This window comes from Buttiauxella massiliensis, assembly GCF_902500225.1.
Classification (GTDB): Bacteria; Pseudomonadota; Gammaproteobacteria; order Enterobacterales; family Enterobacteriaceae; genus Buttiauxella; species Buttiauxella massiliensis.
Genome location: NZ_LR722656.1, coordinates 115,343 through 173,013 on the forward strand (window position 1 = coordinate 115,343; position 57,671 = coordinate 173,013).

A 57,671-nucleotide genomic window follows, 5' to 3' on the forward strand; every position below is an offset into this window, starting at 1 on the left:
TACTCCGCAACAACGCGCTGCAACGTGTTGGTTCCACCCACATCAGCATGGCAAAACAGGCCATCAGGTTGCGATGGGACTCGCAGGGTTGGTATTAATCGATGATAAAGAAAGTCGCGCGCTACGCTTACCAAAACAGTGGGGTATCGATGATGTCCCGCTGATTATCCAGGACAAACGCTTTGCTGCCGATGGGCAAATTGATTATCAGCTAGACGTGATGAGTGCTGCAGTAGGTTGGTTTGGTGACACTCTGCTGTGCAATGGCGCGGTTTATCCTCAACATGCCAACCCGCGTGGTTGGCTGCGTTTACGTTTACTCAATGGCTGTAACGCGCGTTCGCTCAATATTGCAGCTAGCGATAACCGCCCGCTATACGTGATTGGCAGTGATGGTGGCTTACTCGCGGAGCCAGTGAAAGTCACTGAAATCCCAATGCTGATGGGCGAGCGTTTCGAAGTGCTGGTGGATACGAGCGACGGTAAAGCGTTTGATATCGTCACGCTGCCAGTCAAACAAATGGGTATGACGGTTGAGCCTTTCGACAAACCCCAGCCCGTTGTGCACATTCAGCCACTGATTATTGCGGCGTCCGGCGAAATGCCAGACAAATTGGTTACCGTCCCGGCTCTGCCAAATATTGAAGGGATCACCGAGCGCTGGCTGCAACTGATGATGGACCCGATGCTAGATATGATGGGGATGCAGGCGCTGATGGATAAATATGGTCAGCAGGCAATGGCGGGTATGAACATGGCCGGGCATGGCAACATGGGTAATATGGGCCAGATGGATCATGGGAAGATGAACCATGGCGGAATGAACCACGGCAAGCAGGGCTTCGATTTCCATAATGCCAACAAGATTAACGGCAAAGCATTTGATATGAACACGCCAGCCTTTGCGGCTGAAAAAGGCAAATACGAGAAATGGACGATTTCCGGTGAGGGCGACATGATGCTTCACCCATTCCATATTCACGGTACGCAGTTCCGTATTTTGAGCGAAAACGGTAAGCCGGTTGAAAAACATCGGCAAGGCTGGAAAGACACTGTTCGCGTGGAAGGTGGGCGCAGTGAAGTGTTGGTGAAGTTCGATCATGCGGCTTCTAAAGAGCAGGCGTATATGGCGCACTGCCATCTTCTGGAGCATGAAGATACCGGCATGATGCTTGGCTTTACGGTGGCGTAAAAAAGGCGGATGAACAGAAGTCTGTTCATCCGCCAGTTTCGTAGGTCGGATAAGCGCAGCGCTATCCGACTGTTTTTTACTTAGTGTCGTCCGGTAACGCGTACGCGACGATATAGTCACCCATCTTAGTTCCGAAGGAGCCGTGGCCTCCCGCAGAAATCACGACGTACTGTTTACCATTCGCTTCATAGGTCATCGGTGTTGCCTGGCCACCGGCTGGCAAACGCGCTTCCCACAATTTCTCACCATTGCTCATGTTATAAGCACGCAGGTAGTTATCTGCGGTTGCGCCAATAAATAGAACATTACCTGCGGTAGAAATTGGGCCACCCAGCATTGGCATCCCCATTTTAAACGGCAGAGGAAGCGGTGAGCTGTCGCGCACGGTACCAATACGTTTTTTCCATACCACTTCGTTAGTTTTCAAATCGACCGCAGAGATGTAGCCCCATGCAGGCTGCTTACACGGTAGGCCAAACGGAGAGAGGAACGGATTAAGCGTTACGCCATACGGCACGCCGTACTGTGGCTGAATGCCAGTTTCTGTGCCAGACCCTTTAGCGTCTTTCGGCGGCTCCATCGGGTTGCCTGGGCCACGTGGCATCAGTTTAGATACAAACGGCAGTGCCATTGGGTTGGCAATTGCTACCTGACGGTTAGGATCAACGGAAATCCCACCCCACTCGAACATCCCCAGGTTACCTGGGAACACCAGCGTGCCTTGCTCAGACGGTGGTGTGAAAATGCCTTCATAACGCAGTTTATGGAAGATGATGCGACAAACCATCTGGTCATACAGCGTCGCGCCCCACATATCCGCGCCGCTCAGGTCTTTCTTCGGACGGAAACTCAAATCCGAGAACGGCTGAGTTGGCGTCACGTAGTCGCCTTTTGCGGCACCTTGCGGCACAGGTTTTTCCGGAGCCGGAACTACCAGTTTGCCGTCACGACGGTCGAGCACAAAGATGTTGCCGGTTTTCGCAGGCGCGTAGATAACCGGAACGGTTTCGCCTTTAACCGTAATATCCGCAAGCGTCGGCTGCGATGGCATATCCATATCCCACAGGTCGTGATGAACTGTTTGATATGACCAGGCCAGTTTCCCGGTGGTCGCGTTCAGTGCCACGATGCTGCTGGCATAACGCTCCTGCTCCGGCGTGCGGTTACCGCCCCAAATATCGGGTGTGGTAACACCCATCGGCAGGTACACCAAATCTAACTTCGCGTCATAGGCCGCTGGTGCCCAGGAGTTTGGCGAGTTAATGGTGTAATGATGCTCATCACCAGGAATGGTGTTGGGATCTTTAGCACCAGGATCGAATGCCCACAGCAATTTACCGCTGTTCACATCAAAGCCACGGATCACACCAGACGGCTCGCGAGTGGAGTAGTTATCAGTGACCGCACCGGCAATCACGATAACTTTATCGGTGATAATCGGAGGTGAAGTCGGTTCGTACATGCCAGGCGTGGTGACCGGCATGTTGGTTTGCAGATTCAGGATGCCTTTGTTAGCAAAGCTTTCGCAAAGCTTGCCGTTATCGGCATTAATGGCAAACAGACGCCCGTCATTCACAGGAAGAATGATACGACGCGGACAGTCTGAAACGACATCAGGAGTTGCGTTATCCGCTGTGGCTTCATGGTAAGAAACACCACGGCAAGTCACATGCTGGAACGAAGGATTCGTATCCAGACGAGGGTCAAATTTCCACTTCTGTTTACCGGTAGTCGCATCCAGCGCAAACAGCTGTTGGTGTGCGGTACACAAGTAAAGCGTGTCACGGATTTTAATCGGAGTGACTTCGTTGGTGATTTCACCCGGATCGCTTGGGCGTTTCACATCGCCAGTCTGGAAACGCCACGCTTCTTTAAGCTGGCCGACGTTTTTATCGTTGATCTGCTTTAAAGGAGAGTAGCGTTGGCCTTCCTGATTACGGCCATATGCTGGCCAGTCGGCATCAGGAATGGTTGATGAAGTGGCCGTTGGCGTTGTTGCATCCGCACTCAGCGTGCCATTGATTTCTTGCGGATCGTTAAATACCGCCCAGACCAGGGCCACAACGGTAATTGCCAGCACCGCACCAAGGGCCGGAGCCGCACCTGCAGTGGGTAAAATCAGATGACGATAAACAAATGGCAGTAGCAGCCATACGCCGAAGAAGAACAGAACGTCTAAACGTGGTGTTAATGCCCAGAAATCAAAACCAACTTCCCAGACAGACCACGCTGCGGTGCAAAGCAGTAGTGCAGCATAGAGCCACAGGGCCAGAGCTTTGCGTTGCCAAAGTAACCATGCGGTGATTAACATCACCACCCCTGCAATTGGGTAGTACCAGGACCCACCAATTGCCACTAACCATATCCCGCCAATTAATAAATACAGCCCAGTCAGTACCGCAAACAGGACTGTTAAGGTTGCGATTACCCGCGAACCTGAGTTATTTGTTTTCACAATTATCACGCTCTTAAAAGTTTGATAGCAATTCATTATAGTTATTAACAAGTGTGAGATTCATCACATAAATGGCTTTTTTACCAATTGGGCACGGGAATGGGTTTTGCTGTTATACTGCTGGCCTGAATATTTTGTGTTGGTTAAAATCTAACCAGCATCGAATGATTTATTTTTAAATCATATGGTTATAACTATGAAACATACTGTTGAAGTGATGATCCCCGAAGCGGAGATCAAAGCCCGTATCGCTGAATTGGGTCGTGAGATCACTGAACATTATCGTGATAGCGGTAGTGATATGGTGCTGGTTGGCTTGCTGCGTGGCTCATTTATGTTCATGGCGGACCTGTGCCGTGAAGTGCAAGTGCCCCACGAAGTCGATTTTATGACCGCATCCAGTTATGGCAGCGGCATGTCGACCACCCGCGATGTGAAAATCCTGAAAGATCTCGATGAGGATATCCGCGGCAAAGACGTGCTGATCGTCGAAGATATTATCGACTCTGGTAATACACTGAGCAAAGTCCGTGAGATTCTTAGCCTGCGTGAACCAAAATCACTAGCCATTTGTACGCTGCTGGATAAACCAGAGCGCCGCGAAGTGGAAGTGAATGTTGAGTGGGTTGGTTTCGCTATTCCTGATGAGTTCGTAGTGGGTTACGGCATTGATTACGCTCAGCGTTATCGCCATTTGCCATACGTTGGTAAAGTGGTTCTGCTGGACGAGTAAGTCTTTTGCTACATCCATTAAAAAAGGGCCTTTAAGGCCCTTTTTGCTATCAGCATTACTGCGAAGGTGTTCTATTCTTGTGGCTGCGATGGGAATTCTGGAGGTTCGAAATCCCGCTGCGGTAACCTTGCTCCAGTGATTCGCGACTGGTGGCGGTGACTTCCAGGTCACGCAAGCGTCCATCGTGAATACCGTAAGCCCAACCGTGGACAGTGACTTTCTGCCCGCGTTTCCATGCGGATTGCATAATGGTTGAATGGCCAAGGTTATAAACCTGCTCCATCACATTGAGCTCGCAAAGTGTATCCAGACGCTGTTCCGGTGGGAGTTCTCCCAGTAGCGAACTATGCTTGAACCAGATATCGCGGATATGCAGCAGCCAGTTGTTAATTAGCCCTAAATCCGGGTTTTCAACCGCCGCTTGTACACCACCGCACCCGTAGTGACCGCAAATGATTATGTGTTCAACTTCCAGAACATCTACCGCGTACTGCACTACAGAAAGGCAATTTAAATCCGTATGAATGACCAGGTTTGCCACATTACGGTGAACAAATAACTCTCCAGGCTCAAGGCCAGTCAGACGTTCAGCTGGTACGCGACTATCAGAACAGCCAATCCACAAGAAGCGAGGTTTTTGGGCCTGAGACAAACGTTCGAAAAAGCCCGGGTCTTCGTCCTCCATCAGTTTTGACCAGACCTGGTTATTGCTGATGAGGGTATCAATGTCTTTCATGGAGGTTAACAACCTGTAACGGATGAAGTGCGTTGAGGTAATATAGGGCAACTGATTGTGCAACTGAAATAATTTTTAAACAGCTTAACTTTTTTGTACCGAACAAGGTAACCGCAAATAATGACCATTGCATTAGAACTGGAACAGTTAACGAAAACCTATCCCGGCGGTGTTCAGGCACTGCGTGGCATAGATCTTCGTGTTGAGGCAGGGGACTTTTACGCTCTGCTGGGGCCGAATGGCGCAGGGAAATCCACTACCATCGGTATTATCAGCTCGCTGGTAAATAAAACCTCTGGTCGGGTACGCGTGTTTGGTTATGACCTGCAAAAAGACATTGTTAATGCTAAACGCCAGCTTGGTTTGGTGCCGCAGGAGTTTAACTTCAACCCATTTGAGACCGTACAGCAAATCGTTGTGCACCAGGCGGGATACTATGGCGTTGAAAAAAACGAAGCCATCGCGCGTAGCGAAAAGTACCTGAAACAGCTCGATCTGTGGGAAAAACGCAACGAACGTGCACGTATGTTATCAGGTGGTATGAAACGCCGCCTGATGATTGCTCGTGCCTTAATGCATGAGCCAAAGTTGCTGATTCTTGATGAACCAACAGCGGGTGTCGACATAGAACTGCGTCGCTCGATGTGGGGATTCCTGAAGGATCTGAACGATAAAGGCACCACTATTATTCTGACCACTCACTACCTTGAAGAAGCAGAAATGCTGTGCCGCAATATCGGCATTATTCAAAACGGTGAGCTAGTCGAAAACACCTCGATGAAATCACTACTTTCAAAACTGAAGTCAGAGACTTTTATTCTCGATTTAGCACCGAAAAGCCCATTACCAAAGCTTGATGGCTACCAATATCGGCTGGTGGATACTTCCACTCTGGAAGTAGAAGTGCTGCGTGAGCAAGGAATAAATAGTGTCTTCAGTCAGTTAAGCTCGCAAGGGGTTCAGGTATTAAGTATGCGTAACAAAGCTAACCGTCTTGAGGAGTTGTTCGTCACGCTGGTAAATGGCTCGAAAGGAGAGCAGGCATGATGCATCTCTATTGGGTGGCGCTAAAAAGTATCTGGACCAAAGAAATCCACCGTTTCACGCGTATCTGGATCCAGACCCTGGTGCCGCCGGTCATCACCATGACCCTGTATTTTATTATTTTCGGTAATTTGATTGGCTCACAGATTGGCTCAATGCATGGTTTTACCTACATGCAGTTTATCGTGCCGGGCCTTATCATGATGGCGGTGATTACTAACTCTTACGCTAACGTGGCATCCTCGTTCTTCAGCGCGAAGTTCCAGCGCAACATTGAAGAGCTGCTGGTGGCACCGGTGCCGACACACATTATCATTGCCGGTTATGTTGGCGGCGGCGTGGCGCGCGGTCTGTGTGTTGGGATTCTGGTGACGGCCGTATCGCTGTTCTTCGTGCCTTTCCAGGTTCACTCATGGCTTTTTGTCGCCCTAACGCTGCTGTTGACTGCAATCCTGTTCTCGCTTGCTGGTTTGCTCAATGCCGTGTTTGCCAAGACCTTTGACGACATCAGCCTGATCCCAACCTTCGTGCTGACTCCGCTGACCTATTTAGGCGGTGTGTTCTACTCCCTGACGCTGTTGCCACCGTTCTGGCAGGCCTTATCCCACCTGAACCCAGTGGTGTATATGATCAGTGGTTTCCGTTACGGTTTCCTCGGTATCAACGACGTACCATTGCTGTTTACTGTCACAGTATTGGTGGGCTTTATCGCTGCCTTCTATATCCTGTGCTGGTATCTGATTCAACGTGGCCGCGGTCTGCGCAGCTAATTCTGCTAACCTCCTCGAAAGGGGAGGTTACTGAGAGTTTTCTTACTCCGTTTTGATTAGCATCACGTGGCAGATTTCTCGCTCTGGCACACTTGCGCTCTGCGAAAAGGAGAACGCCATGTTAGGTTGGGTTATTGCCGGTCATGACTATTACGCTCAGGATATGCTGGATGCAATCGAGCGACGTTTTGGGCCGCAACCGCAATGTTATGCGGTGAATTATTGGAATGGGCTTAGCACCAATATGCTGAGCCGTATGATGTGTGATGCATTGTACAATTGCGATTCTGGGGATGGAGTGGTCTTTCTGACCGATAAAACCGGGGCTGCACCTTATCGTACGGCTGCACTCATGAGCCACCAACATTCACATTGTGAAGTGATCTCTGGCGTCACGCTGCCTGTGCTATTTGCGATGCGTATGCATCGAGAAACGCTGACCAGCGAAGAGTTCCGTGACCGCATTGTTGAGCAGGGCGGCGATGACATCACCAGTCTCTGGCATCAACAGCAAAAAAATCCACCATTTGTGTTACTCCACCAATATTGATTTGAAAGGTTGGTATTGGGTGGGCTTTTGTTAGAATGACACCCTCTTTCCGTCGTTGAGACACTCAGTGCTATCAAATTCGTTATGCTAACTCGCCTTATTTTTGCTGTGCTGATGCTGATTTGTGGCAGTAGCGCTAATGCCAGTCTGCTCAGCAGCAATCACACTCCCGCGCAATATATGCAAACCACTGAAGATGCTGATATCTGGGCGCAGGTGGGGGATAAAGTCATCTCTGTTGGCACTGTTCAGGAAGGGCAGATTCTGGCGGTCGTGCCAATGGCGGCAGACTATTACGAATTTAACTTTGGTTTTGGCACCGGCTTTATTGATAAAGCGCATCTTGAACCGGTTGTTGGTAAGCAACGAATTGAAGACCGACTTGGTGACCTGAATAAACCGCTGAGCAACCAGAATCTGGTCACTTTCCGTGATGTTACCGTGTATAACGAACCGGATCTCCGCAGCGCCACGTTTGGTACATTGGCCGATAATTTACGCTACCCAATTATTGCTAGTCTGAAAGACCGTTTAAACCAAACCTGGTATCAAATTCGTATTGGCAATCGTCTTGGGTATGTCAGCAGTCTCGATGCGCAGCAGGACAATGGTATTCCGGTACTCACCTACCACCATATTTTGCGTGATGAAGAGAACACTCGCTTTCGCCATACATCAACAACTACCTCGGTGGTAGCATTCAGCAACCAAATGACCTGGTTGCGTGATTCGGGTTACACCACGCTGACGATGTACCAACTTGAAGGATACGTGCGTAACCGCATGAACCTGCCTGCGCGCGCGGTGGTGATCACTTTTGATGACGGGCTGAAATCGGTGTATCGCTACGCTTATCCGATTCTCAAAGAATACGGCTTTAAAGCCACGTCATTTATTATTTCTTCACGCATCAAGGCGCATCCGCAAACCTGGAACCCGAAAACGCTGCAATTTATGAGTATCTCGGAATTACAAGCCAGCCAGGATGTGTTTGATATCCAGTCGCATACCCATTTCTTGCATCGCGTTGACGCTAATCGTCAGCCGACACTTTTACGCCGCACCTATCGTAATATCCTGCTTGATTTTGAACACTCGCGACGCGCGCTTGCGCAGTTTAACCCGCATGTTTTATACCTTTCGTATCCGTTCGGCGGTTACAACGATAAGGCGGTAACAGCTGCTAACGATGCGGGGTTCCATATGGCAGTAACGACAGTGCGTGGGAAAGTGAAGCCGGGGGATAATCCGTTTTTGCTAAAACGGCTTTATATATTGAGAACTGACTCGTTAGAGACCATGTCGCGGCTTATCAGCAACCAGACTAAGCCTTAAGATAAAAAAAGACCTGCTTAACAAAGCAGGTCTTTTTCATTCGTTCGGAGGTTGTTATGCAACCTGTACCGGTACGGCTTTCGCGAGACGTTTCATTTCGTTATCGCCATCGAAATAGGCGACTTTCGGCTGCCAGGTGCGTGCTTGCTCATCTGGCATAGTCACGTAAGTGGCAATAATCATAATGTCGCCCACATCAGCACAATGCGCAGCGGCACCATTCACCGAAATGATTTTTGAACCGCGCTCACCCGCGATAGCGTAAGTTGAAAAACGCTTACCGTTGGTGACGTTATAAATATCAATGGCTTCATATTCCAGAATGCCTGCCGCCTCAAGGAAGTCCTGATCGATGGCGCAGGAGCCTTCATAATGCAAATCCGCCTGCGTCACTTTGACACGGTGAAGTTTGCCTTGCAGCATGGTGCGTATCATAAAATTAAACCTTTATTACGGGGTCCGAATAGAGCTGATTTTATCAGCTCTATGAATATAAGCGGGCAGTATTGCCCGATTTATGAATGCTGTCTACTGCGCCAGATCAACCTGAATATTATCAATCAAACGCGCCTGACCAAGCCATGCGGCCATTAATACCACCGCACGTTTACTCTCAACGTTCAGCTCTAACAAGGTATCGGCATCGCGGATTTGTAGGTCGTCAGAACGAAAACCTTTTTCATTCAGTTCGGTGGCGGCGATAGCCAACATTTCTTCGGTATCACGCTCACCAGACCGCAGTTTATCTGCCAGAGACTGCATCACTTTATGCAAACCTGGGGCAATTTTGCGCTGTTCTGCAGTTAGGTAACCGTTGCGTGAACTCAGTGCCAGGCCATCTTTTGCGCGAACCGTTGGCACGCCGATAATTTCGATGTCATAGCCCATATCCGCCACCATCTTGCGGATCACGGCTACTTGCTGGAAATCCTTCTCACCGAAGCAGGCGATATCAGGTTGCACCATGTTAAAGAGCTTGCTGACAATGGTAGAGACGCCACGGAAATGCCCTGGGCGACTTGCGCCTTCGAGCATGGTAGAAAGCCCTGGGACTTCAACAAAGGTCTGTGAGTCCAGACCTTGTGGATAAATATCGGCTGGGGCAGGGGCAAATACCAAATCCACTTTGCGACGATTTAGTTTCTCGCAATCTTCCTGCAAGGTGCGGGGATAGCGCGTTAAATCATCCGGACGGTCAAACTGCATCGGGTTCACAAAAATGGTGGTAACCACCACATCGGCGCGGCTTTTCGCATCGTCGACCAGTTTCATATGGCCGTCGTGCAGGTTGCCCATGGTCGGCACCAATGCGATGCGTTTACCTTCCTGGCGCCAGCGGCGGATTTGCTGACGTAACAGCGGTATCGTTTCGATAATCAACACAACCCTTCTCCTGTCAGTGGAAACTATGTTCTTCACCTGGGTAGGTGCCTGATTCAACCTCAGCTATATACTGGCGTACTGCGGCGCGCATGTCGCCGTTTCCTGTAAGGAAGTTTTTGGCAAATTTTGGAATATGACCACCGGTGATACCAAATGCATCGTGCATAACCAGAATCTGTCCATCAGTGACATTACCCGCGCCAATACCGATGACCGGAATGCTCAGCGCTTCAGTGATGCGTTTTGCCAGAGCGACCGGAACACATTCCAACACCAACAATTGTGCACCTGCCGCTTCGAGTGCCACGGCATCATCGAATAGTGTCTGTGCAGCTGCCTCATCACGTCCCTGGACTTTATAGCCACCGAAGATGTTCACGGATTGCGGCGTCAGGCCCAAATGCCCGCATACCGGAACGGCACGTTCGGTCAGCATCTTGACTGTTTCAACCAACCAGCGCCCGCCTTCGATTTTGACCATATTAGCACCAGCGCGCATAACGATGGCTGAATTGGCAAACGCCTGTTCAGGTGTGGCATATGCCATAAAAGGCAGGTCAGCAAGCAGCAGGCAGTTTGGCGCACCACGACGTACCGCGCGAGTGTGGTAGGCAATATCTTCCACGGTAACGGGTAAAGTGGAGTCGTGCCCCTGAACAGTCATCCCTAATGAATCGCCAACTAGCATCACACCAATGCCTTCATCGGCAAACAGTTTTGCAAAGCTGAAATCATAAGAGGTGATGGTTGCGAATTTGCGTTGAGCCTGTTTCCACTGGCGCAACTGAGACATGGTGATTGGTTTCATGGCAATCCCAGAGAAATAAGAATGAGAGGTGAAATCGCTACATTAGCAAACAGAACACGTCCGTGGTTACCAAAACGTAATCCCATCCTGGGAGAGAGTATCTAAAATATCAGCGGCGCGCTTGCCGTCTGGGAAGGTGCAGTCAGGTGCAATTTCCAGCAGCGGAACCAACATAAACGCGCGATTTTTCATATCATAATGCGGCACGATAAGCGTTGGTGTTACGACAGTCAGATTACCGAACAGCATAATGTCGAGATCAAGCGTACGTGGCCCCCAGCGTTCAGCTTTGCGCACGCGACCATGCTCCAACTCAATACGTTGAGTATGGGCCAGTAATGCCTCAGGAGACAGTTCGGTTTCCAGGGCAACAGCAGCATTGAGATAATCAGGTTGGTCTTGCGGGCCGAGCGGCGGAGTGCGGTAGTACGAAGATGTTGCAACCACCCGGCTTTGCGGAATGGTTGCAATGGCGTCTAACGCATGAGTCACTTGCTCAAGCGGAGACGCCTGGTTGCTGCCGAGTGCGATGTACGCAAGCGTCATGCACTTCCACCGCTGCGTGGTGCACGCTTGCGTGGACGACGATGGCGGCGGCGTACTGCTGGCTCATCACCTAAAACATCGAGCATATCTTTCTGTGCCGGCGGAGCTGCAACCTGGAACTCACCCCACCATTTGGTCAGGCGCAGTAATTCCTGGTTATTTTCCACTTCAGCACGCAGTGCCAGCAAATCGTAAGCTGCACGGAATTTAGGATGCTCCATCAGCTTCCATGCGCGTTTTCCCTGGCGGCGTGACAGGCGAAGCTGCAGGCCCCAGATATCACGAACCAGCGTGGTGATACGTTTTGGAATCGCCAGCGCACGGCAAGCTTCATCCAGCACTTCGTTCATCGCCAGTGCAAAAGCGTCCATATAGGCAAGGCCACTTTCCTGAGTCAGCTTTTGGGCCATCTCAAGTTGCGGATACCAGAATATGGCAGAGAACAAGAAGGCCGGATTAACACGCATATCATTCTGAATGCGGTTATCGGTATTCTTCAGCACCTGAACGATCATGCGTTCCATCGGGCTGTCACCCTGCTCGGTAAAGTAGCGGGTGATGGTCGGGAATAACGGCTGGAACAGCTGATATTCGCGCAGTAATTCGTAAGTTGGATACCCGTGGCCAGCTTGCAGAAGTTTCAGTGATTCTTCAAACAAACGAGCAGGCGGCACATCGTTAATCAAGGTCGCTAAGCGCGGAATAGGTTCGCCAGTTTCCGGGCTAATCGTCATATTCAGCTTGGCTGCAAAGCGCACTGCACGAAGCATACGTACAGGGTCTTCACGGTAGCGTGTTTCAGGATCGCCAATCAGACGGATAACGCCATTGCGTAAATCACGCAGGCCACCGACATAATCGCGAACGGAGAAATCAGCCACGCTGTAATAGAGGCTGTTGATTGTGAAATCGCGGCGTTGTGCATCTTCTTCGATAGAACCGAAGATGTTGTCACGAAGCAACATACCGTTTTGACCGGTCTGCGAAGTCTGTTTGTCAGACTTTTGCTCTTCGTGGTGACCACGGAAGGTAGCAACTTCGATGATTTCCGGCCCAAACATCACGTGCGCCAGACGGAAGCGACGACCCACCAGACGACAGTTGCGGAACAGTTTACGCACTTGATCTGGCGTAGCACTGGTCGTGACATCAAAGTCTTTCGGCTGTTTACCGAGCAAAAGGTCACGGACACCGCCGCCCACGAGGTAAGCCTCGTAGCCTGCTTTGTTCAGACGATAGAGCACCTTGAGGGCATTTTCACTGATATCTTTGCGGGACAGAGCGTGCTGGTCACGCGGAATTACCGTGATTTGCGGGAGATCTTCAATCTCCTCGACCACGACGTCATCGCGGTTAAGCACCTTGCGGCAAAAATTAGCGACTCGGGTAAAAATAGTACACCTCGGCAGTGTCAATCATAGGGACAAAAAAAACAGCGGCTAATCATAGCTCAGTGCGTGGCATTTGAGAATGGCGTATTCACGCCGAGCCTGGTTCAATAGCCTCAAGCGACCAGGTTTGCACCGCCTGACTGAGTAACTCGTTGAGCGTCAAATCTTGCCAATGGACAATTTCTGGTTGATTCAAAAATTCCAGCGCGGCATGAATAACCGGACGTGGATCGCCTTGCGGTAGGGCTGGCGCGTGATTTTGCTTAGAAAGTTTTGCCCCATTCTCATTAAGTACTAAGGGCAAATGCACGTAATCAGGCACCGTCCAACCAAATTGTTGATACAGCGAAATTTGTCTTACCGTTGGCTCAATTAAATCTGCGCCACGTACAATTTCGCTCACACCTTGATAATTATCATCCACTACCACAGCAAGATTATAGGCAAATAACCCATCCCGGCGGTGAATGATGAAATCTTCACGAGCCAGTTGTTCGTCGGCTATTAACGTCCCGTGAAGTTTATCTTCAAAACTTAATACCGGGTGATGTTGTATTAAACGCAACGCGGCATTATTAGGACCATGGTTTAACGTGCGGCAATGGCCATCGTAAAAACCGCCAATTTGCTGAATCCTGCTGCGCGTGCAAGTGCAGTAATAACTCAGCCCTTGCTGATGTAACCATGAGAGTGCTTCGCGGTAGGCTTCGTGTCGTTGGGATTGCCATAAAACTTCACCATCCCACTCCAAACCGTAATGTTCCAGTTGCCGCAATATAGTAGCAGCAGCGCCCGGTACTTCACGTGGCGGATCGATATCTTCAATACGTACCAGCCATTGGCCTTGCTTTGAGCGTGCTTGCAGGTAGCTGCCGAGTGCGGCAATTAACGAGCCGAAATGGAGTTCACCTGAAGGCGAGGGGGCAAAGCGCCCAATGTAGTGCGGTGTGTTCATGATTTGCTGCGGTAGGCCAGAAATAAATAAGGCGGGAGAGTATCCCGCCATTATGAGTAATCTGAAATTGCGAGCCGTTAACCGGCCATTTGTTTTTCGCGAATTTCTGCCAACGTTTTACAGTCAATGCACAAATCAGCTGTCGGGCGAGCTTCGAGACGGCGGATGCCGATTTCAACACCACAGGACTCGCAGAAACCGAAGTCTTCGTCTTCTACTTTCTTGAGTGTCTTCTCGATTTTCTTGATCAGTTTACGTTCCCTGTCACGGTTACGCAGTTCGAGGCTGAACTCTTCTTCCTGGGCTGCACGGTCTACCGGGTCCGGGAAGTTTGCTGCTTCGTCTTGCATATGCGTTACCGTGCGATCAACTTCATCCATAAGTTGGCTACGCCAGGCTTCAAGAATAAGCTTGAAGTGCGACAGCTGGGCTTCGTTCATATACTCTTCGCCCGCTTTCTCCTGATATGGCTCCACCCCAGCGATGGCGAGGATACTCAGGGACGATGTTTTACGCTTTTGCCCTTCTTGCATGTTGTTTCTCCTTAACACGCACTATCGGTCCCCTGTTCGGGGGAAAATCAGGCCGCTATAAATAGCAGATGCTTTTCAGGATGGCAATTATATAAATTCCTCTCTTGACAAGCCTGTGAAGAAAAGCGTATTTACGCGAACCGCCAGCACACAAAACAGACAAACGTTAACTGCTCTTTATTAAAAAATTATAAACAGACAGGCAACGGCGAAATTAGAGTAAGCCCAAGGGCTGAAAGTTCAGCCTTATAAGCGATAACTTCAACTCCACACTGTTGCACCTCGCATAATAATTGTGCGTATTTGGCATCGATGTGGCGTGCCGGGGAAACCTGGGTAATAGCAGAATGCAATACTGCAAATAGCAGCACCGCGCGTTCGCCCTGCATAACCACGTTCATCAACTCTCGCAAATGCTTCTGCCCTCGCAGGCTTACGGCATCCGGAAAATAGCCATTTCCTTGTTCTGATAACGTGACTGATTTTACTTCAATATAGCAGTTAACCTTGCAATCTGCCTGTAACATAAAATCAATGCGGCTGCGCTCTGCGCCGTATTTCACTTCACTTTTAATGGTTGTGTAACCAATTAATTCTGAAATGCTTTCCGAACCTAACGCTTCCTTCACGACCGCATTAGCGCGCAGCGTATTAACGCAAATAAACTCGCCGTTTTGCGTCTGGGTTATTTCCCAGGTATGGGGATATTTTCGGGTCGGGCTATCTGATGTGGAATACCACACTGTATCGCCAGGTGTTGCACATCCGGTCATCGCGCCGGTGTTTGGGCAATGTAGCGTCAATTCTTCACCGGAAGGCGTAACGACATCGGCAAGAAAGCGTTTATAGCGTTTGATGAGTGTGGCCGGTTGTAGTGAGGGACTAAACTCCATTTACTCTTCCTTATTGCTTAATGACCAGCGCTGTAGCTCCAGGTAACGCGTTCGCCCTTGCTTGAAAACTGACTCATACAATACGAAGTCTTCAACTTTGTATTGCCAGTGAAAATTGGGTGGAGGAATAGAAACCGCGCGCGGTGTATTGCGATAAAGCGTGATATGTGGGTGAAACGGCTGCGGGCTTTGGTAGCATCCGCTTCGAGCTGCTTGTGCACGCAACATATTTGCCAGTTGAATCAACCCCAAGGGCGCATGTCGGGGGCCAATCCACACCACGTTTGACCGCAACCACTGCCCTGCATCATCAATTTTCAGGGTAAAACCGCTCTGGCGGATTCTCCCGGCGAGCAGGCTGAGTGCTTTTTGCTTTTCAACACTGATGTCGCCTAAAAAGGCGAGAGTCAGATGCAAATTTGCAGCAGCGACCGGACGCCCGGAATCTTCAGGAAACTGTGTGGTACGCCACTGGATAATCTGTTGTTGTACCTCGGCTGGCAATTCGAGGGCAAAAAACAGACGGCGAGTTTCGGCCATAGTGGTCTCTCGTTATGAATTGGCTTGATGCTACAATAGCGAACTTCGCATCATACCCGTTTGGAGCCGTTTGTGCCGTCATTACCGGTTGCCGCAGTGCTACCCGATATTCTTAACGCCTTGCAAAATGCGTCCCAGATTTTACTGAGCGCTCCAACGGGTGCCGGTAAATCGACCTGGTTGCCGTTGCAGATTTTACGGCAGGCAAACTTAGGCGGTCGCATTCTACTGCTGGAACCACGTCGCCTGGCTGCGCGTAATGTTGCACAGCGTCTGGCTGAGTTATTGGGTGAAAAACCTGGTGAAACAGTCGGCTACCGGATGCGTGCCGAAACCTGTGTTGGGCCGAACACTCAGCTTGAAGTGGTAACCGAAGGTATTTTGACGCGCATGATTCAGCACGATCCTGAGCTTTCAGGTGTTGCGCTGGTGATCCTCGATGAATTCCATGAACGTAGCCTGCAAACCGATCTGGCGCTGGCGTTGTTACTCGACGTCCAGCAAGGGTTACGTGACGATCTTAAACTGCTGATTATGTCGGCAACGCTTGATAATGCGCGCCTTCAGCAATGTTTACCGGAAGCTCCGGTAATCAGTTCTGAAGGGCGCACATTTCCTGTTGAACGCCGCTATAGCCCGCTCTCTACTCATCAGCGTTTTGATGAAGCAGTTGCCATTGCCGTGGCGAATTTACTGCGCGATGAGTCGGGTTCTCTGTTGCTGTTTTTACCCGGAGTGGGTGAAATTCAGCGTGTTCAGCAACAGCTGCAAGAGCGCGTCACAAGTGATATTCAGCTTTGTCCGTTATACGGTGCACTGCCTTTAAGCGAACAGCGCAAAGCAATTCTCCCGGCGGCAAACGGCACTCGCAAAGTGGTGCTGGCGACTAACATTGCCGAAACAAGCCTGACGATTGAAGGCATTCGCCTGGTGGTGGATTGCGCCCAGGAGCGCGTCGCGCGTTTTGACGTTCGTACTGGGCTCACAAGGCTTATCACCCAACGAATTAGCCAGGCGTCGATGATTCAACGCGCCGGGCGAGCGGGGCGTCTGGAGCCGGGTATCTGTCTACACTTAACCAGTGCCGAGCAGGCAGAACGCGCGAGCTTGCAAAGTGAACCAGAAATCCTGCAAAGCGACCTCTCTGGCCTGCTACTCGATTTACTGCAATGGGGTTGCCAGGATCCGGGCCAACTGACCTGGCTTGATGCACCGCCTGTCGCCAATTTAGTGGCCGCACAAACCTTGTTGCGCCAGCTCAATGCTCTGGATGGACAAAATAAACTCACCCCTGTAGGCCAGAAAATGGCGAACCTGGGTAACGAACCGCGTCTGGCCGCGATGCTGGTTAACGCTAAAGATGCCGACCAACAGGCAACCGCTGCACGGCTTGTCGCGATTCTTGAGGAGCCACCACGTGGTCAGGACAGCGATTTGCGTAACGCTTTTAGCCGACGCCAGGAGAATTGGCAGCAGCGTAGTTCTCAGCTTCTTAAGCGTCTTAACAGCCATGGTGGAGATGCTGGTTTTTCTCTTGCCGCACCGTTACTGGCACAAGCTTTCCCAGACAGAATTGCCCGTCGTCGTGGACTGGATGGTCGCTACCAATTAGCCAATGGAATGGGGGCGATGCTAAACCAGGATGACCCATTAACGCGTTACGAATGGCTATTGGCACCGCTTTTATTACAGGGAAGCCATACGCCTGATGCACGTATCTTGCAGGCCATTCCATTGGATATTGATGTGCTAGCGGCGCAGTGCCCTGAGTTACTCACACAAAGCGATTCTGTGGAGTGGGATGAAACTCAAGGTACTTTAAAGGCTTTTCGCCGCACCCAGATTGGCAAACTTGTAGTGAAAGTTCAGCCACTGGCGAAACCTTCCGAAGACGAACTGCATCAAGCGATGCTTAATGGTATTCGTGAGAAAGGCCTGTCAGTGCTTAACTGGTCGGCACATGCGCAACAGTTAAGAACACGACTGGTCTGTGCTGCAAAATGGCTGCCAGAACTTAAATGGCCAGACGTCTCAGACGAGGCGCTGCTGCGTGATTTAGACAGCTGGTTATTACCCGAACTGCATGGTGTACACTCGCTTCGCGCGTTAAAAAATATTGATGTCACACGGGCGTTACAGAACCTGATCGACTGGAACGCACGCGTACGTCTGGATAGTGCGCTGCCAACTCATTACACTGTGCCGACTGGAAGCCAGATAGCCATTCGCTATGATGATGAAAATCCGCCAGTTCTTGCTGTGCGTATGCAAGAAATGTTTGGTGAAGCTCAAACTCCGGTGATTGCCGAAGGCCGTGTGCCACTGGTTCTGGAGTTGCTCTCCCCGGCGCAGCGCCCATTGCAGATTACGCGTGATTTAACCGCATTCTGGAACGGTGCGTATCGGGAAGTGCAAAAAGAGATGAAAGGACGTTATCCAAAACACGTCTGGCCGGACTCGCCAGCAGACGCGCTGCCTACGCGGCGTACCAAAAAGTACCAATAACTTTGAGAGATTTCCTCTTTCGACTTGAGTTGAGATGAGGAGAATCAGGCCGTGCGCCTTATTTTTGGTGGAGAAAGCAATGGCGGGGAATGACCGCGAACCGATTGGACGTAAAGGAAAACCTTCACGTCCTGTGAAAGAGAAAGTAAGCCGTCGTCGTGTCCGTGAAGACGAATATGACGCGGATTACGATGATGATTATGAAGACGAGGAACCTATGCCGCCACGTAGAGGAAAAGGCAGTGGCAATGGCAATGGCCGCCCGCCACGTAAAAAACGCCGTTGGTTCTGGTTCCTGGTAAAACTGTTTGTTGTCTTTGCTGTGCTGTTCGTGATTTACGGTGTTTACCTGGATCAGAAGATCCGTACCCGTATTGATGGGAAAGTCTGGCAGCTCCCGGCGGCAGTCTATGGCCGTATGGTGAACCTTGAACCAGACATGCCGTACAGCAAAAAAGAGATGGTTAACCTGCTGGAAGCGACCCAATACCGTCAGGTGACGAAGATGACGCGTCCTGGTGAGTTTACGGTACAGGGCAACAGCATTGAGATGATCCGCCGTCCGTTTGATTTCCCTGACAGTAAAGAAGGGCAGATCCGCGCACGTCTGAATTTTGATGGTGACCATCTGGAATCCATCCAGAACATGGATAACAACCGCAGCTTCGGTTTCTTCCGTCTGGACCCACGCTTGATCACCATGTTGTCTTCACCGAACGGTGAACAGCGCCTGTTTGTGCCACGCACCGGTTTCCCGGAGCTGTTGGTCGACACGTTGATCGCAACAGAAGACCGCCATTTCTATGAGCACGATGGGATTAGCTTTTTCTCAATTGGCCGTGCGGTGCTGGCGAACCTGACAGCTGGCCGTACCGTGCAGGGCGCAAGTACGCTGACGCAGCAGTTGGTCAAAAACTTGTTCTTATCGAGCGAGCGTTCTTACTGGCGTAAAGCGAACGAAGCGTACATGGCGCTGATCATGGATGCGCGTTACGGCAAAGATCGCATCCTTGAGCTGTACCTGAACGAGGTGTACCTCGGCCAGAGCGGTGACAATGAAATTCGCGGTTTCCCACTGGCGAGCCTGTATTACTTTGGCCGCCCGGTAGAAGAACTGAGCCTCGATCAGCAAGCATTGCTGGTGGGCATGGTAAAAGGCGCGTCGATTTATAACCCATGGCGTAACCCGAAACTGGCGCTGGAACGTCGTAACCTTGTATTGCGCTTGCTGCAAGAGCAGAAGGTGATTGACCAGGAACTTTACGACATGCTGAGCGCGCGCCCTCTGGGTGTGCAACCGCGTGGTGGTGTGATTTCACCGCAGCCTGCTTTTATGCAGATGGTTCGTAATGAGCTCCAGACCAAACTTGGCGACAAAGTTAAAGACCTGTCAGGTGTGAAGATCTTCACCACTTTCGACTCCGTTTCTCAGGATGCGGCAGAAAAAGCGGTGAGTGAAGGGGTTCCGGTTCTGCGTAACTCGCGCAAACTGAAAGATCTGGAAGCGGCAATGGTCATTGTTGACCGTTCAACCGGTGAAGTTCGTGCGATGGTCGGCGGAGCGGAAACGCAGTTTGCGGGCTTTAACCGCGCGATGCAGGCACGCCGTTCTATCGGTTCTCTGGCAAAACCAGCGACCTATCTGACGGCATTAAGCCAGCCGGACGCTTACCGTCTGAATACCTGGATTGCCGATGCGCCAATCGCGCTGAAGCAACCGAACGGGCAAGTGTGGTCGCCGCAAAACGATGACCGTCGTTACAGTGAGAGCGGCAAGGTCATGCTAGTGGATGCGCTGACGCGTTCCATGAACGTGCCAACTGTTAACTTAGGGATGGCGCTGGGCCTGCCTGCGGTCACCGACACTTGGGTCAAGCTTGGCGTGCCGCAGAACCAGTTACATCCGGTTCCTGCGATGTTGCTGGGGGCGCTGAACCTGACGCCAATTGAAGTGGCTCAGGCATTCCAGACCATCGCCAGCGGCGGCAACCGGGCAACGCTTTCAGCCTTGCGTTCGGTGATTGCTGAAGACGGCACCGTGCTGTACCAAAGCTTCCCACAGGCGGAGCAGGCTGTTCCACCACAGGCCGCATACATGACGCTGTTTACTATGCAGCAGGTTATGGCTCGCGGTACTGGCCGTGCGTTAGGTGGCAAATATCCGAACCTGCACTTAGCAGGAAAAACGGGTACCACCAACGATAACGTGGATACCTGGTTTGCGGGCATTGATGGCAAAGAAGTCGCCATTACATGGGTAGGGCGTGACAACAACCAGCCGACCAAGTTGTATGGTGCGAGCGGGGCGATGTCGCTTTATCAACGTTATCTGGCTAACCAGACGCCAATTCCGCTGGTACTTAATCCACCGGAAGACATCGTTGATATGGGCGTTGATAGCGCAGGCTACTTCCAGTGCGGCGGTGGCGGGGATCGTGTGTTGCCAGTGTGGACCACTAATCCGGACGGGTTGTGCCAGCAAAGCCAGCAGGCTGAGCAGAACAACAATCCGTTTAGTCAGTCACAGTCGCCACAGACTCAGCAGCCGCAACAACAACAGCAGCAGCAACAACAACCGCAGCAGCAAGAGAGTAGTGACGGTGTTGCAGGTTGGATAAAAGACATGTTCGGCAGTAAATAAATCTCACGGTTTTCCCATAAAGCCTCCGTATACCACGGGGGCTTTTCTTTTTTATCAATCCCATGCAATTACTCTGGTTAATTATTATTCCCTCGCGCTTACCAGGGGCGTTTCCTGCTTGCTATGCACTTTCCGTTTCGTCTATTATTCTGCAGCTAATAATAATTATCGTTTACGTTATCATTCGTCACTACTTCATCAGAGAAAAACCAATGGCGCGTTTAAGAACTGGACAACCAGTCAACACCTCAATCCGAAAACTTGCATTCTTTGTTGCGGCCGCCGTCAGTGGCGTGAGTGCATCAAGCTTTGCAGCAGACAACACAACTACTAAAGAAGACACCATCACTGTTTCTGCCTCAGCCCCGCAAGAGAGTGCCTGGGGACCTGCGGCCACCATCGCGGCGCGTCAGTCTGCGACCGGGACCAAAACCGATACGCCTATTGAAAAGGTACCTCAGTCTATTTCTGTGGTGACCGCTGAAGAGATGGCGTTACATCAACCAAGATCGGTGAAAGAAGCATTGAGCTATACCCCAGGTGTTGCTGTGGGAACTCGTGGCGCTTCAAATACTTATGACTATTTGGTGATTCGCGGATTTGCGGCCGATGGTCAGAGTCAGAATAACTACCTCGACGGTATGAAGATGCAGGGCAACTTCTATAACGACGCGGTGGTAGATCCTTATATGCTGGAGCGCGCTGAAATCATGCGTGGTCCGGTTTCCGTTCTGTACGGAAAAAGCAGCCCGGGTGGTTTGCTGAACATGGTAAGTAAGCGTCCGACCACGGAACCGCTGAAAGAGATCCAGTTCAAAATGGGCACCGATAACCTGTTCCAGACCGGCTTTGACTTCAGCGATGCAATAGATGACGACGGCGTGTACTCGTACCGCTTAACGGGTCTGGCTCGTTCGAACAATGCTCAGCAGGAGCGTGCGGAAGAGCAGCGTTATACAATCGCGCCGTCTTTCTCATGGCGTCCGGATGACAAAACTAACTTTACCTTCCTCTCTTACTTCCAGAATGAACCGGAAACCGGTTACTACGGCTGGCTGCCAAAAGAGGGAACGGTCGATCCGCTGCCAAACGGCGATCGTCTGCCTACTGACTTCAATGAAGGTGCGAAGAACAATACCTATTCTCGTAATGAGAAAATGGTTGGCTACAGCTTCGACCATGAATTCAACGATACCTTTACCGTGCGTCAGAACCTGCGCTTTGCTGAAAACAAAACTTCGCAAAACAGTGTCTACGGTTACGGCGTCTGTTCCGATCCAGCTAACAGCTTGAGCAAGCAATGTGCGGCGTTAGCGCCGGCGGACAAAGGCCATTATCTGGCGCGTAAATACGTGGTTGATGATGAGAAGCTGCAAAACTTCACTGTTGATACCCAGTTGCAGAGCAAATTTGCCACCGGCGAAGTGGACCACACTCTGCTGACCGGCGTTGACTTTATGCGTATGCGTAACGACATCAACTCTTGGTTTGGTTACGACGACTCCGTACCGCTGCTGGATCTCTACAATCCGGTGTATACCGATTTCGATTTCAATTCGAAAGATCCGGCGAACTCCGGTCCGTATCAGATCCTGAACCGCCAGAAGCAAACGGGCCTCTATGTTCAGGACCAGGCGCAATGGGATAAAGTGCTGGTGACTTTGGGCGGTCGTTATGACTGGGCCGACCAGGAATCCTACAACCGCGTGGCTGGTACTACTTCCAAACGTGATGACACTCAGTTTACCTGGCGTGGTGGTGTTAACTATCTGTTTGATAACGGTATAACACCGTATTTCAGCTACAGTGAATCGTTTGAACCTTCTTCACAGGCCGACGCGCAGGGTAATCTGTTCTCACCTTCTACAGGTAAGCAGTATGAAGCGGGCCTGAAATATGTGCCGAGCGATCGTCCGATTGTATTGACCGGCGCGGTGTACCAATTGACCAAAACCAACAACCTGATGGCTGACCCTGCGGGCTCATTCTTCTCGGTTGAAGGTGGTGAAATTCGTGCGCGTGGCGTTGAAGTTGAAGCGAAAGCGGCACTGTCTGCGAGCGTAAACGTGGTTGGTTCTTACACCTACACCGAGGCTGAGTACACCACGGATACCAACTACAAAGGCAACACGCCAGCACAGGTGCCAAAACATATGGCTTCACTGTGGGCTGACTACACCTTCTTTGATGGCGCACTGTCTGGTCTGACGTTAGGCACTGGTGGACGCTTCACCGGCTCCAGCTATGGCGACCCGGCGAACTCCTTCAAAGTGGGAAGTTATACCGTTGTCGATGCCCTGGTGCGCTACGATTTGGCGCGTGTAGGTATGGCGGGTTCCAACGTGGCTGTTCACGTGAATAACCTATTCGATCGTGAATATGTAGCCAGTTGCTTCAACACCTACGGCTGCTTCTGGGGCGCTGAGCGTCAGGTTGTTGCGACTGCAACATTCCGCTTCTAAGTGTATTCGGGCACGGTTCGCCGTGCCCATCAACAAAGATGGCTGCCATGCAGGACAAACTCGTTCATCCCGATACCACGTTTAGCCTCACTGACGTTACCTTCCGCGTACCCGGTCGCACGCTTCTCCATTCTCTGTCGATGACCTTTCCTGTCGGAAAAGTCACCGGCCTGATTGGACACAACGGCTCGGGCAAATCGACACTGCTGAAAATGCTTGGCCGCCATCAGAAGTCCTCTGATGGGGAAATCAGTCTTAACAATCAACCATTGGATAGCTGGAGCAGTAAGGAATTTGCGCGCAAAGTCGCATATTTACCGCAGCAACTCCCGGCGGCTGAAGGGATGACTGTACGTGAGCTGGTGGCGATTGGTCGCTATCCGTGGCACGGTGCGCTTGGTCGTTTTGGCGTGGCGGACAGAGAACTGGTTGAAGAAGCTATCTCTTTAGTTGGATTGAAACCTTTTGCTCATCGTCTGGTAGACAGCCTTTCCGGTGGTGAACGCCAGCGTGCGTGGATTGCCATGCTGGTGGCGCAAGATAGTCGCTGCCTGTTATTGGATGAACCGACTTCGGCGCTGGATATTGCTCATCAGGTTGATGTGCTGGCACTGATACATCGTCTTAGTCAGGAACGCGGTCTGACGGTAATTGCCGTTTTGCACGATATCAATATGGCGGCTCGCTACTGCGATCATCTTGTTGCATTGCGTGGTGGTGAAATGATTGCGCAGGGTTCTCCTGCAGAACTGATGCAAAGTGAAACGCTGGAACAGATTTACGGCATCCCGATGGGCATTCTGCCGCATCCGGCGGGTGCTGCTCCGGTGAGCTTTGTCTACTGATGAGTGAGCTGATTAACCCATTACTGAGTCGTCGGCAGTTACTCGCAGCACTGGCGCTCTCACCGTTATTGCTCAAAATGGGCAATGTACATGCGGCCTCAATAGATCCTCAGCGCATTGTTGCTCTGGAATGGTTACCGGTGGAACTGATGTTGGCGTTGGGGATAACGCCTTACGCGATGGCGGATACCACCAATTACAAAGCCTGGGTCGGCGAGCCGAAACTGCCCGATGGCATAATTGAAGTGGGTTTACGCACCGAACCAAATCTTGAACTTCTGACACAGTTAAAACCGTCTCTGATTCTCTATTCTGCCGGCTACGGCCCATCACCGGAAAAGTTAGCGCGTATCGCACCGGGACTGGGTTTTAGTTTCAACGATGGTTCCGGGAAACCGCTGACCGTTGCTCGCCAGTCATTGGCAGAACTGGGCGAAAAATTAGGTATGCAGCAGGAAGCACGCGATCACCTGCTGAAATTTGATCAATTTATCGAGCAGATGAAACCCCGCTTTGCTTCCCGCGGGGATAAGCCCGTCTTGCTGATGACATTGTTAGATTCCCGCCACGCGCTGGTTATTGGCAAAAACAGTCTGTTCCAACAGGTGATGGAGTTGCTAGGCGTGAAAAACGCGTGGGCAGGTGAAACCAACTTCTGGGGCAGCGCAGTCGTTGGCCTTGAGCGCTTAGCCGAAGTCAAAGACGCCGATGTTATCTGCTTTGATCATAATAACGATGCTGAAATGGCCCGTGTAACCGCAACGCCATTGTGGAACTCGATGCCTTTTGTTCGTCAAAACCGCTTCCAACGCGTCCCGCCAGTATGGCTTTACGGCGCGACACTTTCCGCTATGAATTTCACCACTACGCTTGCTAAAGCCATAGGGAGCCAGACGTGAAACATCGTTATGTTTTGCTCCCCGCGCTGCTTTTATCTCTGCTGTTTGTTATTGCCTGTGCGCTGACGCTACACAACCTGAACGCACAATTGCCTTCTGCGCAGTGGAGTGCGGCCTGGTGGCAGCCCAATATTGATGACATCAATCAGATGTTATTCCACTACAGTTTACTGCCGCGCCTTGCCATCTCTTTGTTAGTTGGGGCAGGGCTTGGATTAGTGGGCGTGTTATTCCAGCAAGTGTTACGAAACCCGCTTGCAGAGCCGACTACGCTTGGTGTGGCAAGTGGCGCGCAACTTGGTATCACGGTTGCCACACTGTGGGCATTGCCCGGCGGGTTTGCCACACAACAGTTTGCCGCTCTTGTAGGGGCAGGCGTTGTGGGGCTACTGGTGTTTGGCGTCGCCTGGGGCAAGCGGTTATCTCCGGTCACGCTGATCCTCGCAGGGTTAGTGCTGAGCCTTTACTGCGGAGCAGTAAACCAGCTGCTGGCTATTTTCCATCACGACCAGTTGCAGAACATGTTCCTGTGGAGCACTGGCTCGTTAAACCAACAAGACTGGGACATCGTCAACGGCCTCTGGCCTCGTCTGGTGGGTGGTTTGCTGTTAACACTGCTGCTGTTGCGCCCACTAACATTGATGGGCCTCGACGATGGTGTGGCGCGTAACCTTGGGCTGGCACTTTCCATGGTGCGCCTCGCAACGCTGGTACTGGCGATTGCCATCAGTGCGCTGTTGGTTAATGCAGTTGGGATTATCGGCTTTATCGGCCTGTTCGCGCCTCTGTTGGCGAAAATGCTCGGTGCTCGTCGCCTGGTTGCGCGTTTGTTCCTTGCGCCAATCATCGGTGCATTGATTTTATGGTTGTCAGATCAATCCGTTATCTGGCTTACCAGCGTGTGGCGTGAGATCTCTACCGGTACGGTGACCGCTCTTATTGGAGCACCATTATTGCTGTGGCTGCTGCCACGCTTGCGTACTGTTGGCACGCCAGCGATGAACCAGGGCGATAACGTTCCGAGTGAGCGCCAGCATCTGACATGGTGGGTGTTAGTCGGTAGCGGTGTGTTAGCCTTGGTTCTTGTCACTGCGCTAACGCTTGGACGCGATGCGTATGGCTGGAACTGGGTAAGCGGTTCGTTATTCCATGAGTTATTACAGTGGCGCTGGCCGCGTGTATTAGCAGCACTGACTGCAGGTATGATGCTGGCGGTTGCTGGCAGCGTTATCCAACGACTGACCGGTAATGCGATGGCAAGCCCAGAAGTGTTAGGTATCAGCTCTGGTGCGGCATTCGGCGTGGTGGTGATGTTGTTTATCGTACCTGGAAATGCATTCGGTTGGTTGTTCCCGGCAGGTAGCCTGGGTGCAGCTGTAACGCTGTTGGTGATTATGATCACAGCCAGTCGTGGCGGTTTTTCCCCGCAACGCATGTTACTCGCCGGGATGGCACTGAGTACCGCATTTACCATGTTGTTGATGTTGCTGATGGCGAGTGGCGATCCACGTATGGCGGGGATTCTGACGTGGATTTCTGGTTCAACCTATAACGTTACCGGCGATCAAGCCGTCAGAACGCTTATTCTAATGGTGATTCTTTTTGCCCTGACGCCGCTGTGTCGCCGTTGGTTGATGATACTTCCGCTAGGCGGAGCGACCGCACGGGCAATCGGCATGGCGCTGACGCCATCACGCTTTGCGCTGCTTTTGCTCGCTGCAACCTTAACCGCGGCGGCAACGATGACCGTCGGCCCACTCAGTTTTGTTGGCTTAATGGCACCGCATATCGCGCGTATGCTCGGTTTCCGGCGTGCGATGCCGCAGCTGATAATATCGGCGTTATTAGGTGGGATGCTGATGGTTGCGGCGGACTGGTGCGGAAGAATGATCCTGTTCCCGGATCAGGTGCCTGCGGGCTTACTGGCGACCTTTATCGGCGCGCCTTATTTCATCTATTTGCTGCGTAAGCAGACGCGGTGATTAACACGCCCTCTTCACAGAAGAGGGCGTAAATATTACAGCTTCGCAAACACCCGACGCGCAGCGTCGATAGTCTTCTGAATATCTTCTTTCGAATGCGCAACTGACATAAAGCCTGCTTCAAACGCAGATGGTGCCAGGTAAACACCTTCTTCCAGCATCAGGTGGAAGAACTTCTTAAAGCGCTCGACGTCACACGCCATCACGTCCTGGTAGCAGGTTACAGATTCCGCATCAGTGAAGAACAAACCAAACATGCCACCCACATTGTTCACGACCAATGGAATGTTTTCTTCTTTAGCTGCATGCAGCAAACCGTTTGCCAGCATTTCGGTCAGTTCAGTCAATGTCTGGTGAACGCCCGGTTGCGCGACTTCAGTCAGGCAAGCGTAGCCTGCGGCCATCGCAATTGGGTTACCAGAAAGCGTACCCGCCTGATAAACCGGGCCAGTTGGTGCCAGCGCATCCATGATTTCACGGCGGCCGCCGAATGCACCTACCGGCATACCACCACCGATGATTTTGCCCAGACAAGTTAAGTCAGGCTCCACACCGTAGTAAGACTGTGCGCCCGCCAGTGCAACACGGAACCCGGTCATGACTTCGTCGATAATAAACAGTGCACCAAACTCGTCGCACAGCGCACGCAGGCCTGGCAGGAAGTCATCGTTTGGTGGGATGCAATTCATGTTACCTGCAACGGGTTCAACGATAATGCAGGCAATATCTTGCGGATATTGCTCGAACGCGGCGCGAACGGAAGCCAGATCGTTATAGGTGCAGGTGAGGGTGTGTTTGGCGAAATCAGCTGGCACACCTGGCGAATTTGGCTGGCCGAGAGTTAGCGCACCAGAACCAGCTTTCACTAACAGGCAGTCGGCGTGACCGTGGTAGCAACCTTCGAACTTGATGATTTTATCGCGACCCGTGAAACCACGCGCCAGGCGAATCGCGCTCATGGTGGCTTCAGTGCCGGAGTTTACCATGCGCACCATATCCATGGTCGGAACCAGTTCGGTCACCAGCTCCGCCATTTTCACTTCCATCTCAGTTGGCGCACCAAAGCTTAAACCGCGCTCAACCGCTTCAATCACGGCATTGCGAATTGCCGGGTGATTGTGGCCGAGAACCATTGGCCCCCATGAGCCAACATAATCGATATAGGCTTTGCCGTCAGCGTCATACAGGTAAGCCCCGTCAGCGCGTTCGATAAACAGCGGCACACCGCCGACGCCAGTAAAAGCACGCACCGGCGAGTTCACTCCACCAGGAATGACTTTACGTGCGGCAGCGTACAGGTTTTCAGACTTACTCATGAATCGGCTCCAAATTCATTGATTCGTGGAAATAGTGGCAACACGCTATTCTAAGGGAAACTCTCGAAGTTATGAAAGTTTTGCCCAATCGCGTCGAGAGAGTAGAATGCCCCCTCGATTTGTATTACCAATAAATGATTAGCCTAATGAATCACTCCCACCCCTCTTTTGAAGCACAGCAGGTTGTGCGCTTACGCAGGGGCGACATGGTGCGTCGCCTAATTCGACAGGATAAAACTCCCGTCGCTATTCTTTTCATGGCCGCGATAGTAGGGACGTTAGCCGGTTTGGTGGGTGTCGCTTTTGAAAAAGCGGTCACCTGGGTTCAACAAAATCGCCTGGCAATGCTGGCTCATGTAGCTGATTACAGCCTTATTGTCTGGCCGCTGGCATTCATCAGTTCAATGCTTCTGGCAATGATTGGCTACTATCTGGTGCGCCGTTATGCGCCGGAAGCAGGGGGCTCTGGTATTCCCGAAATTGAAGGGGCACTGGAAGAGTTGCGTCCGGTGCGCTGGTGGCGTGTCATCCCGGTTAAATTTATCGGTGGCATGGGAACACTTGGTGCTGGCATGGTGCTCGGACGCGAAGGGCCAACGGTGCAATTGGGTGGTAATATCGGCCGCATGGTGCTGGATATTTTCCGCCTGCGTGGTGCTGAAGCTCGCCATTCACTGTTAGCGACCGGTGCGGCTGCGGGTTTATCCGCTGCATTTAACGCCCCATTGGCGGGGATTCTGTTCATCATTGAAGAGATGCGCCCGCAATTTCGCTACAACCTTATTTCGATAAAGGCCGTGTTTATCGGCGTGATTATGTCGAGCGTGGTGTTCCGTATTTTTAACGGTGAAAATGCGGTTATCGAAGTCGGGAAACTGGCTAACGCGCCGGTTAACACGCTGTGGTTGTATCTGGTGTTGGGGATGGTATTTGGCATCGTCGGCGTGTTCTTTAACGCGATGGTGTTCCGCACTCAGGATATGTTCCAGCGCCTTCACGGTGGCAATCTGAAAAAATGGGTGATTATTGGTGGCTTGCTGGGCGGTATTTGCGGGATCCTTGGTCTTATTCAACCCGCAGCGGCTGGTGGCGGTTTTAATCTGATCCCCATTGCTGCCGCAGGAAATTACACCCTTGGCATGCTGCTGTTTATCTTTATTGCTCGAGTGATTACCACGTTGCTATGTTTTGCATCCGGTGCGCCTGGCGGGATTTTTGCGCCAATGCTCGCTCTGGGCACATTGCTTGGCACTGCATTTGGTATAGCGAGTGCGGCCTGGTTCCCGGCCTATCATCTTGAAGTTGGGACATTTGCCATCGCCGGAATGGGAGCGTTGTTTGCCGCATCGGTACGTGCGCCATTGACCGGGATTGTGTTGGTTCTGGAAATGACTGACAATTATCAGCTCATTCTGCCAATGATTATTACCTGCCTTGGCGCGACACTATTGGCACAATTTCTCGGCGGAAAGCCGCTATACTCCTCGATTCTTGAGCGCACGTTGGCAAAACAAGAAGCCGAACAGCGGGCGAAAGAGCAGCAAACCCCTGCCGGGGAGAATACTTGAACGATTTACTCGGGTATTAGATAATGACCCCCAAAGGCTGGGTTAAACTTTACCCGACTTCTTATTTCGTTGGGAGCAAATGATGAGTGATGACGTAGCAGTTCTGCCGTTGCAGTTTACCGAAGCAGCAGCCAATAAAGTAAAAAACCTGATCGCGGATGAAGAGAACCCGAATTTGAAACTGCGCGTTTACATCACCGGTGGTGGTTGCAGTGGTTTCCAGTATGGTTTTACCTTTGACGATCAGATTAACGACGGCGATATGACTATCGAGAAGCAAGGCGTTGCGCTGGTAGTTGACCCAATGAGCCTGCAATATCTGGTAGGCGGTGCGGTGGATTACACTGAAGGTCTGGAAGGTTCACGCTTTGTGGTGACCAACCCGAATGCGAAAAGCACCTGCGGGTGTGGTTCCTCCTTCAGCGTTTAAACCTTCATACTTCAAGCTGCAGATGCGTCGACTGCACCCGTTCGCCCCAGTCACATAGTTATCTATGTTCCTGGGGACTTACGACTTTGTCGACTTTCTGCAACTCGAATTATTCGGTTTAAATGGTTAGTTATAAAAATTCTTGTAGGCCGGATAAGCGAAAGCGTCATCCGGCTTTTTTATTCTCTATTGTCTATCATCGAGTGCAAACGTCGGCAATTTGAGATGCCAACGAATGGCCGCCAGACGGATTGCGAGGGTGACGACCATGCCAATCATACTCGCCTGTTCCAGTGGAACGTGGAAGGTGTAATACGCAGTGGCATGCACAATCCCGCCTGCAATACACGCCGTGGCGTAAATTTCGGTACGCAGGATCATCGGGATTTCACGCGCTAAAACATCACGAATAATCCCACCGCCAACACCGGTCAACACGCCCATGCAGATGGCAATCAGTGGGCTGGTGCCAGCCAGAAACGCTTTATTCACCCCAATACCCACAAACACCGCAAGCCCGACGGCATCAAGCACTGGCAAAATCCATTTTGGTAGCCGACGCGGTTGTCGAATCAACACAATAGTTAGCATACAGGTGACCATTGCGACCACTAAGTCGGTTGGGTCTTTAACCCAAAATACCGGGCCATTATCCAGTGCCATATCGCGAATAGTTCCGCCGCCAACTGCGGTCACTACGCCAAGAACCAGAACACCAAACGGGTCCATACGTAGCTTACCTGCCAGCAGTACGCCGGATATTGCAAAGACGGCTGTGCCAATGATGTCCAGCCAATAGACGAGCATGTGGGTGTTATCCTCATAAAAAAGGTTATTTTTCTGCCAGCTCCTCACAGAGCTGTTTTGCGGCGAGGATAATACGTGGGCCTGAGCGACTAAACCAGTCATCATTCACTGCAATAACCGGAATTTTTAGCTGGGTATTCCAGAATTGTTCAACCGGAGGGATTTGCGTTTCATCGCCGGTGATAATAATAGCCTGCGGGTGGCGGCTTAGCACCTGCTCACGGCTCACTTGCGGCCAGGGAACCCGGCTATCAGCGAAGATATTTTGCCCTGTGCATACTTCCAGAATTTCGTTCTGAATCGAACCACTTCCTGACGTAAATAGCGGCTGCTGGCCGAACTGGAGAAACACTTTTTTCTTCGGGTGCTGAGAATAGTGCGCTTTCAAATCGGCAAACTCTTTTACCAGTTTATCTGCTGCGTTGTGGGCCGTTTGGGGTGTCGGGCTGTATTGGCTCAATTGACGCAATGCCGCAACCACACCTTCGACCGTTGCCGGATCAAGCCAGACAACTTTAATACCCAATGCTTTTAGTTGATTGACCTGGCGCTCAGCATTTCCACCGCGCCAGGCAAGAACCACATCAGGTTTTAGCGCCACGATGCGCTCAAGGTTCATTCCCTGCCAGTTTGAGACTTGCTCAAGCTTTTTGGCGGCCTCCGGATAGTCTGACCAGGCGCTGACCGCTACTGGCGTGATACCAGCCGCAAATGCCAGTTCAGTATTGCTCGGCGATAATGAGATAACCCGCGGCGCGGCATTAAGCCACGCCGGGAGACAACACAGAAGCGCGGTGATGCCGCGCCAAAAGTTCTTATTAACCACGAGCCAGTTTCTGCACCAGGTTTTCAACCATCAGCGTGGACTGCTTCGCCGCAACAGCTAAGAACTCTTCGAAGCTCAGATGGGATTGCTGATCGGCAACATCAGAGATCGCGCGCACCACGACAAACGGGGTACCGAAGTTATGGCAAACGTGCGCAACAGCGGTCGCTTCCATTTCCACAGCAACCGCCTGTGGGAAGTTATGGCGGATTTTTGCCAGTGCCACAGAACCGTTAATAAACGCATCACCACTAACAACCAAACCGCGCACGGCGTTCAGGTTCAGCTCGGCAATGCACTCTTCAGCCGCGGCAATCAGTTTCGCGTCAGCAGCAAAACCTGCTGGGCAACCTGGCAGTTGGCCATATTCATAGCCAAAAGCCGTTACGTCTGCGTCGTGGTAACGCACTTCATCAGAAACCACGATATCGCCCACTTTCAGCGTCGATGCGAGACCACCCGCAGAACCAGTGTTGATCACTACATCTGGTTTGCAATGCTCAAGCAGGAGAGTTGCACCCATTGCAGCTGCGACTTTGCCAATACCTGATTTCAGCAAAGCTACTTCAACGCCATTCAGGGAGCCGGTGTAAATTTCACACCCTGCAAGCTTCAGAGTCTGACGGTTTTCAATTTTGTCACGCAGCAGCGTAACTTCTTCTTCCATTGCACCAATGATGCCTACTTTCATAGTGATTCTCGCTAAAGTGTTAAATTACCTTCATAGTCTATCATGGCTGGCATCAAGGAATTAATCCGCTGTTAAAAGGCGCAGGAGAGGGCATGAGTGAAATAGATTTCCGTAAGAAAATTAATTGGCACCGCCGTTTCCGCTCTCCTGAAGGGCAGAAGAATGAACACGAAATTCTGCGTATTTTTGAAAGCGATCGCGGGAGGATCGTCAACTCACCTGCCATTCGCCGTTTGCAGCAGAAAACTCAAGTTTTCCCTCTGGAGCGTAATGCCTCTGTTCGCACACGTTTGACTCACTCGATGGAAGTTCAGCAAGTCGGACGTTACATCGCCAAAGAAGTGCTGAGCCGCCTGAAGGAGCAGCAGGATCTCGAGCGCTTTGGGCTGCATGAGCTGACCGGACCGTTTGAAAGCATCGTTGAAATGGCGTGCCTGATGCACGACATCGGCAACCCGCCGTTTGGTCATTTCGGTGAGTCGGCGATTAATGACTGGTTCCGCCAGCGTTTGTTCCCAACAGATGCCGGAAGCCAGCCGCGCAGCGATGATCGTTGCCGGGTTGAAGCTTTACGCCTGCGTGAAGGTGAAGATCAACTGAATGGCTTGCGCCACAAGGTGCGCCAGGATCTTTGTCAGTTCGAAGGAAATGCGCAGGGCATTCGCCTGGTACACAGTCTATTGCGTATGAATCTGACCTGGGCGCAGGTTGGTTGCATTCTCAAATATACGCGCCCGGCCTGGTTTGTTGGCGAGCCGCCGAAAAGCCACGCTTATCTGATGAAAAAACCAGGCTTCTATCTTTCTGAGGAGTCGTACATTGCCCGTTTGCGTACAGAGCTTGAACTGGGAGAATACAGCCGTTTTCCGCTGACATGGATAATGGAAGCTGCGGACGATATTTCATACTGTGTGGCGGATCTGGAAGATGCGGTTGAGAAGCGGATTTTTAGCGTTGAACAACTTTATCAGCACTTATGTGATGCCTGGGGCGAGCATAGCAAAGGCGATCTTTTTGAGCGTGTAGTGGATGAGGCTTGGGAGAAATCCCGTTCAAATCAGATGCGCCGCAGTACCGAAGATCAGTTCTTTATGTATTTGCGCGTCAACACGCTAAACCAGTTGGTGCCTTATGCCGCGCAACGTTTTATCGATAATATCAGCGATATATTTAGTGGCGAGTTCAATCACGCACTACTAGAAGATGACAGCCCCTTTGCACGCCTGCTGGAGCTATATAAGCAGGTTGCATTTAAACATGTATTTAGTCACCCAGAAGTTGAGCAACTTGAGTTACAAGGTTATCGCGTTATCAGTGGCTTACTTGAAATTTACAGTCCATTACTCAATATATCAGTTGAGGATTTTGCTGAACTGGTGGAGAAAGAAAGTTTACGTCGTCTGCCGATTGAAACTCGATTGTTCCACAAATTATCGACAAAACATAGGCTTGCGTATATTGAAGCAGTCAGTGATTTGACGCCGTCAGCCAGTGATTTCCCGGTATGGGAATATTATTACCGCTGCCGCCTAATTCAGGATTATATCAGCGGAATGACGGACTTATTCGCATGGGATGAGTATCGGCGCCTGATGGCGGTGGAATAAGTTGCTCATTGAGTTTTGTAAAGACGGACAATAAATTTTTACTTTTTCCAGTGACTTATCGGCGGAACTTAGCGCCTCAATTGTCACTCTATATTGGCCTACACAGCAATTTTGCGTGACTTATTAACTTGAGACTGAAATCGATGAAAAAAACAACTTTAGCAATGAGCGCGCTGGCTCTTAGCCTGGGTTTGGCGCTGAGTCCTGTATCTGCAATTGCGGCAGAGACCGCTTCTTCTGTACCTGCAACCGCTGGGCAACCTATGCCAAGCCTTGCGCCGATGCTGGAAAAAGTGATGCCTTCCGTAGTGAGTATTAACGTTGAGGGAAGCACCACTGTTAATACGCCGCGTATGGGGCGTAACTTCCAGCAGTTCTTTGGTGATAATTCACCATTCTGTCAGGAAGGCTCTCCATTCCAGAGCTCTCCATTCTGCCAGGGTGGACCAGCTGACCAAGGCCCTCAGGGCGGCGGTCAGCAGCAGAAATTTGCAGCACTGGGTTCTGGTGTAATTATTGACGCCGCTAAAGGCTACGTGGTGACAAACAACCACGTTGTTGATAATGCAACAAAAATTCAGGTTTCCCTGAGTGATGGACGTAAGTTCGAAGCAAAAGTGGTCGGTAAAGATCCACGTTCTGATATCGCACTGTTGCAACTTCAGGATCCGAAAAACCTGACCGCGATAAAAATGGCTGACTCCGACGCACTGCGCGTTGGCGATTACACCGTGGCTATCGGTAACCCATATGGTCTGGGCGAAACTGTGACCTCCGGTATTGTTTCAGCCTTGGGTCGTAGTGGCCTGAACATTGAAAACTATGAGAACTTTATCCAGACCGATGCGGCAATCAACCGTGGTAACTCCGGTGGTGCACTGGTTAACCTGAATGGTGAGCTGATCGGGATTAATACTGCGATTCTGGCACCAGACGGTGGCAACATCGGTATCGGTTTTGCTATCCCAAGCAACATGGTGAAAAACCTGACCGCGCAGATGGTGCAATACGGCCAAGTTAAGCGTGGCGAACTGGGTATCCTTGGGACTGAGCTGAACTCCGAGTTAGCGAAAGCGATGAAAGTTGACGCGCAACGTGGTGCATTCGTCAGCCAGGTTATGCCGAACTCTTCTGCTGCGAAAGCGGGCGTGAAAGCCGGTGATGTTGTGGTTTCCATGAACGGTAAAGCAATTAGCAGCTTCGCTGCCTTGCGCGCTGAAGTGGGTTCTATGCCAGTCGGCAGCAAACTGACTCTTGGCCTGTTGCGTGATGGCAAACCAGTTTCAGTAAACCTGGAACTGCAACAAAGCAGCCAGACTCAGGTTGATTCAGCCACCATCTTTACTGGTATCGAAGGTGCTGAAATGAGTAACCGCAGCGGTAAAGATGAGAAGGGTGTTATCGTCAATAACGTAAAAGGCAATAGCCCTGCGGCACGTATTGGCCTGAAAAAAGGCGACATTATCATTGGTGTTAACCAGCAGGTTGTAAATAACATCGCTGAACTGCGCAAAATTCTGGACACCAAACCGTCTGTAATGGCGCTTAATATTCAGCGTGGCGACAGTACCATCTATCTGTTGATGCAGTAATTAATTGGCACTAAGTTCTCCTTAAACCATCAGGGCCGCAAATTGCGGCCCTTTTTTGTGAGCCTTACCACAACTCCATACTCTTCATCGGTGCTTTGTGCATTCGCACAATGCTGAGGCGATCCATCTCGCCTATGCTAGGCCATTAGCACGACTCAGGAGGACACATGGCTGGCTGGCACCTTGATACCAAAATGGCGCAGGACATTGTGGCGCGCACCATGACCATTATTGATACCAACATAAACGTGATGGATGCGCGTGGGCGAATCATTGGTAGCGGTGATAAAGAACGTATTGGTGAATTGCACGAAGGTGCATTGCTGGTGCTCTCTCAGGGGCGTGTGGTTGATATTGATGATGCCGTGGCCCGGCATCTGCACGGCGTGCGTCAGGGGATTAACCTGCCACTGCGCATCGAAGGTGAAATTGTCGGTGTTATCGGTCTGACAGGGGAGCCGGGCTCGCTGCGTAAGTACGGTGAGCTAGTGTGTATGACGGCGGAGATGATGCTTGAACAATCTCGTCTGATGCACTTGCTGGCACAAGACACTCGTCTGCGTGAAGAGTTAGTGATGAATTTGATTCAGGCCGAAGAACAGACGCCAGCGTTGAGCGAATGGGCACAACGCTTGGGTATCGATCTGAATCAACCTCGTGTGGTCGCCGTTGTGGAAGTAGATAGTGGGCAGCTTGGCGTGGAAAGCGCTATGGAAGAGTTACAGCAGCTGCAAACTGCACTCACGACACCTGAGCGGAATAATTTGATAGCCATTGTGTCGTTAACGGAAATGGTGGTGCTGAAACCTGCGCTAAATCCCTTTGGCCGTTGGGATGCAGAAGATCACCGCAAGCGAGTAGAGCAGCTAATCAACCGTATGAAAGAAAATGGTCAGCTACGCTTTCGCGTCGCGCTGGGCAACTATTTTACCGGGCCTGGCAGTATTGCGCGCTCGTATCGAACCGCTCGCACTACCATGATGGTCGGCAAACAGCGTATGCCGGAAAGCAGGGGTTATTTTTATCAGGATTTGATGTTGCCAGTGCTGCTGGATAGTTTGCGGGGCGGCTGGCAGGCGAATGAACTGGCGCGGCCTTTAGCTCGCCTGAAATCAATGGATAACAACGGGCTACTGCGCCGAACGTTAAGCGCGTGGTTCCGCCATAACGTACAGCCGCTGGCAACGTCTAAGGCATTGTTTATTCATCGTAATACGCTCGAGTACCGACTTAACCGTATTTCGGAATTAACAGGTTTAGATTTAGGGAATTTTGACGATAGATTGCTGCTGTATGTGGCGTTGCAACTGGATGAGCAAAGATAATAAAAGGGCCGGAGATTCCGGCCCTTTTGCATTATTTACCGCGGGTTAACTTTTCAAGATCGGATTCAATTTCACTGATCTTGTGAGCAACTACGGATTCCAGATGGCGAAGATCGTCGAGAATTTTGCGTTTCAGATCCACTTCAGTGCGATCTCGCTGGCAAAGTTGATCTAATTCATCAATTACATAGCGCAGATTCGGGCTGATTTCCTGCACTTCTTTGTAACCCTGGCCGACGCCATCGGCAACGACAGTTTTGCGCTGGCGTGGGTATTTAAACTTCACGCTTTTAGCGAAAAACTCGCCTTTATCCTTCTGGAAATAGATTTTCAGGATATCGTTGTTGGCTTCCTGCCGGAGGCTATAACGATCGATCTCATCAGGATTGGTAATACCCAGACTTTTCAAGTTATCGTACATAGTGTTACCTTTTTCGATATCAGCAATATCAAGATAATTAACGGAAAAATCCTTTTCCGCTAGCCCTAAATGCTAAAAAGGCGGGGAAGCCCGCCTTTTGCACATTTTATTAGTCGATAGTGCGAAGCAGCTCGTTGATTCCAACTTTGCCGCGGGTTTTCGCGTCGACTTTTTTCACGATAACTGCACAGTACAGGCTGTATTTACCATCTTTTGATGGCAAGTTGCCGGAAACAACCACGGAACCTGCTGGTACGCGGCCGTAATGCACTTCGCCGGTTTCACGGTCATAAATACGCGTGCTTTGACCAATGTAAACGCCCATGGAAATCACAGAACCTTCTTCAACGATAACGCCTTCCACAACTTCTGAACGCGCGCCAATGAAGCAGTTATCTTCAATGATAGTTGGGTTAGCCTGTAATGGCTCCAGAACGCCACCGATGCCTACGCCACCAGACAGGTGAACGTTTTTACCTATCTGCGCACAAGAACCGACTGTTGCCCAGGTATCAACCATTGAGCCTTCATCAACGTATGCGCCGATGTTGACGTAAGAAGGCATCAGAACGGTATTACGCGCGATGTATGCGCCCTGGCGAACTGCCGCTGGTGGTACAACGCGGAAACCTTCTTTCTGGAAGCGTGCTTCGTCATAGTTGGCGAATTTCATCGGCACTTTATCGAAGTAGCGGCTTTCGGCACCATCAATAACCTGGTTGTCATTGATACGGAAAGAAAGCAAAACGGCTTTCTTCAGCCATTGGTGGGTAACCCACTGGCCATCAATTTTTTCGGCAACGCGCAGCGCACCGCTGTCGAGCAGGGAGATGACCTGGTTTACCGCTTCACGAGTGACGGTATCAGCATTTGCCGGAGTGATTTTGGCACGGCGCTCGAAAGCGGTTTCAATTACGTTTTGTAGCTGCTGCATTGGCATTGTGAACATTTTCCTGATTGTGACGAAATTAACAGACTGTTATTTATCGTTTGGATTAAGGGCCGCTGTCAACCGTTGCTGTACTTCCTCTTGCAACTCATTATTAAGAGCACGCCGGTCGGCGGTGGCTATTATAAATAAATCTTCTACTCGCTCGCCAATTGTCGTAATTCTCGCCCCGTAAAGCGAAATTCCGAGATCGGCAAACACTTCTCCCACTCGCGCCAACAAGCCTGGCTGATCCAGCGCAATCAGCTCCAGGAACGTTCTTCGGTCGGTATGCGTTGGCAAGAAATTCACCTCAGTATCGACGGTAAAGTGACGCAGTTTGGCAGACTGGCGGCGCGGTTGAGGTGTTTGCCAGCTTGCCTGCGTAATGGCTTGTTCAATGCTGTGGCGGATAAGGTCATGCCTGTCGGCTGAAAGCGGACTGCCGTCCGGCTCCAGCACAATAAAGGTGTCCATTGCCATGCCGTCGCGCGTAGTAAATATTTGGGCGTCATGAACGCTGAGGTTGCGCCTGTCCAGCTCGGCACAAACGGCGGCGAACAGGTGAGGGCGGTCAGGGCTCCAGATAAAAATCTCTGTGCCGCCGCGCGTTGCCTGCGGGCTAAGCAAAATCATCGGTTTGCTGAGGTCGTGCTTGAGCAAGTGGCGCGCATGCCATGCAATTTGGTTTGGCGTGTGGCGAACAAAATAGTTCGCCCGGCAGCGACGCCAGATATTATGCAGTGCCTCTTCGTTGATGTTATCCATACGCAGTAATGCCAGCGCCTGAAGCTGGTGGTGGCGCACACGCTCACGCATATCCGGGCTGTTTTGCATTCCACGTCGCAGCTGTTTTTCGGTAGCGAAATAGAGCTCACGCAACAGGCTCTGTTTCCAGCTATTCCATAAAGTTTCGTTGGTCGCACAGATATCAGCGACGGTCAGGCAGACCAGGTAACGCAGGCGGTTTTCAGTCTGCACTTCTTCGGCAAACTGCTTAATCACTTCCGGGTCCTGGATATCACGGCGCTGCGCAGTGACCGACATCAGCAAATGTTGGCGCACCAGCCACGCGACAAGTTGCGTCTCGCGAGAGTTCAGCCCGTGAAGCTCAGCAAATTTTAAAACGTCCTGTGCGCCGAGAACCGAGTGATCCCCGCCACGGCCTTTGGCGATATCATGGAACAGAGCGGCAATCAGGATAAGCTCTGGATGCGACAGGCGCGGCCAGAGATCGACACATAATGGATGCTTTGGACGAGTTTCTTCTTTCGCGAAGCTTTCCAGTTTTTGCAGCACGCGAATGGTGTGTTCATCGACCGTATAAGCATGGAACAGGTCAAATTGCATTTGCCCGACAATATGTGACCACTGCGGCATATACGCCCACAACACACTGTGACGATGCATTGGCAATAAGGCGCGGCTCACTGCACCGGGGTGGCGCAATATGGTGAGGAAGAGATCGCGCGCTTCCGGAATGTAGCAAAGCGGCTGTACTAAATGGCGACGCGCATGGCGTAAATGGCGCAGGGTGGTTGAGTAAATTCCGGTGATGTCACGGTTACGCACCATCATGTAAAACATGCGCAAAATGGCCTGCGGTTCACGCATAAAAAGCGTTTCGTCACGCAGATCAATCAGAGTGCCACGTAACTGGAAGTCATCGTCCAGTGGGCGCGGTTTTTCGCTAGCATCTAGCGCTAGAATCGCTTCATCAAACAACTGCAACAGCATTTGGTTAAGCTCACCGACGCGACGGGTCACACGATAGAAATCTTTCATCATGTGTTCGACCGGCTGATTGCCTTCACCGTTGTAATCCAGACGCTGAGCAACGCTGAGCTGCCTGTCGAATAACAAACGGTTGTCATAACGATTTACTTCGAGATGCAAAGCGAAGCGAATACGCCACAGCAAGTGTTGGCACTCATCCAGTTCATTTCTTTCTGCTTCGGTTAAAAAACCAAAGCCGACCATTTCACTCATGGACGTGGCGCCAAAGTGGCGGCGCGCGACCCATTGCAGCGTATGGATGTCACGCAAACCGCCGGGGCTGCTTTTGATATCTGGCTCGAGGTTATAACTTGTGCCGTGGTAACGCTGATGACGAACATTTTGCTCATCAATTTTTGCAGCAAAGAATTTGGCGGATGGCCAGAAGCCGTCACTGAAAATGTGTTTTTGCAGTTCAAGGAAGAGTGCGACATCGCCAATTAGTAAGCGCGACTCAATCAGGTTGGTGGCAACTGTTAAATCAGAAAGACCTTCGAGCAGGCACTCTTCAAGCGTGCGTACGCTGTGGCCGACTTCTAATTTTACGTCCCACAGCAGCGTGAGAAGTTCACCGATTTTCTGGGATTGTGGCTCGCTCAGACGTTTACGGCTGAGTATCAGCAAATCAATGTCAGATAACGGATGAAGTTCACCGCGCCCGTAACCACCCACCGCGACGAGCGCGGTTTCTGCGACATCACCAAAACCGTAATTTACCCACAACCGTTGCAGTAACTGGTCGATAAACTCGGTGCGGGCATCGATAAGTTTTTCGGCGGAAATACCGTCGTCAAATGCTGTCCCCAACCACTGCTGGAAAGTGTCGAGGCGGGCTTTAATTTCGGCGCAATTAAGCTCTGAATCTGTCCAGTTGACGGGGTATTCAGGTTGCCCGGAAATCTCAGGAAGCACTGTGGTTGCGTACTGCTCGGGTAAGCTCGGTGTCATGTCGCCATCCATAAAAAAAGCCGGCATAAGCCGGCTTCGATTGCTGACTTTCGCCAGGCATATCACTCGTTATGCGAAATCACCGCGGGGATGGTGTCATCCTTGCGTAAAGTGAGAATTTCGCAGCCGTTATCTGTCACCACAATAGTATGCTCGTATTGTGCAGACAAGCTGCGATCTTTGGTTTTCACCGTCCAACCGTCTTTCATGGTGCGAATGCGGTAATCGCCGGAGTTCACCATCGGTTCGATAGTGAAAGTCATACCCGGTTGCAGCACCACGCCACCATCATCAGCATCGTAATGCAGCACTTGCGGTTCTTCGTGGAATACGCGGCCAATACCGTGTCCACAGTATTCGCGAACCACAGAAAAACCTTCAGCTTCAACGAACTTCTGAATTGCAGCACCCAGAGTGCGTAGGCGAATGCCTGGTTTTACCATGCGCAGTGACAAATACAGGCTTTCTTGAGTAATACGGCACAGGCGCTCGCCCAGAATAGTCGGTTTGCCTACGATGAACATTTTCGAGGTGTCACCGTGGTATTCATCTTTGATGACAGTTACGTCGATGTTGACGATATCTCCATCTTTCAGGATTTTAGCGTCATCAGGAATACCATGGCAGACCACTTCGTTAATGGAAATGCACACGGATTTCGGGAAGCCGTGGTAGTTCAGGCAGGCAGAAATAGCATGCTGCTGGTTAATGATGTAATCGCTACAAATACGGTCCAGTTCACCCGTGCTGATGCCCGGTCGTACGTGGGGTTCAATCATTTCCAGCACTTCAGCGGCAAGACGGCCCGCGACGCGCATTTTTTCGATTTCTTCAGGTGTTTTAATTGAGATAGCCATTAATTCGATCCGCAGGTGTCGTCGTTATCGACAATAATTGAGCAGTAGTGGGGCAATGGTATCAGGGCCTACGATCGGTGCCAAATCGAGAATCAGTGTGCGCACTATCAACTAACAACTATTGGAGTCCGGGTCTGTTTTATGGTATAAAGCGCGCCGGACTTGTATTCCGATTTTTCGGATACAGCCAACACTCTCACTTTGTGTAAATAACACACACGTATCGACACATATTCCGGGGTGCCCTTAGGGGTCGGTAATATGGGATACGTGGAGGCTTAACCCCATACTTTTATATAGAGGTTTTAATCATGGCAACTGTTTCCATGCGCGACATGCTCAAGGCTGGTGTTCACTTCGGTCACCAAACCCGTTACTGGAACCCGAAAATGAAGCCTTTCATCTTCGGCGCTCGTAACAAAGTTCACATCATCAACCTTGAAAAAACTGTACCTATGTTCAACGAAGCTTTGGCTGAACTGAGCAAGATTTCTTCTCGTAAAGGCAAAATCCTTTTCGTTGGTACTAAGCGTGCTGCAAGCGAACCAGTAAAAGAAGCTGCTCTGAGCTGCGATCAGTTCTTCGTGAACCATCGCTGGTTGGGCGGTATGCTGACTAACTGGAAAACTGTTCGTCAGTCCATCAAACGTCTGAAAGACCTGGAAATCCAGTCTCAGGACGGTACCTTCGACAAACTGACCAAGAAAGAAGCGCTGATGCGTACCCGTGAGCTGGTGAAGTTGGAAAACAGCCTGGGTGGTATCAAGGATATGGGCGGTCTGCCGGATGCTCTGTTTGTAATCGACGCTGATCACGAACACATTGCAATCAAAGAAGCGAACAACCTGGGTATCCCAGTATTCTCTATCGTTGATACTAACTCCGATCCAGATGGCGTTGATTTCGTTATCCCTGGTAACGACGATGCAATCCGTGCTGTAACCCTGTATCTGGGTGCTGTAGCTGCTACCGTTCGTGAAGGCCGCTCTCAGGATCTGGCTTCTCAGGCAGAAGAAAGCTTCGTAGAAGCTGAATAATAAGGTTCGCTCTTATTTGAGCTCTTATTAACCAAGTATACCCTTTAGATTTCGAGTTGCAGCCAGGCGGCAAGCTCAAGAATCCCCAGGAGCTTACTTAGGTAAGTGACTGGGTGAGTGAGTACAGCCAACGCCCCTGCGGCTAGAAAGATAACGGGTATATTGAATAGTTTGGTTAGGGGGCCTGTACAGGCCCCTTTTTATTTTGAGCCAGGGTTCGTCTATTCCGTGGACCAGGGCTTATCTCTCTCTACGAGATAACCGAGGATTTTAGAATGGCTGATATTACTGCTGCTCTGGTAAAAGAACTGCGTGAACGTACTGGCGCAGGCATGATGGATTGCAAAAAGTCACTGACTGAAGCTAATGGCGACATCGAGCTGGCAATCGAAAACATGCGTAAGTCTGGTGCGATCAAAGCGGCTAAGAAAGCAGGCAACGTAGCTGCTGACGGCGTGATCAAAACTAAGATCGCAGACGGCTACGCTGTGATTCTGGAAGTAAACTGCCAGACTGACTTCGTTGCTAAAGATGGTGGTTTCCAGGCATTTGCTGACAAAGTGCTGGACGCTGCTGCTGCAGGCAAAGTTACTGACATCGAAGTACTGAAAGCACAGTTCGAAGAAGAGCGTGTTGCACTGGTTGCTAAAATCGGTGAGAACATCAACATTCGTCGTGTTGCTGTTCTGGAAGGTGATGTTCTGGGTAGCTACCTGCACGGTGCTCGCATCGGTGTTGTTGTTGCAGCTAAAGGCGCTGACGAAGAGCTGGTTAAGCAAATCGCTATGCACGTTGCTGCAAGCAAGCCAGAATTCGTTAAGCCAGAAGACGTGTCTGCAGAAGTTGTTGAGAAAGAGTACCAGGTTCAGCTGGACATCGCTATGCAGTCTGGCAAGCCGAAAGAAATCGCAGAGAAAATGGTTGAAGGCCGTATGAAGAAATTCACCGGTGAAGTTTCTCTAACTGGTCAGCCTTTCGTTATCGACCCAAGCAAAACTGTTGGTCAGTTGCTGAAAGAGCACAATGCTGACGTAACTGGCTTCATCCGCTTTGAAGTGGGCGAAGGCATCCAGAAAGTTGAGACTGACTTCGCAGCAGAAGTTGCTGCAATGTCCAAGCAGTCTTAATTTTTAAAGGGAGCCGCCAATTGGCGGTTCCTTTTTATCTGGCTTTAAAAATCAGCCTGCTCTGATACAGATCTTGTTGATATGCGACATTATGTCGTCTGAATTTACCATCCCCATTCGTTGACTGTTCCCAGGAAAGAATCATGGCTACCAATGCAAAACCTGTCTACAAACGCATTCTGCTCAAGCTAAGCGGCGAAGCGCTGCAAGGTACCGAAGGCTTCGGTATTGATGCAAGCATCCTTGATCGTATGGCTCAGGAAATTAAAGAGCTGGTTGAATTGGGTATTCAGGTCGGGGTGGTGATTGGTGGTGGCAACTTATTCCGCGGTGCTGGCCTGGCAAAAGCCGGTATGAACCGTGTTGTGGGCGACCACATGGGCATGCTGGCAACCGTAATGAACGGCCTGGCAATGCGTGATGCGCTTCATCGCGCCTATGTGAACGCCCGCCTGATGTCTGCTATTCCATTGAATGGCGTATGTGATAACTACAGCTGGGCAGAAGCTATCAGCTTGCTGCGCAATAACCGCGTAGTTATCCTGGCAGCTGGTACCGGTAATCCATTCTTTACTACTGACTCTGCTGCGTGTTTGCGTGGTATTGAGATTGAAGCGGACGTAGTACTGAAGGCCACGAAAGTAGATGGCGTGTTTACTGCGGATCCGGTACAAGATCCTACCGCCACGCTTTGTGAGCAATTGACCTATACCGAAGTACTGGAAAAAGAACTGAAAGTGATGGATTTGGCGGCGTTTACGCTGGCCCGCGATCACAAAATACCGATTCGTGTTTTCAATATGAACAAACCTGGTGCGCTTCGCCGTGTGGTCATGGGTGAAAAAGAAGGCACATTGATCACTGAATAATTTCAGTCGATGCTTAATCAGGGTAAGATTCAGTTTCAGATAGTGTTAACAGGCAACCCCCACGGGCGCCATGAATAAACAGGGCTATACTTAGCTCGCAGCGTCTGCATAGCGGCGTGAAGTGTGGTCTGCCCTAAACCAGTTTTCAAGGATTCGTAACGTGATTAGCGATATCAGAAAAGATGCCGAAGTGCGTATGGAAAAATGCGTAGAAGCATTCAAAACCCAAATCAGTAAAATCCGCACCGGCCGTGCCTCCCCATCTTTGCTGGACGGCATCATTGTGGAGTATTACGGCACCCCGACTCCACTGCGCCAATTGGCAAGCGTAACGGTTGAAGATTCTCGCACACTGAAGATCAACGTGTTTGACCGCTCTTTGAGCCAGGCCGTTGAGAAAGCGATCATGACTTCCGACCTCGGTCTGAACCCAAGCTCTGCTGGTACTGACATTCGTGTTCCACTACCTGCACTGACTGAAGAACGTCGTAAAGATTTGATCAAAATTGTACGTGGCGAAGCTGAAGGCGCACGTGTGGCGGTTCGTAACGTTCGCCGTGATGCTAACGACAAAGTTAAAGCGCTGCTGAAAGATAAAGAAATCAGTGAAGATGACGATCGCCGTTCTCAGGACGACGTTCAGAAAATGACTGATGCTGCTATCAAGAAAGTAGATGCTGCGCTTGCTGAGAAAGAAGCTGAGTTGATGCAGTTCTAATCCGTTGAGATGACGGATCAAACGCCGTATGCAAGCCGTGGCTCACGCCACGGTAATTGTCTACGGCGTTTTGTTTTTATACCCGTCATAATTCAAGCTGCATCTTTGTTGGCTGCGTTCACTCACCCGAATCACTTACTCATGTAAGCTCATCGGGACTTGCTCTCTTGCCGCCTAAATGCAACTCGAATTATTTTGGGTATATGATTGTTAATATTAAAACTCCAGAGCGCCCCATGAAGCAACTGACCATTCTTGGCTCTACCGGATCCATCGGTACCAGTACCCTTAGCGTTGTTCGTCATAATCCTGATAAGTTTTCCGTCACGGCACTCGTAGCCGGGAAAAATGTCGCGCGCATGGCTGAGCAGTGCCTGGAGTTCAAGCCTCGCTGGGCAGTAATGGATGATGAAATCTCTGCCGGTGAGTTACGCCGTTTGCTTAAAGAGCAGGGGAGTAGCACTGAAGTTCTGGCAGGGCAGCAGGCAGCTTGTGAAATGGCTGCGCTGGAAGAAGTGAACCAGGTTATGGCGGCTATTGTTGGTGCTGCAGGCCTGTTACCCACTCTTGCGGCGATTGCGGCAGGCAAGCAAGTGTTACTGGCAAATAAAGAAGCACTGGTGACTTGTGGGCGTCTGTTTATGGATGCTGTACAACGAAGCCACGCTCAGCTTCTGCCTATCGACAGCGAACACAACGCAATTTTTCAGAGTTTACCGGAAACAATTCAGCAAAACCTCGGGTACGCTGAACTTGAGGGTAATGGCGTTTCATCGATTATTCTTACCGGGTCAGGTGGCCCATTCCGTGAGACGCCGTTAGGTGAACTGACAGCAATGACTCCGGACCAGGCTTGTAGCCATCCGAACTGGTCGATGGGACGTAAAATCTCAGTCGACTCGGCCACCATGATGAACAAAGGTCTCGAATACATTGAAGCTCGTTGGCTATTCAATGCTTCAGCTAAACAAATGGAAGTACTGATACATCCGCAGTCGGTTATCCACTCGATGGTTCGTTATCGTGATGGTAGTGTACTAGCGCAGTTAGGCGCTCCGGATATGCGCACGCCTATCGCGCACGCTATGGCATTTCCTGAACGCGTGCAGTCGGGTGTTGAACCACTCGATTTTTGTAAAATCGGTACTTTCACCTTTATGGAACCGGACTATCATCGCTATCCTTGCCTGAAGCTTGCGATGGAAGCATTTGAGCAAGGGCAGGCAGCAACGACCGTACTGAACGCTGCAAATGAAATTGTGGTTGAGGCTTTCTTGCAACAACAACTACGTTTTACAGATATTGCTTCGTTAAATCGTGCCGTCCTTGATAGTGTTGAATTGACTGAGCCGAAGAGTGTGGAAGAGGTTCTTGCTGTTGATGCGAAAGCACGCGAGGTTGCCCGAGGTTTGGTGACGCGCATCGCTTCTCGATGATTATTTATTCAGCTGATATGCCTCTATTTGTTAGCTTTGTGCTTCAGTGATATAGTCTGCGCCATCTTTCAGCCGGGAATAACTGACTGAAAGATTGGTAAGCCGTGTTATAGCACGGCTTTTTTATGTAAAAGCTGAGATCATTCTGAGTACCGCTTAATCCTTATCTGGGAATAATTACGCGTTATGTTGTCTGCAAACCAACAATTAAGCGAAACACAATCCGAACATGGCGCGCGCCATGTTGCCATTATTATGGATGGCAACGGTCGCTGGGCGAAACGACAAGGGAAGATGAGGGTTTCCGGCCATAAGGCGGGGGCGAAATCTGTTCGCCGGGCGGTAAGTTTTGCGGCAAATAATGGTATAGATGCGCTTACGCTCTATGCTTTTAGTAGTGAAAACTGGAATCGTCCAGCTCAAGAAGTTAGCGCACTAATGGAGTTGTTTGTGTGGGCTTTAGACAGTGAAGTCAAAAGTTTGCATCGTCACAATGTCCGTTTGCGTATTATCGGCGATATCAGCCGATTTAATGCTCGCCTGCAAGAACGTATCAAAAAAGCCGAAGACTTAACGAGTGCCAACACAGGTTTGACTCTCAATATTGCCGCGAACTATGGCGGTCGTTGGGATATTATTCAAGGTGTGCGGCATCTTGCCGAACAGGTACAAGAAGGCTTACTGCGTCCAGACCAGATTGATGAAGAGATGCTGAGTAAGCAAATCTGCATGAATGAACTGGCTCCCGTAGATTTAGTAATTAGGACAGGGGGAGAGCATCGTATTAGTAATTTTCTGATTTGGCAGATTGCCTACGCAGAACTTTATTTCACCGATGTTCTTTGGCCTGATTTCGATGAACAAGACTTTGAAGGTGCACTAAATGCTTTTGCAAATCGAGAGCGTCGTTTTGGCGGCACAGCACCTGGTAGTGAGTAAGCCTGTTGGGGGTCACTTTTGCTGAAGTATCGCCTGCTTTCTGCGTTTATTTTAATCCCGGTGGTTATTGCCGCGTTATTCTGGCTTCCACCAGTAGGATTTGCTATTACAACCCTCGTGGTATGTATGCTGGCAGCCTGGGAATGGGGACAATTGGCAGGTTTTAAAGCACGTTCTCAACGTGTTTGGCTTGCTGTGTTGTGTGGTCTGTTACTGGCATTAATGCTTTATGCATTACCCGAATACCAGCGTACGGTTCATATTCCGTTGATTGAGGCTTCGCTATGGGCATCACTTGCCTGGTGGTTTGCCGCGCTGTTACTGGTGTTGTTTTATCCGGGTTCAGCATCAATCTGGCGCAACTCAAAAACGTTGCGTCTGTTGTTTGGCGTATTAACGATTGTGCCATTTTTCTGGGGCATGATTGTATTACGTAACTGGCATTACGATATTAACCACTACACTGGCTCAATCTGGCTATTGTATGTGATGGTTCTGGTCTGGGGTGCTGACTCTGGTGCTTATATGTTTGGCAAAATGTTTGGCAAACATAAATTAGCGCCGAAAGTATCCCCGGGTAAAACATGGCAGGGCTTCTTTGGTGGGTTGTTCACTTCTGCGATTATCTCCGTGCTGTTCGGCATGTGGGCGAATCTGGATGTGTCGCCGGCTATTCTGTTGACCTGTTCGGTGATTGCCGCTCTTGCATCAGTATTGGGCGATTTAACCGAAAGCATGTTTAAGCGTGAAGCAGGGATTAAAGATAGCGGTCACCTGATCCCCGGTCATGGTGGTATCCTTGACCGCATTGATAGCCTCACAGCAGCAGTACCGGTATTTGCCTGTCTGTTATTGCTGGTATTCAGGACGATTTAACGGAAGGTTATATGCTGAGCTTACTCTGGAATTTGGCTGCGTTTATTGTCGCACTGGGTGTATTAATTACCGTGCATGAGTTCGGCCATTTCTGGGTTGCTCGCCGCTGTGGCGTCAAAGTGGAGCGCTTTTCCATTGGTTTTGGTAAAGCTCTCTGGCGTCGTTCTGATCGCCACGGTACCGAATTTGTAATCGCCCTGATCCCACTGGGTGGTTATGTCAAAATGCTTGATGAACGTGTTGAGCCGGTTACGCCGGAACTACGCCATCAGGCCTTTAATAACAAAGCCGTTTCTCAACGCGCTGCGATTATTGCAGCCGGTCCTATTGCTAACTTCATCTTCGCTGTGTTTGCCTACTGGCTGGTGTTTATCATCGGTGTCCCTGGTGTTCGTCCGGTTGTTGGTGAAGTAATACCCAACTCGATAGCAGCAGAAGCACAAATTGCACCAGGCATGGAACTTAAAGCGATAGATGGTATCGAAACGCCTGACTGGGAATCGGTTCAACTTGAGTTGATGGCAAAGATTGGTGATGACAGTGTTAATCTTACGCTGGCACCACTAGGTTCAAATCTGAAAAGTGAGAAAACGCTAGATTTGCGCCACTGGCAATTTGAGCCAGAAAAGCAGGATCCGATCACCTCATTAGGCATCGGGCCACGCCGACCGCAAATTGAAACGGTATTACAAGAAGTACAGCCCAATTCCGCAGCGAGCAAAGCGGGTTTGCAAGCCGGGGACAGGATCGTTAAAGTCAACGGTGCGGCGCTTGCTCAGTGGACAGAATTTGTTAGCCAGGTGCGTGACAATCCAGGTCACCCACTGGAGCTAGAAATAGAAAGACAAGGGGCGCTCTTGTCTTTAACGCTGATACCGGATACAAAACCGGGTAAAGCGAAGGCTGAAGGGTTTGCGGGGGTAGTACCAAAGGTTATCCCGCTGCCTGATGAGTATAAAACAGTACGCCAGTATGGGCCGTTTGCTGCTGTCGCGGAAGCCACGGATAAAACCTGGCAACTGATGAAGCTTACAGTCAACATGCTGGGAAAATTAATAACCGGTGACATCAAACTGAATAATCTCAGTGGGCCAATCTCTATAGCTCAAGGGGCAGGGATGTCAGCGGAATCTGGGTTGATTTACTATCTGATGTTCCTGGCGCTGATTAGCGTCAATCTGGGGATAATCAACCTGTTTCCGTTACCCGTCCTGGACGGGGGACATCTGCTCTTTTTGGCGATTGAAAAGCTGAAGGGTGGGCCGGTTTCCGAGCGAGTTCAAGACTTTAGTTACCGCATTGGCTCTATATTGCTGGTGCTGTTGATGGGGCTTGCACTTTTCAATGATTTCTCTCGGTTTTAGAGAGAATAGGTTAGGAAGAACGCATAACAACGATGGCGATGAAAAAGTTGCTCATAGCGTCGCTGCTGTTTAGCAGCGCCACCGTATACGGTGCAGACGGGTTCGTGGTGAAGGATATTCATTTCGAAGGCCTGCAGCGAGTCGCCGTCGGTGCGGCCCTCCTCAGCATGCCGGTTCGCGTAGGCGATACTGTCTCTGACGAGGATATCAGTAATACTATTCGTTCACTGTTTGCTACCGGGAACTTCGAAGATGTCCGGGTACTTCGTGATGGCGAAACGTTAGTTGTTCAGGTGAAAGAACGCCCGACAATCGCGAGTATTACCTTCTCCGGTAACAAGTCCGTGAAGGACGACATGCTCAAGCAGAACCTCGAGGCTTCTAGTGTGCGTGTCGGCGAATCACTGGATAGAACGACCCTGGCTGATATTGAAAAAGGGCTGGAAGATTTCTACTACAGCGTTGGTAAATACAGTGCCAGCGTGAAAGCCGTTGTTACGCCATTGCCGCGTAACCGTGTTGACCTGAAACTGGTATTCCAGGAAGGTGTTTCTGCCAAAATTCAGCAAATCAACATCGTCGGTAACCATGCGTTTACGACTGATGAACTCATTTCGCATTTCCAGTTGCGCGATGAAGTGCCATGGTGGAACGTGGTGGGTGACCGTAAATACCAGAAACAGAAGCTGGCCGGCGATCTCGAAACGCTGCGCAGTTATTATCTGGATCGCGGTTATGCCCGCTTTAACATCGATTCGACTCAGGTCAGTTTGACGCCTGATAAGAAAAGTATTTACGTGACCATCAACGTTACAGAAGGCGATCAGTACAAGATTGCTGGCGTGACGGTGAACGGTAATCTGGCAGGGCACTCAGCAGAAATTGAAACGCTGACTAAGCTCAAACCAGGTGAGCTTTATAACGGCACCAAAGTGACCAAGATGGAAGACGACATCAAGAAATTATTGGGTCGTTATGGTTACGCCTATCCACGTGTGCAAACGCAACCTGAAATCAACGATGCAGATAAGACCGTTAAACTGCATGTGAACGTTGATTCTGGTAACCGTTATTACGTGCGTAAAATTCGTTTTGAAGGCAACGACACCAGTAAAGATTCAGTCCTGCGTCGCGAAATGCGCCAAATGGAAGGGACCTGGCTGGGTAGCGATCTTGTGAACTCAGGTAAAGATCGTCTGAATCGTTTGGGTTACTTCGAAACTGTAGATGTTGATACGCAACGTGTGTCAGGTAGCCCTGACCAGGTTGATGTGGTCTACAAAGTTAAAGAGCGTAACACCGGTAGCTTCAACTTCGGTGTGGGTTACGGTACTGAAAGTGGTATCAGCTTCCAGGTAGGTGTCCAGCAGGACAACTGGTTAGGAACAGGATACTCGGTAGGTATCAACGGTACTAAAAACGATTATCAGACATATGCTGAATTGTCGGTAACCGATCCATACTTTACAGTTGACGGTGTGAGCCTCGGCGGCCGCGTCTTCTACAATGACTTTAAAGCTGATGATGCGGATCTTTCTGACTACACCAACACAAGTTATGGTGTGGACGGAACGCTTGGCTTCCCGGTTAACGAAAACAACACATTGCGTCTGGGCTTAGGTTACGTTCACAACGACCTGTCCAACATGCAACCGCAGGTTGCGATGTGGCGTTATCTGGATTCTGTTGGTCAATCGGCTAGCACGTCATCTGATGACAATGGTTTTGCTGCAGATGACTTCACGCTGAACTATGGTTGGACTTACAACAAGCTTGACCGTGGTTACTTCCCAACGGAAGGCTCACGTGTGAACCTGAACGGTAAAGTTACCGTGCCGGGCTCTGATAACGAGTTCTATAAAGTCACTCTGGATACGGCAAGCTACTTCCCAATTGATGAAGATCATACGTGGGTCATGTTAGGACGTACTCGTTGGGGCTACGGTGATGGTCTAGGCGGCAAAGAAATGCCGTTCTATGAGAACTTCTATGCCGGTGGTTCCAGTACTGTTCGTGGTTTCCAGTCCAATAACATTGGTCCTAAAGCTGTTTATTATGGCGGCAATGATACAGATAACTGTAACAAAGCTTCATCAACTGAAGTGTGTAGTTCTGATGATGCAGTCGGTGGTAACGCAATGGCAGTGGCAAGTCTTGAACTTATCACGCCAACGCCATTCTTGAGCGAGAAGTATGCGAACTCAGTTCGTACCTCTCTGTTCGTGGATGCAGGTACTGTTTGGGATACTAACTGGGATAATACCAAGTATTCTGCAGACGGGATTCCGGACTACAGTGACCCAAGTAATATTCGTATGTCAGCAGGTATCGCATTGCAATGGATGTCACCGCTGGGGCCGTTGGTCTTCTCTTATGCCCAACCGTTCAAGAAGTACGAAGGCGACAAAGCGGAGCAGTTCCAGTTTAACATTGGTAAAACCTGGTAACTGTTCTGTGCGAAGGATTGTATAAAAGCAGTGTAGCGTTGATGCCAGTTCGCGAAATGCAGAACTGGCACACGCAAAAAAGAGTGTCTTCGGACACATTCGGGATGGTAAGGAGTTTATTGTGAAAAAGTGGTTATTTGCCGCAGGTCTTGGCCTCGCTATGGCTGCATCTGCCAGCGTTCAAGCAGCTGACAGCATTGCTGTAGTAAACATGGGCAACCTGTTCCAACAGGTAGCACAGAGCACCGGTGTGTCTAAAACTCTTGAAAACGAGTTTAAAGGCCGCGCAAGCGAGTTGCAGAATATGGAAGGCGACCTGCAATCCAAAATGCAAAAGCTGCAACGTGATGGCTCTACCATGAAATCTGCTGACCGCAGCAAAGCTGAAAAAGATCTGATGGCTCAACGTCAGCAGTTCCAGACTAAAGCTCAGGCATTCGAACAAGATCGTCAACGTCGTTCTAACGAAGAGCGTGGCAAACTTGTTACTCGTATTCAGAGCGCAGTGAAGAAAATTGCTGACGACAAAGGCATCGACGTAGTTCTGGATGCTAACACCGTTGCTTATGCAGGTAGCAGTGTTAAAGACATCACTTCAGATGTTCTGAAACAGGTTAAATAAGTAATGTCTTCAATTCGACTGGCTGATTTAGCCCAGCAGTTGGATGCAGATTTGCACGGTGATGGCGATCTCGTCATCACCGGCGTTGCATCTATGCAAACGGCCCAGGCTGGCCAAATTACGTTTATGGTTAACCCACGTTACCGTGAGCAATTGGCTGTTTGCCAGGCTTCTGCCGTCGTTATGACTGAAGCCGACCTCCCTTTCGCACATAGCGCTGCATTGGTAGTGAAGAATCCCTACCTCACATATGCTCGCATGGCGCAAATCCTTGATTCCACGCCGCAACCTGCTCAAAACATCGCACCAAGTGCAGTGATTGATGCAACTGCGACGTTGGGTAATAACGTAGCCATTGGCGCTAATGCGGTTATCGAGTCTGGTGTCGTGCTGGGTGATGACGTCGTAATTGGCCCTGGCTGTTTCGTGGGTAAACACACCAAAATTGGTGCTGGCACACGCCTGTGGGCGAATGTTTCGATTTACCATGAAATCCAGATTGGTGAACAGTGCCTGGTTCAGTCCGGTACCGTCATCGGTTCAGATGGTTTTGGTTACGCTAACGATCGTGGCAACTGGGTGAAGATCCCCCAACTTGGCCGCGTGATCATTGGCGATCGTGTCGAGATCGGTGCCTGTACTACGATTGACCGTGGCGCACTAGACGATACGATTATTGGCAATGGTGTTATCATTGATAATCAATGCCAGATTGCACATAACGTTGTGATTGGCGACAATACTGCTGTTGCTGGCGGTGTGATCATGGCAGGCAGCCTGAAAATTGGCCGTTACTGCATGATTGGTGGTGCCAGTGTTATCAATGGCCATATGGAAATCTGCGATAAAGTCACTGTGACTGGAATGGGCATGGTAATGCGCCCTATCACAGAGCCGGGGGTTTACTCATCAGGTATTCCATTACAGCCGAACAAAGTGTGGCGTAAAACAGCCGCGTTGGTGATGAATATCGACGAGATCAGCAAACGCTTGAAATCCGTTGAGAAAAAAATCAATCAACAAGACTAAAAGTCACCCGCCCAAGACGCGTTAGTGCTTACTGATTTGCGGCCTGCTAGCTATCCAGAGATAGTCGCAGGCCGTGTTATTATTGTCATTTGGTACATTTAGACAGGAAGAGTATCTTGACTACCGACACTCATACTCTGCACATCGAAGAGATTTTGGAACTTCTGCCACACCGTTACCCGTTCTTACTGGTAGACCGCGTGCTGGATTTTGAAGAAGGGCGTTTTTTACGTGCAGTAAAAAATGTCACAGTAAACGAGCCGTTTTTCCAGGGCCACTTCCCTGGTAAACCGATTTTCCCGGGCGTGCTGATTCTTGAAGCAATGGCGCAAGCCACCGGTATTCTTGCGTTCAAAAGCGTAGGGAAACTGGAACCTGGTGAGCTTTACTACTTTGCTGGTATCGATGAAGCGCGTTTCAAACGCCCAGTCGTACCTGGTGACCAGATGGTCATGGAAGTTACTTTCGAGAAAACCCGCCGTGGTCTGACGCGCTTTAAAGGCGTGGCAACTGTTGACGGTAAAATTGTCTGTGAAGCAACTATGATGTGTGCCCGCAGCCGGGAGAGTTAATACGTGATTGATAAATCCGCCTTTATTCATCCATCCGCCATTGTGGAAGAAGGTGCCGTTATTGGTGCTAACGTCCATATTGGTCCGTTTTGTATTGTTGGTCCGCATGTTGAAATCGGTGAAGGTACCGTTCTGAAATCTCATGTTGTGGTAAATGGTCACACGACTATTGGCCGTGACAACGAGATTTATCAGTTCGCTTCCATTGGTGAAGTTAACCAGGATCTTAAATATGCTGGTGAACCGACCCGTGTGGAAATTGGCGATCGCAACCGCATTCGCGAAAGCGTCACCATCCATCGTGGAACAGAGCAGGGCGGTGGTTTGACGAAGGTGGGTAGCGATAACCTGCTGATGGTCAACGCTCACGTAGCGCATGACTGTACGGTCGGTAACCGCTGTATCCTCGCAAATAACGCAACTCTTGCTGGTCACGTTTCCGTTGATGATTTCGCAATCATTGGTGGTATGACCGCTGTGCATCAGTTCTGCATTATCGGTGCGCACGTGATGGTGGGGGGGTGTTCTGGTGTGGCACAAGATGTTCCACCGTATGTTATTGCGCAGGGCAACCACGCAACGCCGTTCGGCGTAAATATCGAAGGTCTGAAACGCCGCGGTTTCTCAAGAGAAGCGATACACGCTGTTCGCAACGCGTATAAAATTCTCTACCGCAGCGGGAAAACCTTCGAAGAAGCGAAGCCTGAGATTGCTGCGATTGCCGAGCAACATCCAGAAGTGAACGCATTTGTTGAATTTTTTGAACGTTCAACTCGTGGTCTGATTCGCTAAATGAAACCTGGTCGTCCGCTTACGATTGCCCTGGTCGCCGGAGAAACTTCCGGCGATATTCTTGGCGCAGGTCTGATTCGTGCTCTGAAAGCCCGTCATCCTGATGCTCGCTTTATTGGTGTTGCAGGGCCTTTGATGCAGGCTGAAGGCTGCGAAGCCTGGTATGAGATGGAAGAGCTAGCGGTAATGGGCATTGTTGAAGTGCTCGGTCGCCTGCGTCGCTTATTACATATCCGAGCCGATCTCACGCGCCGTTTCACCGAATTGCAGCCAGATGTTTTTGTCGGCATCGATGCGCCTGATTTCAACATCACGCTCGAAGGCAATCTTAAGAAGCAGGGTATTCGCACCATTCATTACGTCAGCCCTTCCGTTTGGGCATGGCGGCAAAAACGCGTTTTCAAAATTGGCAGAGCAACGGATTTAGTGCTCGCATTTCTGCCTTTCGAAAAAGCGTTTTACGATAGATTTAATGTCCCGTGTCGGTTTATCGGTCATACCATGGCTGATGCCATGCCGCTTGATCCTGATAAAAATGCCGCACGCGCGACTCTGGGGATTTCCCCAGAGGCTAAATGCCTGGCGCTATTACCGGGGAGTCGTGGCGCAGAAGTTGAAATGCTCAGCGCGGATTTCCTGAAAACAGCTCTTTTGCTGCGTGAGCGTTTCCCGGGGCTGGAAATTGTCGTTCCGCTGGTTAACGCCAAACGGCGTGAGCAGTTCGAGCGTATCAAAGCAGAAGTCGCACCTGACCTGACGATGCACCTGCTCAATGGACAAGGGCGTGAAGCGATGGTCGCAAGCGATGCCGCATTGCTGGCATCGGGTACCGCAGCCCTTGAGTGCATGCTGGCGAAATGCCCAATGGTGGTTGGTTATCGCATGAAACCGTTCACTTTCTGGCTTGCGAAGCGCCTTGTCAAAACGGATTACGTTTCACTGCCAAATCTGCTGGCTGGTCGTGAACTGGTTAAAGAATTATTGCAGGATGAGTGCGAGCCCAATGCGCTTGCAAAGGCGCTTGGCCCGCTGCTTGAAGATGGGGCGCAGAGCCACCAAATGCATGACACCTTCCGCGAACTGCATCAGCAAATTCGTTGTAACGCCGATGAGCAGGCGGCGAATGCCGTGCTGGAGCTCGCTCAATGATTGAATTTATTTACCCTCATACACATCTGGTCGCAGGTGTTGATGAAGTGGGTCGAGGCCCGCTGGTTGGCGCAGTCGTCACTGCAGCGGTTATTCTCGATCCTGCAAAGCCTATCATTGGCCTTGCTGATTCTAAGAAACTCTCAGAAAAACGCCGCAATGCGCTGTACGATGAAATCGTCGAAAAGGCGCTGTCATGGAGTCTTGGCCGTGCTGAGCCAGAAGAGATCGACCAGTTAAACATTTTGCATGCCACCATGCTTGCGATGCAGCGTGCCGTCGCTGGCCTGTGCGTGGTTCCTGAATATGTATTGATTGATGGTAACCGCTGTCCTGCATTGCCTATGCCTTCTCTGGCTGTGGTAAAAGGTGACAGCCGGGTTGCAGAAATAAGTGCTGCATCA

The 57,671-nt window shown here is 50.5% G+C and carries 50 protein-coding genes and 1 pseudogene (2 of these 51 running past the window's edge); 32 read left to right on the top strand and 19 right to left on the bottom strand.

The genetic code is table 11. The features are described 5' to 3' along the window. A protein-coding gene (cueO, locus tag GC128_RS14895) for a multicopper oxidase CueO (RefSeq protein ID WP_151994976.1) crosses the window boundary here: on the top strand, positions 1–1,192 show its 3' portion. The gene continues 386 nt to the left of window position 1, outside the view; only the last 1,192 of its 1,578 coding nucleotides appear in the window; its start codon lies off the left edge, out of view; the stop codon is at positions 1,190–1,192. A gap of 76 nt (positions 1,193–1,268) precedes the next feature. Here cueO and GC128_RS14900 read toward each other — a convergent pair whose 3' ends face one another. Further along, the gene (locus tag GC128_RS14900; protein ID WP_407643508.1) at positions 1,269–3,683 is read right to left on the bottom strand and encodes a glucose/quinate/shikimate family membrane-bound PQQ-dependent dehydrogenase; all 2,415 of its coding nucleotides are present in this window, start codon (positions 3,681–3,683) and stop codon (positions 1,269–1,271) included. A 160-nt stretch (positions 3,684–3,843) separates the two neighbouring features. Here GC128_RS14900 and hpt point away from each other — a divergent pair, with 160 nt between their 5' ends. After that, the gene (gene hpt / locus GC128_RS14905; protein WP_064516264.1) at positions 3,844–4,380 is read left to right on the top strand and encodes a hypoxanthine phosphoribosyltransferase; all 537 of its coding nucleotides are present in this window, start codon (positions 3,844–3,846) and stop codon (positions 4,378–4,380) included. Between the two features lie 55 nt (positions 4,381–4,435). On the opposite strand, the gene can is transcribed toward hpt, so the two are convergent. Further along, complete coding sequence (can, locus tag GC128_RS14910; protein WP_064516266.1) at positions 4,436–5,116, bottom strand: carbonate dehydratase; 681 nt, start codon at positions 5,114–5,116, stop codon at positions 4,436–4,438. A gap of 120 nt (positions 5,117–5,236) precedes the next feature. On the opposite strand from can, the gene GC128_RS14915 reads away from it, so the two are divergent. From GC128_RS14915 to GC128_RS14930, 4 genes are all read left to right on the top strand, one after another. After that, the gene (locus GC128_RS14915; RefSeq protein WP_064516268.1) at positions 5,237–6,163 is read left to right on the top strand and encodes an ABC transporter ATP-binding protein; all 927 of its coding nucleotides are present in this window, start codon (positions 5,237–5,239) and stop codon (positions 6,161–6,163) included. Continuing rightward, positions 6,160–6,930 (top strand): ABC transporter permease, encoded by a 771-nt coding sequence (locus GC128_RS14920; protein WP_034460895.1) that lies wholly within the window; start codon positions 6,160–6,162, stop codon positions 6,928–6,930. The genes GC128_RS14915 and GC128_RS14920 overlap by 4 nt, the downstream gene beginning before the upstream one ends. Positions 6,931–7,048: 118 nt before the next feature. Then, positions 7,049–7,480 (top strand): PTS sugar transporter subunit IIA, encoded by a 432-nt coding sequence (locus GC128_RS14925; protein WP_151994977.1) that lies wholly within the window; start codon positions 7,049–7,051, stop codon positions 7,478–7,480. A gap of 84 nt (positions 7,481–7,564) precedes the next feature. Continuing rightward, positions 7,565–8,815 (top strand): polysaccharide deacetylase family protein, encoded by a 1,251-nt coding sequence (locus GC128_RS14930; RefSeq protein WP_151994978.1) that lies wholly within the window; start codon positions 7,565–7,567, stop codon positions 8,813–8,815. Between the two features lie 54 nt (positions 8,816–8,869). On the opposite strand, the gene panD is transcribed toward GC128_RS14930, so the two are convergent. The 9 genes and pseudogenes from panD to thpR form a co-directional block, all read right to left on the bottom strand. Continuing rightward, positions 8,870–9,250, bottom strand: a complete 381-nt coding sequence (gene panD, locus GC128_RS14935; RefSeq protein ID WP_034460890.1) for an aspartate 1-decarboxylase — start codon at positions 9,248–9,250, stop codon at positions 8,870–8,872. A 93-nt stretch (positions 9,251–9,343) separates the two neighbouring features. Then, complete coding sequence (panC, locus tag GC128_RS14940; protein WP_034460889.1) at positions 9,344–10,198, bottom strand: pantoate--beta-alanine ligase; 855 nt, start codon at positions 10,196–10,198, stop codon at positions 9,344–9,346. Positions 10,199–10,211: 13 nt separating this feature from the next. Continuing rightward, complete coding sequence (gene panB, locus GC128_RS14945; RefSeq protein WP_151994979.1) at positions 10,212–11,006, bottom strand: 3-methyl-2-oxobutanoate hydroxymethyltransferase; 795 nt, start codon at positions 11,004–11,006, stop codon at positions 10,212–10,214. Between the two features lie 66 nt (positions 11,007–11,072). Continuing rightward, positions 11,073–11,552 carry a 2-amino-4-hydroxy-6-hydroxymethyldihydropteridine diphosphokinase gene (gene folK / locus GC128_RS14950; RefSeq protein ID WP_151994980.1) on the bottom strand — a complete coding sequence of 160 codons (480 nt, stop codon included), beginning with the start codon at positions 11,550–11,552 and terminating at the stop codon, positions 11,073–11,075. After that, positions 11,549–12,946, bottom strand: a complete 1,398-nt coding sequence (gene pcnB / locus GC128_RS14955) for a polynucleotide adenylyltransferase PcnB (protein WP_226812135.1) — start codon at positions 12,944–12,946, stop codon at positions 11,549–11,551. The genes folK and pcnB overlap by 4 nt, the downstream gene beginning before the upstream one ends. Positions 12,947–13,002: 56 nt before the next feature. Continuing rightward, positions 13,003–13,898 (bottom strand): annotated as a pseudogene (gene gluQRS / locus GC128_RS14960) (tRNA glutamyl-Q(34) synthetase GluQRS). Positions 13,899–13,975: 77 nt separating this feature from the next. Further along, positions 13,976–14,431 carry an RNA polymerase-binding protein DksA gene (gene dksA / locus GC128_RS14965; RefSeq protein ID WP_034460885.1) on the bottom strand — a complete coding sequence of 152 codons (456 nt, stop codon included), beginning with the start codon at positions 14,429–14,431 and terminating at the stop codon, positions 13,976–13,978. Between the two features lie 188 nt (positions 14,432–14,619). Then, positions 14,620–15,324, bottom strand: a complete 705-nt coding sequence (gene sfsA, locus GC128_RS14970) for a DNA/RNA nuclease SfsA (RefSeq protein ID WP_151994983.1) — start codon at positions 15,322–15,324, stop codon at positions 14,620–14,622. Further along, entirely contained in the window at positions 15,325–15,864 is a 540-nt protein-coding gene (thpR, locus tag GC128_RS14975; protein WP_151994984.1) for an RNA 2',3'-cyclic phosphodiesterase, read from the bottom strand. A gap of 72 nt (positions 15,865–15,936) precedes the next feature. On the opposite strand from thpR, the gene hrpB reads away from it, so the two are divergent. The 6 genes from hrpB (at position 15,937) to fhuB (ending at position 27,198) form a co-directional block, all read left to right on the top strand. After that, positions 15,937–18,369 carry an ATP-dependent helicase HrpB gene (gene hrpB / locus GC128_RS14980; protein ID WP_151994985.1) on the top strand — a complete coding sequence of 811 codons (2,433 nt, stop codon included), beginning with the start codon at positions 15,937–15,939 and terminating at the stop codon, positions 18,367–18,369. Between the two features lie 79 nt (positions 18,370–18,448). Then, positions 18,449–21,010 carry a bifunctional glycosyl transferase/transpeptidase gene (mrcB, locus tag GC128_RS14985; RefSeq protein ID WP_151994986.1) on the top strand — a complete coding sequence of 854 codons (2,562 nt, stop codon included), beginning with the start codon at positions 18,449–18,451 and terminating at the stop codon, positions 21,008–21,010. A gap of 212 nt (positions 21,011–21,222) precedes the next feature. Beyond that, a complete protein-coding gene (gene fhuA, locus GC128_RS14990) occupies positions 21,223–23,472 on the top strand; it encodes a ferrichrome porin FhuA (RefSeq protein ID WP_151994987.1) in 2,250 nt (749 codons plus the stop codon). A gap of 47 nt (positions 23,473–23,519) precedes the next feature. Next, the gene (gene fhuC, locus GC128_RS14995; protein WP_151994988.1) at positions 23,520–24,317 is read left to right on the top strand and encodes a Fe3+-hydroxamate ABC transporter ATP-binding protein FhuC; all 798 of its coding nucleotides are present in this window, start codon (positions 23,520–23,522) and stop codon (positions 24,315–24,317) included. Next, positions 24,317–25,216 carry a Fe(3+)-hydroxamate ABC transporter substrate-binding protein FhuD gene (gene fhuD / locus GC128_RS15000; RefSeq protein WP_151994989.1) on the top strand — a complete coding sequence of 300 codons (900 nt, stop codon included), beginning with the start codon at positions 24,317–24,319 and terminating at the stop codon, positions 25,214–25,216. Before fhuC ends, fhuD begins: the two co-directional genes overlap by 1 nt. Further along, positions 25,213–27,198: a Fe(3+)-hydroxamate ABC transporter permease FhuB gene (gene fhuB, locus GC128_RS15005; protein WP_151994990.1), complete on the top strand. Its 1,986-nt coding sequence runs from the start codon at positions 25,213–25,215 to the stop codon at positions 27,196–27,198. Before fhuD ends, fhuB begins: the two co-directional genes overlap by 4 nt. 35 nt (positions 27,199–27,233) lie before the next feature. Here fhuB and hemL read toward each other — a convergent pair whose 3' ends face one another. Continuing rightward, entirely contained in the window at positions 27,234–28,514 is a 1,281-nt protein-coding gene (gene hemL, locus GC128_RS15010; protein ID WP_151994991.1) for a glutamate-1-semialdehyde 2,1-aminomutase, read from the bottom strand. A 146-nt stretch (positions 28,515–28,660) separates the two neighbouring features. Here hemL and clcA point away from each other — a divergent pair, with 146 nt between their 5' ends. Together clcA and erpA are read left to right on the top strand one after the other, a co-directional pair. Beyond that, a complete protein-coding gene (gene clcA / locus GC128_RS15015; RefSeq protein ID WP_151994992.1) occupies positions 28,661–30,082 on the top strand; it encodes a H(+)/Cl(-) exchange transporter ClcA in 1,422 nt (473 codons plus the stop codon). Between the two features lie 82 nt (positions 30,083–30,164). Beyond that, on the top strand, positions 30,165–30,512 hold the full coding sequence (erpA, locus tag GC128_RS15020) for an iron-sulfur cluster insertion protein ErpA (protein ID WP_034460870.1): 348 nt from the start codon (positions 30,165–30,167) through the stop codon (positions 30,510–30,512). Between the two features lie 186 nt (positions 30,513–30,698). On the opposite strand, the gene GC128_RS15025 is transcribed toward erpA, so the two are convergent. The 3 genes from GC128_RS15025 to mtnN are packed head-to-tail and all read right to left on the bottom strand — an operon-like array spanning position 30,699 to position 32,836. Continuing rightward, on the bottom strand, positions 30,699–31,319 hold the full coding sequence (locus GC128_RS15025) for a TRIC cation channel family protein (RefSeq protein WP_151994993.1): 621 nt from the start codon (positions 31,317–31,319) through the stop codon (positions 30,699–30,701). Positions 31,320–31,344: 25 nt separating this feature from the next. After that, positions 31,345–32,145: a vitamin B12 ABC transporter substrate-binding protein BtuF gene (btuF, locus tag GC128_RS15030; RefSeq protein ID WP_193216267.1), complete on the bottom strand. Its 801-nt coding sequence runs from the start codon at positions 32,143–32,145 to the stop codon at positions 31,345–31,347. After that, complete coding sequence (gene mtnN / locus GC128_RS15035) at positions 32,138–32,836, bottom strand: 5'-methylthioadenosine/S-adenosylhomocysteine nucleosidase (protein WP_151994995.1); 699 nt, start codon at positions 32,834–32,836, stop codon at positions 32,138–32,140. The genes btuF and mtnN overlap by 8 nt, the downstream gene beginning before the upstream one ends. Positions 32,837–32,928: 92 nt before the next feature. Here mtnN and dgt point away from each other — a divergent pair, with 92 nt between their 5' ends. From dgt to GC128_RS15050, 3 genes are all read left to right on the top strand, one after another. Then, on the top strand, positions 32,929–34,443 hold the full coding sequence (gene dgt / locus GC128_RS15040; RefSeq protein WP_151994996.1) for a dGTPase: 1,515 nt from the start codon (positions 32,929–32,931) through the stop codon (positions 34,441–34,443). A 143-nt stretch (positions 34,444–34,586) separates the two neighbouring features. Next, entirely contained in the window at positions 34,587–36,035 is a 1,449-nt protein-coding gene (gene degP / locus GC128_RS15045) for a serine endoprotease DegP (RefSeq protein ID WP_134186992.1), read from the top strand. 167 nt (positions 36,036–36,202) lie between these two features. After that, on the top strand, positions 36,203–37,360 hold the full coding sequence (locus GC128_RS15050) for a CdaR family transcriptional regulator (RefSeq protein WP_034460863.1): 1,158 nt from the start codon (positions 36,203–36,205) through the stop codon (positions 37,358–37,360). A 31-nt stretch (positions 37,361–37,391) separates the two neighbouring features. On the opposite strand, the gene GC128_RS15055 is transcribed toward GC128_RS15050, so the two are convergent. The 4 genes from GC128_RS15055 to map form a co-directional block, all read right to left on the bottom strand. Then, entirely contained in the window at positions 37,392–37,781 is a 390-nt protein-coding gene (locus tag GC128_RS15055) for a DUF3461 family protein (protein WP_034460862.1), read from the bottom strand. A gap of 109 nt (positions 37,782–37,890) precedes the next feature. Further along, positions 37,891–38,715, bottom strand: coding sequence for a 2,3,4,5-tetrahydropyridine-2,6-dicarboxylate N-succinyltransferase (gene dapD / locus GC128_RS15060; RefSeq protein WP_151995023.1), 825 nt, complete (start codon positions 38,713–38,715; stop codon positions 37,891–37,893). A 45-nt stretch (positions 38,716–38,760) separates the two neighbouring features. Then, positions 38,761–41,433, bottom strand: a complete 2,673-nt coding sequence (gene glnD / locus GC128_RS15065) for a bifunctional uridylyltransferase/uridylyl-removing protein GlnD (RefSeq protein WP_151994997.1) — start codon at positions 41,431–41,433, stop codon at positions 38,761–38,763. 62 nt (positions 41,434–41,495) lie between these two features. Beyond that, entirely contained in the window at positions 41,496–42,290 is a 795-nt protein-coding gene (map, locus tag GC128_RS15070; protein WP_151994998.1) for a type I methionyl aminopeptidase, read from the bottom strand. Positions 42,291–42,601: 311 nt separating this feature from the next. Here map and rpsB point away from each other — a divergent pair, with 311 nt between their 5' ends. The 15 genes from rpsB to rnhB all read left to right on the top strand — a co-directional run. Continuing rightward, positions 42,602–43,327 carry a 30S ribosomal protein S2 gene (rpsB, locus tag GC128_RS15075; RefSeq protein ID WP_034460860.1) on the top strand — a complete coding sequence of 242 codons (726 nt, stop codon included), beginning with the start codon at positions 42,602–42,604 and terminating at the stop codon, positions 43,325–43,327. A 275-nt stretch (positions 43,328–43,602) separates the two neighbouring features. Continuing rightward, positions 43,603–44,454 carry a translation elongation factor Ts gene (gene tsf / locus GC128_RS15080; RefSeq protein ID WP_151994999.1) on the top strand — a complete coding sequence of 284 codons (852 nt, stop codon included), beginning with the start codon at positions 43,603–43,605 and terminating at the stop codon, positions 44,452–44,454. A 143-nt stretch (positions 44,455–44,597) separates the two neighbouring features. After that, complete coding sequence (gene pyrH, locus GC128_RS15085) at positions 44,598–45,323, top strand: UMP kinase (RefSeq protein ID WP_064516322.1); 726 nt, start codon at positions 44,598–44,600, stop codon at positions 45,321–45,323. A gap of 160 nt (positions 45,324–45,483) precedes the next feature. After that, positions 45,484–46,041, top strand: a complete 558-nt coding sequence (frr, locus tag GC128_RS15090) for a ribosome recycling factor (RefSeq protein WP_034460857.1) — start codon at positions 45,484–45,486, stop codon at positions 46,039–46,041. A 236-nt stretch (positions 46,042–46,277) separates the two neighbouring features. Then, positions 46,278–47,477 carry a 1-deoxy-D-xylulose-5-phosphate reductoisomerase gene (gene ispC, locus GC128_RS15095; protein ID WP_151995000.1) on the top strand — a complete coding sequence of 400 codons (1,200 nt, stop codon included), beginning with the start codon at positions 46,278–46,280 and terminating at the stop codon, positions 47,475–47,477. A 186-nt stretch (positions 47,478–47,663) separates the two neighbouring features. Next, positions 47,664–48,416 carry a (2E,6E)-farnesyl-diphosphate-specific ditrans,polycis-undecaprenyl-diphosphate synthase gene (ispU, locus tag GC128_RS15100; protein WP_064516324.1) on the top strand — a complete coding sequence of 251 codons (753 nt, stop codon included), beginning with the start codon at positions 47,664–47,666 and terminating at the stop codon, positions 48,414–48,416. 18 nt (positions 48,417–48,434) lie between these two features. Continuing rightward, positions 48,435–49,292, top strand: coding sequence for a phosphatidate cytidylyltransferase (gene cdsA, locus GC128_RS15105; RefSeq protein ID WP_064516326.1), 858 nt, complete (start codon positions 48,435–48,437; stop codon positions 49,290–49,292). A gap of 11 nt (positions 49,293–49,303) precedes the next feature. Continuing rightward, a complete protein-coding gene (rseP, locus tag GC128_RS15110) occupies positions 49,304–50,656 on the top strand; it encodes a sigma E protease regulator RseP (protein ID WP_151995001.1) in 1,353 nt (450 codons plus the stop codon). Between the two features lie 32 nt (positions 50,657–50,688). Next, positions 50,689–53,103 (top strand): outer membrane protein assembly factor BamA, encoded by a 2,415-nt coding sequence (gene bamA, locus GC128_RS15115; RefSeq protein ID WP_151995002.1) that lies wholly within the window; start codon positions 50,689–50,691, stop codon positions 53,101–53,103. A 121-nt stretch (positions 53,104–53,224) separates the two neighbouring features. After that, on the top strand, positions 53,225–53,725 hold the full coding sequence (skp, locus tag GC128_RS15120; RefSeq protein ID WP_151995003.1) for a molecular chaperone Skp: 501 nt from the start codon (positions 53,225–53,227) through the stop codon (positions 53,723–53,725). Positions 53,726–53,728: 3 nt separating this feature from the next. Then, positions 53,729–54,754: a UDP-3-O-(3-hydroxymyristoyl)glucosamine N-acyltransferase gene (gene lpxD / locus GC128_RS15125; protein WP_151995004.1), complete on the top strand. Its 1,026-nt coding sequence runs from the start codon at positions 53,729–53,731 to the stop codon at positions 54,752–54,754. A 116-nt stretch (positions 54,755–54,870) separates the two neighbouring features. Continuing rightward, a complete protein-coding gene (gene fabZ / locus GC128_RS15130) occupies positions 54,871–55,326 on the top strand; it encodes a 3-hydroxyacyl-ACP dehydratase FabZ (protein WP_064516336.1) in 456 nt (151 codons plus the stop codon). A 3-nt stretch (positions 55,327–55,329) separates the two neighbouring features. Further along, positions 55,330–56,118, top strand: coding sequence for an acyl-ACP--UDP-N-acetylglucosamine O-acyltransferase (gene lpxA / locus GC128_RS15135; protein WP_151995005.1), 789 nt, complete (start codon positions 55,330–55,332; stop codon positions 56,116–56,118). Further along, a complete protein-coding gene (gene lpxB / locus GC128_RS15140; RefSeq protein WP_151995006.1) occupies positions 56,119–57,267 on the top strand; it encodes a lipid-A-disaccharide synthase in 1,149 nt (382 codons plus the stop codon). Beyond that, a protein-coding gene (gene rnhB, locus GC128_RS15145) for a ribonuclease HII (RefSeq protein WP_134186980.1) crosses the window boundary here: on the top strand, positions 57,264–57,671 show its 5' portion. The gene runs 189 nt beyond the window's last position; 408 of the gene's 597 nt are visible here — the first part of the coding sequence; it begins with the start codon at positions 57,264–57,266; the stop codon falls past the right edge of the window. Before lpxB ends, rnhB begins: the two co-directional genes overlap by 4 nt.

Bases quoted from the DNA above. Each gene is read 5' to 3' on its own strand.
- GC128_RS14900 (WP_407643508.1), bottom strand. From the start codon at position 3,683: ATGAATTGCTATCAAACTTTTAAGAGCGTGATAATTGTGAAAACAAAT.
- hpt (WP_064516264.1), top strand. From the start codon at position 3,844: ATGAAACATACTGTTGAAGTGATGATCCCCGAAGCGGAGATCAAAGCC.
- can (WP_064516266.1), bottom strand. From the start codon at position 5,116: ATGAAAGACATTGATACCCTCATCAGCAATAACCAGGTCTGGTCAAAA.
- GC128_RS14915 (WP_064516268.1), top strand. From the start codon at position 5,237: ATGACCATTGCATTAGAACTGGAACAGTTAACGAAAACCTATCCCGGC.
- GC128_RS14920 (WP_034460895.1), top strand. From the start codon at position 6,160: ATGATGCATCTCTATTGGGTGGCGCTAAAAAGTATCTGGACCAAAGAA.
- GC128_RS14925 (WP_151994977.1), top strand. From the start codon at position 7,049: ATGTTAGGTTGGGTTATTGCCGGTCATGACTATTACGCTCAGGATATG.
- GC128_RS14930 (WP_151994978.1), top strand. From the start codon at position 7,565: ATGCTAACTCGCCTTATTTTTGCTGTGCTGATGCTGATTTGTGGCAGT.
- panD (WP_034460890.1), bottom strand. From the start codon at position 9,250: ATGATACGCACCATGCTGCAAGGCAAACTTCACCGTGTCAAAGTGACG.
- panB (WP_151994979.1), bottom strand. From the start codon at position 11,006: ATGAAACCAATCACCATGTCTCAGTTGCGCCAGTGGAAACAGGCTCAA.
- folK (WP_151994980.1), bottom strand. From the start codon at position 11,552: ATGACGCTTGCGTACATCGCACTCGGCAGCAACCAGGCGTCTCCGCTT.
- dksA (WP_034460885.1), bottom strand. From the start codon at position 14,431: ATGCAAGAAGGGCAAAAGCGTAAAACATCGTCCCTGAGTATCCTCGCC.
- sfsA (WP_151994983.1), bottom strand. From the start codon at position 15,324: ATGGAGTTTAGTCCCTCACTACAACCGGCCACACTCATCAAACGCTAT.
- thpR (WP_151994984.1), bottom strand. From the start codon at position 15,864: ATGGCCGAAACTCGCCGTCTGTTTTTTGCCCTCGAATTGCCAGCCGAG.
- mrcB (WP_151994986.1), top strand. From the start codon at position 18,449: ATGGCGGGGAATGACCGCGAACCGATTGGACGTAAAGGAAAACCTTCA.
- fhuA (WP_151994987.1), top strand. From the start codon at position 21,223: ATGGCGCGTTTAAGAACTGGACAACCAGTCAACACCTCAATCCGAAAA.
- fhuC (WP_151994988.1), top strand. From the start codon at position 23,520: ATGCAGGACAAACTCGTTCATCCCGATACCACGTTTAGCCTCACTGAC.
- fhuD (WP_151994989.1), top strand. From the start codon at position 24,317: ATGAGTGAGCTGATTAACCCATTACTGAGTCGTCGGCAGTTACTCGCA.
- hemL (WP_151994991.1), bottom strand. From the start codon at position 28,514: ATGAGTAAGTCTGAAAACCTGTACGCTGCCGCACGTAAAGTCATTCCT.
- clcA (WP_151994992.1), top strand. From the start codon at position 28,661: ATGAATCACTCCCACCCCTCTTTTGAAGCACAGCAGGTTGTGCGCTTA.
- erpA (WP_034460870.1), top strand. From the start codon at position 30,165: ATGAGTGATGACGTAGCAGTTCTGCCGTTGCAGTTTACCGAAGCAGCA.
- GC128_RS15025 (WP_151994993.1), bottom strand. From the start codon at position 31,319: ATGCTCGTCTATTGGCTGGACATCATTGGCACAGCCGTCTTTGCAATA.
- mtnN (WP_151994995.1), bottom strand. From the start codon at position 32,836: ATGAAAGTAGGCATCATTGGTGCAATGGAAGAAGAAGTTACGCTGCTG.
- dgt (WP_151994996.1), top strand. From the start codon at position 32,929: ATGAGTGAAATAGATTTCCGTAAGAAAATTAATTGGCACCGCCGTTTC.
- degP (WP_134186992.1), top strand. From the start codon at position 34,587: ATGAAAAAAACAACTTTAGCAATGAGCGCGCTGGCTCTTAGCCTGGGT.
- GC128_RS15050 (WP_034460863.1), top strand. From the start codon at position 36,203: ATGGCTGGCTGGCACCTTGATACCAAAATGGCGCAGGACATTGTGGCG.
- GC128_RS15055 (WP_034460862.1), bottom strand. From the start codon at position 37,781: ATGTACGATAACTTGAAAAGTCTGGGTATTACCAATCCTGATGAGATC.
- dapD (WP_151995023.1), bottom strand. From the start codon at position 38,715: ATGCAGCAGCTACAAAACGTAATTGAAACCGCTTTCGAGCGCCGTGCC.
- glnD (WP_151994997.1), bottom strand. From the start codon at position 41,433: ATGACACCGAGCTTACCCGAGCAGTACGCAACCACAGTGCTTCCTGAG.
- map (WP_151994998.1), bottom strand. From the start codon at position 42,290: ATGGCTATCTCAATTAAAACACCTGAAGAAATCGAAAAAATGCGCGTC.
- rpsB (WP_034460860.1), top strand. From the start codon at position 42,602: ATGGCAACTGTTTCCATGCGCGACATGCTCAAGGCTGGTGTTCACTTC.
- tsf (WP_151994999.1), top strand. From the start codon at position 43,603: ATGGCTGATATTACTGCTGCTCTGGTAAAAGAACTGCGTGAACGTACT.
- pyrH (WP_064516322.1), top strand. From the start codon at position 44,598: ATGGCTACCAATGCAAAACCTGTCTACAAACGCATTCTGCTCAAGCTA.
- ispC (WP_151995000.1), top strand. From the start codon at position 46,278: ATGAAGCAACTGACCATTCTTGGCTCTACCGGATCCATCGGTACCAGT.
- ispU (WP_064516324.1), top strand. From the start codon at position 47,664: ATGTTGTCTGCAAACCAACAATTAAGCGAAACACAATCCGAACATGGC.
- rseP (WP_151995001.1), top strand. From the start codon at position 49,304: ATGCTGAGCTTACTCTGGAATTTGGCTGCGTTTATTGTCGCACTGGGT.
- bamA (WP_151995002.1), top strand. From the start codon at position 50,689: ATGGCGATGAAAAAGTTGCTCATAGCGTCGCTGCTGTTTAGCAGCGCC.
- lpxD (WP_151995004.1), top strand. From the start codon at position 53,729: ATGTCTTCAATTCGACTGGCTGATTTAGCCCAGCAGTTGGATGCAGAT.
- lpxB (WP_151995006.1), top strand. From the start codon at position 56,119: ATGAAACCTGGTCGTCCGCTTACGATTGCCCTGGTCGCCGGAGAAACT.